The sequence below is a fragment of the Microbacterium sp. dk485 genome, from assembly GCF_004570445.1.
In the GTDB taxonomy this organism is placed as follows: Bacteria; Actinomycetota; Actinomycetes; order Actinomycetales; family Microbacteriaceae; genus Microbacterium; species Microbacterium wangchenii.
The window spans coordinates 396,828-452,967 of record NZ_SPQW01000001.1 but is presented as its reverse complement, the minus strand read 5'-3'; the positions used below and the strand labels follow the sequence as shown (position 1 = coordinate 452,967).

Annotated in this window: 53 protein-coding genes (2 of these 53 only partly in view); 20 read left to right on the top strand and 33 right to left on the bottom strand. The window is 72.0% G+C overall.

The features are described 5' to 3' along the window. A protein-coding gene (locus E4V99_RS02135) for a bifunctional methylenetetrahydrofolate dehydrogenase/methenyltetrahydrofolate cyclohydrolase (RefSeq protein WP_135116301.1) crosses the window boundary here: on the top strand, positions 1-368 show its end. Its footprint begins 514 nt before the window's first position; 368 of the gene's 882 nt are visible here — the last part of the coding sequence; its start codon lies off the left edge, out of view; the stop codon is at positions 366-368. 105 nt (positions 369-473) lie between these two features. Here E4V99_RS02135 and E4V99_RS02130 read toward each other — a convergent pair whose 3' ends face one another. Together E4V99_RS02130 and E4V99_RS02125 are read right to left on the bottom strand one after the other, a co-directional pair. Continuing rightward, positions 474-1,103 carry a hypothetical protein gene (locus E4V99_RS02130; protein ID WP_135116300.1) on the bottom strand — a complete coding sequence of 210 codons (630 nt, stop codon included), beginning with the start codon at positions 1,101-1,103 and terminating at the stop codon, positions 474-476. A gap of 37 nt (positions 1,104-1,140) precedes the next feature. After that, positions 1,141-1,938 carry a transglutaminase family protein gene (locus E4V99_RS02125; RefSeq protein WP_135063956.1) on the bottom strand — a complete coding sequence of 266 codons (798 nt, stop codon included), beginning with the start codon at positions 1,936-1,938 and terminating at the stop codon, positions 1,141-1,143. A 55-nt stretch (positions 1,939-1,993) separates the two neighbouring features. Here E4V99_RS02125 and E4V99_RS02120 point away from each other — a divergent pair, with 55 nt between their 5' ends. Next, positions 1,994-3,325: an amidohydrolase family protein gene (locus tag E4V99_RS02120; protein WP_135116299.1), complete on the top strand. Its 1,332-nt coding sequence runs from the start codon at positions 1,994-1,996 to the stop codon at positions 3,323-3,325. Here the strand turns inward: E4V99_RS02120 and E4V99_RS02115 are convergent. Next, positions 3,314-4,300 carry a PDR/VanB family oxidoreductase gene (locus tag E4V99_RS02115; protein ID WP_135063961.1) on the bottom strand — a complete coding sequence of 329 codons (987 nt, stop codon included), beginning with the start codon at positions 4,298-4,300 and terminating at the stop codon, positions 3,314-3,316. The two genes, E4V99_RS02120 and E4V99_RS02115, sit on opposite strands and share 12 nt — an antisense overlap. Positions 4,301-4,508: 208 nt before the next feature. Between E4V99_RS02115 and E4V99_RS02110 the strand changes: the two genes are divergently transcribed. From E4V99_RS02110 to E4V99_RS02095, 4 genes are all read left to right on the top strand, one after another. After that, positions 4,509-5,765: an amidohydrolase family protein gene (locus E4V99_RS02110; RefSeq protein WP_135063964.1), complete on the top strand. Its 1,257-nt coding sequence runs from the start codon at positions 4,509-4,511 to the stop codon at positions 5,763-5,765. A 79-nt stretch (positions 5,766-5,844) separates the two neighbouring features. Further along, complete coding sequence (locus E4V99_RS02105; RefSeq protein ID WP_135063967.1) at positions 5,845-6,621, top strand: ABC transporter ATP-binding protein; 777 nt, start codon at positions 5,845-5,847, stop codon at positions 6,619-6,621. Beyond that, the gene (locus E4V99_RS02100) at positions 6,618-7,490 is read left to right on the top strand and encodes an ABC transporter permease (RefSeq protein WP_135116298.1); all 873 of its coding nucleotides are present in this window, start codon (positions 6,618-6,620) and stop codon (positions 7,488-7,490) included. The genes E4V99_RS02105 and E4V99_RS02100 overlap by 4 nt, the downstream gene beginning before the upstream one ends. Before the next feature lie 50 nt (positions 7,491-7,540). Then, a complete protein-coding gene (locus E4V99_RS02095; RefSeq protein ID WP_209305575.1) occupies positions 7,541-8,737 on the top strand; it encodes a hypothetical protein in 1,197 nt (398 codons plus the stop codon). 67 nt (positions 8,738-8,804) lie between these two features. Here the strand turns inward: E4V99_RS02095 and E4V99_RS02090 are convergent, their stop codons facing one another. Continuing rightward, positions 8,805-9,404, bottom strand: coding sequence for a cupin domain-containing protein (locus tag E4V99_RS02090; protein WP_240742814.1), 600 nt, complete (start codon positions 9,402-9,404; stop codon positions 8,805-8,807). Positions 9,405-9,492: 88 nt separating this feature from the next. Here E4V99_RS02090 and E4V99_RS02085 point away from each other — a divergent pair, with 88 nt between their 5' ends. The 3 genes from E4V99_RS02085 to E4V99_RS02075 are packed head-to-tail and all read left to right on the top strand — an operon-like array spanning position 9,493 to position 12,236. Then, entirely contained in the window at positions 9,493-10,809 is a 1,317-nt protein-coding gene (locus E4V99_RS02085; protein WP_135116296.1) for an FAD-binding oxidoreductase, read from the top strand. Next, positions 10,806-11,603, top strand: a complete 798-nt coding sequence (locus tag E4V99_RS02080) for a creatininase family protein (RefSeq protein ID WP_135116295.1) — start codon at positions 10,806-10,808, stop codon at positions 11,601-11,603. Before E4V99_RS02085 ends, E4V99_RS02080 begins: the two co-directional genes overlap by 4 nt. Before the next feature lie 12 nt (positions 11,604-11,615). Next, the gene (locus E4V99_RS02075; RefSeq protein WP_135116294.1) at positions 11,616-12,236 is read left to right on the top strand and encodes a pyridoxamine 5'-phosphate oxidase family protein; all 621 of its coding nucleotides are present in this window, start codon (positions 11,616-11,618) and stop codon (positions 12,234-12,236) included. A 7-nt stretch (positions 12,237-12,243) separates the two neighbouring features. On the opposite strand, the gene E4V99_RS02070 is transcribed toward E4V99_RS02075, so the two are convergent. The 6 genes from E4V99_RS02070 to E4V99_RS02045 all read right to left on the bottom strand — a co-directional run bounded on the left by E4V99_RS02070 (position 12,244) and on the right by E4V99_RS02045 (position 19,080). Next, entirely contained in the window at positions 12,244-13,047 is an 804-nt protein-coding gene (locus tag E4V99_RS02070; RefSeq protein ID WP_135116293.1) for an aldolase/citrate lyase family protein, read from the bottom strand. Beyond that, positions 13,032-13,817, bottom strand: coding sequence for a fumarylacetoacetate hydrolase family protein (locus tag E4V99_RS02065; protein WP_135064003.1), 786 nt, complete (start codon positions 13,815-13,817; stop codon positions 13,032-13,034). Before E4V99_RS02065 ends, E4V99_RS02070 begins: the two co-directional genes overlap by 16 nt. Before the next feature lie 357 nt (positions 13,818-14,174). After that, positions 14,175-15,341 (bottom strand): 3,4-dihydroxyphenylacetate 2,3-dioxygenase, encoded by a 1,167-nt coding sequence (hpaD, locus tag E4V99_RS02060; protein ID WP_135116292.1) that lies wholly within the window; start codon positions 15,339-15,341, stop codon positions 14,175-14,177. A gap of 25 nt (positions 15,342-15,366) precedes the next feature. Then, the gene (hpaE, locus tag E4V99_RS02055) at positions 15,367-16,884 is read right to left on the bottom strand and encodes a 5-carboxymethyl-2-hydroxymuconate semialdehyde dehydrogenase (protein WP_135116291.1); all 1,518 of its coding nucleotides are present in this window, start codon (positions 16,882-16,884) and stop codon (positions 15,367-15,369) included. Between the two features lie 13 nt (positions 16,885-16,897). Continuing rightward, on the bottom strand, positions 16,898-17,614 hold the full coding sequence (locus tag E4V99_RS02050) for a GntR family transcriptional regulator (RefSeq protein ID WP_240742815.1): 717 nt from the start codon (positions 17,612-17,614) through the stop codon (positions 16,898-16,900). Beyond that, a complete protein-coding gene (locus E4V99_RS02045; RefSeq protein ID WP_135116290.1) occupies positions 17,611-19,080 on the bottom strand; it encodes a fumarylacetoacetate hydrolase family protein in 1,470 nt (489 codons plus the stop codon). The genes E4V99_RS02050 and E4V99_RS02045 overlap by 4 nt, the downstream gene beginning before the upstream one ends. Positions 19,081-19,204: 124 nt before the next feature. Between E4V99_RS02045 and E4V99_RS02040 the strand changes: the two genes are divergently transcribed. After that, the gene (locus tag E4V99_RS02040) at positions 19,205-20,596 is read left to right on the top strand and encodes an MFS transporter (protein WP_135116289.1); all 1,392 of its coding nucleotides are present in this window, start codon (positions 19,205-19,207) and stop codon (positions 20,594-20,596) included. Positions 20,597-20,608: 12 nt separating this feature from the next. Here E4V99_RS02040 and E4V99_RS02035 read toward each other — a convergent pair whose 3' ends face one another. Continuing rightward, positions 20,609-22,258, bottom strand: a complete 1,650-nt coding sequence (locus E4V99_RS02035) for a thiamine pyrophosphate-binding protein (RefSeq protein WP_135116288.1) — start codon at positions 22,256-22,258, stop codon at positions 20,609-20,611. A gap of 256 nt (positions 22,259-22,514) precedes the next feature. Between E4V99_RS02035 and E4V99_RS02030 the strand changes: the two genes are divergently transcribed. The 3 genes from E4V99_RS02030 to E4V99_RS02025 all read left to right on the top strand — a co-directional run bounded on the left by E4V99_RS02030 (position 22,515) and on the right by E4V99_RS02025 (position 26,233). Next, positions 22,515-23,987: an NAD-dependent succinate-semialdehyde dehydrogenase gene (locus E4V99_RS02030; RefSeq protein ID WP_135116287.1), complete on the top strand. Its 1,473-nt coding sequence runs from the start codon at positions 22,515-22,517 to the stop codon at positions 23,985-23,987. 62 nt (positions 23,988-24,049) lie between these two features. Beyond that, positions 24,050-24,175 (top strand): hypothetical protein, encoded by a 126-nt coding sequence (locus E4V99_RS18675; RefSeq protein ID WP_280790764.1) that lies wholly within the window; start codon positions 24,050-24,052, stop codon positions 24,173-24,175. Between the two features lie 63 nt (positions 24,176-24,238). After that, on the top strand, positions 24,239-26,233 hold the full coding sequence (locus E4V99_RS02025) for an acetoacetate--CoA ligase (protein WP_135116286.1): 1,995 nt from the start codon (positions 24,239-24,241) through the stop codon (positions 26,231-26,233). Between the two features lie 52 nt (positions 26,234-26,285). Here the strand turns inward: E4V99_RS02025 and dctP are convergent, their stop codons facing one another. From dctP to E4V99_RS01970, 11 genes are all read right to left on the bottom strand, one after another. After that, positions 26,286-27,497, bottom strand: coding sequence for a TRAP transporter substrate-binding protein DctP (dctP, locus tag E4V99_RS02020; protein ID WP_135116285.1), 1,212 nt, complete (start codon positions 27,495-27,497; stop codon positions 26,286-26,288). Between the two features lie 80 nt (positions 27,498-27,577). Next, positions 27,578-29,125, bottom strand: coding sequence for a TRAP transporter large permease subunit (locus E4V99_RS02015; RefSeq protein WP_135064031.1), 1,548 nt, complete (start codon positions 29,123-29,125; stop codon positions 27,578-27,580). After that, positions 29,122-29,787, bottom strand: a complete 666-nt coding sequence (locus E4V99_RS02010; protein ID WP_135064033.1) for a TRAP transporter small permease — start codon at positions 29,785-29,787, stop codon at positions 29,122-29,124. The genes E4V99_RS02015 and E4V99_RS02010 overlap by 4 nt, the downstream gene beginning before the upstream one ends. Positions 29,788-29,887: 100 nt before the next feature. Beyond that, a complete protein-coding gene (locus E4V99_RS02005; RefSeq protein WP_135064036.1) occupies positions 29,888-30,640 on the bottom strand; it encodes an alpha/beta fold hydrolase in 753 nt (250 codons plus the stop codon). Continuing rightward, the gene (locus E4V99_RS02000) at positions 30,640-30,972 is read right to left on the bottom strand and encodes a biotin/lipoyl-containing protein (protein WP_135064039.1); all 333 of its coding nucleotides are present in this window, start codon (positions 30,970-30,972) and stop codon (positions 30,640-30,642) included. The genes E4V99_RS02005 and E4V99_RS02000 overlap by 1 nt, the downstream gene beginning before the upstream one ends. Further along, a complete protein-coding gene (locus tag E4V99_RS01995) occupies positions 30,965-31,990 on the bottom strand; it encodes an alpha-ketoacid dehydrogenase subunit beta (RefSeq protein WP_135116284.1) in 1,026 nt (341 codons plus the stop codon). Before E4V99_RS01995 ends, E4V99_RS02000 begins: the two co-directional genes overlap by 8 nt. After that, positions 31,987-32,985: a thiamine pyrophosphate-dependent enzyme gene (locus E4V99_RS01990; RefSeq protein WP_240742816.1), complete on the bottom strand. Its 999-nt coding sequence runs from the start codon at positions 32,983-32,985 to the stop codon at positions 31,987-31,989. Before E4V99_RS01990 ends, E4V99_RS01995 begins: the two co-directional genes overlap by 4 nt. Before the next feature lie 10 nt (positions 32,986-32,995). Continuing rightward, complete coding sequence (locus tag E4V99_RS01985; RefSeq protein ID WP_135116283.1) at positions 32,996-33,883, bottom strand: NAD(P)-dependent oxidoreductase; 888 nt, start codon at positions 33,881-33,883, stop codon at positions 32,996-32,998. Then, complete coding sequence (locus E4V99_RS01980; RefSeq protein ID WP_135116282.1) at positions 33,880-35,598, bottom strand: dihydroxy-acid dehydratase; 1,719 nt, start codon at positions 35,596-35,598, stop codon at positions 33,880-33,882. Before E4V99_RS01980 ends, E4V99_RS01985 begins: the two co-directional genes overlap by 4 nt. Before the next feature lie 33 nt (positions 35,599-35,631). After that, positions 35,632-36,429, bottom strand: coding sequence for an SDR family oxidoreductase (locus E4V99_RS01975; protein WP_245233097.1), 798 nt, complete (start codon positions 36,427-36,429; stop codon positions 35,632-35,634). Beyond that, the gene (locus E4V99_RS01970) at positions 36,426-36,737 is read right to left on the bottom strand and encodes an EthD family reductase (protein WP_135116281.1); all 312 of its coding nucleotides are present in this window, start codon (positions 36,735-36,737) and stop codon (positions 36,426-36,428) included. The genes E4V99_RS01975 and E4V99_RS01970 overlap by 4 nt, the downstream gene beginning before the upstream one ends. Positions 36,738-36,900: 163 nt before the next feature. On the opposite strand from E4V99_RS01970, the gene E4V99_RS01965 reads away from it, so the two are divergent. Together E4V99_RS01965 and E4V99_RS01960 are read left to right on the top strand one after the other, a co-directional pair. Beyond that, positions 36,901-37,791: an NAD(P)-dependent oxidoreductase gene (locus E4V99_RS01965; protein WP_135116279.1), complete on the top strand. Its 891-nt coding sequence runs from the start codon at positions 36,901-36,903 to the stop codon at positions 37,789-37,791. Between the two features lie 36 nt (positions 37,792-37,827). Then, positions 37,828-38,289: a DUF3237 domain-containing protein gene (locus E4V99_RS01960; protein ID WP_135064057.1), complete on the top strand. Its 462-nt coding sequence runs from the start codon at positions 37,828-37,830 to the stop codon at positions 38,287-38,289. Between the two features lie 13 nt (positions 38,290-38,302). Here E4V99_RS01960 and E4V99_RS01955 read toward each other — a convergent pair whose 3' ends face one another. The 9 genes from E4V99_RS01955 to E4V99_RS01915 all read right to left on the bottom strand — a co-directional run bounded on the left by E4V99_RS01955 (position 38,303) and on the right by E4V99_RS01915 (position 47,425). Beyond that, positions 38,303-39,952: a thiamine pyrophosphate-binding protein gene (locus E4V99_RS01955; protein WP_209305574.1), complete on the bottom strand. Its 1,650-nt coding sequence runs from the start codon at positions 39,950-39,952 to the stop codon at positions 38,303-38,305. Beyond that, a complete protein-coding gene (locus tag E4V99_RS01950) occupies positions 39,945-41,204 on the bottom strand; it encodes an alpha-hydroxy acid oxidase (protein WP_205805881.1) in 1,260 nt (419 codons plus the stop codon). The genes E4V99_RS01955 and E4V99_RS01950 overlap by 8 nt, the downstream gene beginning before the upstream one ends. After that, complete coding sequence (locus E4V99_RS01945; protein ID WP_135116277.1) at positions 41,201-42,175, bottom strand: 2-dehydropantoate 2-reductase; 975 nt, start codon at positions 42,173-42,175, stop codon at positions 41,201-41,203. Before E4V99_RS01945 ends, E4V99_RS01950 begins: the two co-directional genes overlap by 4 nt. After that, positions 42,162-43,115, bottom strand: coding sequence for a VOC family protein (locus tag E4V99_RS01940; RefSeq protein WP_167758050.1), 954 nt, complete (start codon positions 43,113-43,115; stop codon positions 42,162-42,164). Before E4V99_RS01940 ends, E4V99_RS01945 begins: the two co-directional genes overlap by 14 nt. 11 nt (positions 43,116-43,126) lie before the next feature. Beyond that, the gene (locus tag E4V99_RS01935; protein WP_135064066.1) at positions 43,127-43,576 is read right to left on the bottom strand and encodes a nuclear transport factor 2 family protein; all 450 of its coding nucleotides are present in this window, start codon (positions 43,574-43,576) and stop codon (positions 43,127-43,129) included. Beyond that, complete coding sequence (locus E4V99_RS01930; RefSeq protein WP_135116273.1) at positions 43,573-44,490, bottom strand: fumarylacetoacetate hydrolase family protein; 918 nt, start codon at positions 44,488-44,490, stop codon at positions 43,573-43,575. Before E4V99_RS01930 ends, E4V99_RS01935 begins: the two co-directional genes overlap by 4 nt. Before the next feature lie 7 nt (positions 44,491-44,497). Further along, positions 44,498-45,895, bottom strand: coding sequence for an aldehyde dehydrogenase family protein (locus tag E4V99_RS01925; RefSeq protein ID WP_135064072.1), 1,398 nt, complete (start codon positions 45,893-45,895; stop codon positions 44,498-44,500). Further along, complete coding sequence (locus tag E4V99_RS01920) at positions 45,892-46,326, bottom strand: carboxymuconolactone decarboxylase family protein (RefSeq protein ID WP_240742818.1); 435 nt, start codon at positions 46,324-46,326, stop codon at positions 45,892-45,894. The genes E4V99_RS01925 and E4V99_RS01920 overlap by 4 nt, the downstream gene beginning before the upstream one ends. A 136-nt stretch (positions 46,327-46,462) precedes the next feature. Then, the gene (locus tag E4V99_RS01915; protein ID WP_167758049.1) at positions 46,463-47,425 is read right to left on the bottom strand and encodes a helix-turn-helix domain-containing protein; all 963 of its coding nucleotides are present in this window, start codon (positions 47,423-47,425) and stop codon (positions 46,463-46,465) included. A gap of 164 nt (positions 47,426-47,589) precedes the next feature. On the opposite strand from E4V99_RS01915, the gene E4V99_RS01910 reads away from it, so the two are divergent. After that, positions 47,590-48,876 (top strand): multidrug effflux MFS transporter, encoded by a 1,287-nt coding sequence (locus tag E4V99_RS01910; protein ID WP_135116269.1) that lies wholly within the window; start codon positions 47,590-47,592, stop codon positions 48,874-48,876. A gap of 398 nt (positions 48,877-49,274) precedes the next feature. Here E4V99_RS01910 and E4V99_RS01905 read toward each other — a convergent pair whose 3' ends face one another. Next, positions 49,275-49,982 (bottom strand): IclR family transcriptional regulator, encoded by a 708-nt coding sequence (locus E4V99_RS01905; protein ID WP_135116267.1) that lies wholly within the window; start codon positions 49,980-49,982, stop codon positions 49,275-49,277. A 146-nt stretch (positions 49,983-50,128) separates the two neighbouring features. On the opposite strand from E4V99_RS01905, the gene E4V99_RS01900 reads away from it, so the two are divergent. The 3 genes from E4V99_RS01900 (at position 50,129) to E4V99_RS01890 (ending at position 53,568) form a co-directional block, all read left to right on the top strand. After that, complete coding sequence (locus tag E4V99_RS01900; RefSeq protein ID WP_135116265.1) at positions 50,129-52,045, top strand: FAD-binding monooxygenase; 1,917 nt, start codon at positions 50,129-50,131, stop codon at positions 52,043-52,045. A gap of 66 nt (positions 52,046-52,111) precedes the next feature. Continuing rightward, a complete protein-coding gene (locus tag E4V99_RS01895) occupies positions 52,112-53,191 on the top strand; it encodes a winged helix DNA-binding domain-containing protein (RefSeq protein WP_135116263.1) in 1,080 nt (359 codons plus the stop codon). After that, a complete protein-coding gene (locus tag E4V99_RS01890; protein WP_135116261.1) occupies positions 53,188-53,568 on the top strand; it encodes a hypothetical protein in 381 nt (126 codons plus the stop codon). The genes E4V99_RS01895 and E4V99_RS01890 overlap by 4 nt, the downstream gene beginning before the upstream one ends. Positions 53,569-53,576: 8 nt before the next feature. On the opposite strand, the gene E4V99_RS01885 is transcribed toward E4V99_RS01890, so the two are convergent. Continuing rightward, a complete protein-coding gene (locus E4V99_RS01885; RefSeq protein WP_135064092.1) occupies positions 53,577-55,019 on the bottom strand; it encodes an XRE family transcriptional regulator in 1,443 nt (480 codons plus the stop codon). A 117-nt stretch (positions 55,020-55,136) separates the two neighbouring features. Here E4V99_RS01885 and E4V99_RS01880 point away from each other — a divergent pair, with 117 nt between their 5' ends. Beyond that, a protein-coding gene (locus E4V99_RS01880) for a phosphoenolpyruvate carboxykinase (GTP) (RefSeq protein WP_135116259.1) crosses the window boundary here: on the top strand, positions 55,137-56,140 show its 5' portion. Its footprint extends 883 nt past the window's final position; only the first 1,004 of its 1,887 coding nucleotides appear in the window; its start codon is at positions 55,137-55,139; its stop codon lies beyond the right edge, outside the window.

The window sequence follows — 56,140 nt, the reverse complement described above, 5'->3', positions numbered from 1 at the left end:
TCACGATCGGCCGCTCCATCGGGCTGCTGCTCACGCGGCGCGAGATCAACGCCACCGTGACCCTCACCCACACCGGCACCGCCGACCTGTCGCACCACCTCCGCCAGGCCGACGTCATCGTGGCCGCCGCGGGCGTCAAGCACATCGTGCGCGCCGAGGACGTCAAGCCGGGAGCCGCCGTGCTCGACGTCGGCGTCACGCGCGAGACCGATCCCGAGACGGGCAAGAGCCGCGTCTACGGCGATGTCGCCCCGGATGTCGCCGAGGTCGCCGGATGGCTCTCGCCCAACCCCGGCGGCGTGGGCCCGATGACCGTGGCCCTGCTCATGACCAACGTCGTGGAGGCCGCCGAGCGCGCCGCATCCTGACCCGCGCCGCCCCCGCCCCTCCGCGAGACTGCACGCCACCGGCGAGACCGCGACATAAAGCCGCGGTCTCGCCGGTGCGCTGCAGTCTCGCGGTGGGGGGTGGGGTCAGAGGTCGTCGAGCATGCGGCGCTGCTCGTCGGTGAGACCCTCGTTGCGGCGGGCGGATGCGGCGGACCCGGATGCGGCGGACCGGGGCGCGGGCGGCGGGGTGAACCCGGCCGACCCGGGGGCGGGCGGGGCGAAGCCGCCGGAAGCCGGCGGCACAGGCGGCACCGAGCCGCGGACGTCGGGGCCGGTCGTGGCACGACGGCCGGCCGTGGCGCGGTCGTACAGCTCCGCCGCGCGGGCCTCGATGCGGTCGTCGACGAGGTCGTAGATCGCCCACGCGATCAGCAGGAAGATCGGCGGCACGAACCAGCCGAACACGAAGCCGCGCACATTGACGCCCGTGAAGAGTACGAGCAGGACCCAGATGATCGCGGCGACGCCCAGCACGACGACGTATTGCACGAGCTTCTCGGCCAGCCACGACCGCTGCGCAGCCGACCGTGCCGCCATCGAGCGGAACCAGCGGTGGATCAGCGGCTTCAGCCAGATCGTCGCAGCCGCGAGCACGGCCCCGGCCCACAGTGCGGCCAGGCCGACGCGCACGCCCGGCACGAGCGCGCCGATGACCAGCAGCACGACGACGTCGAACACGTACAGCGAAGCGAAGCGGATGATCCAGGCCCTCATGCTCCCAGCCTGACACAGGATGCGGCCGCCGTCGCGGTCAGCGCAGCTGCACCAACCGGGTGACGTCATCGCTCGGGAGAGCGTCCACCACCGCCGTCACGGTGATGTCGGTGAGCGTCGCGCGACCGCCCACGATCGTGAGGAAGGCGGTGTCGGCCGCGTCGCGCCCCGTCGCGATCCGCACGAGCGACGAGCGCGGCGCGAGGGTCGTGGCGTCCACGACCTGCCACGCGCCGTCCACCCACGCCTCGGCGACGGCGTGGAAGTCCATCGGCGCCAGACCCGGCGCGTAGACCGACACCACGCGCGCCGGGACGTCCCGCGCACGCAGCAGCGCGACGCACAGGTGCGCGAAGTCGCGGCACACTCCCCGCCGGTTCAGGAGGGTCCGCACCGCGCCGTCGGTGGGCAGACTCGCCCCCGACATGTACGCGAGCTCGGTCCCCACCCATGACGACACCGCCGCGAGCAGCTCGGCCGGGTCGTGGATGCCGGAGAACTCGGCCCACGCGGTGGGGCCCAGGGCGTCGGACTCGGCGTAGCGGCTGGGCCGCGTGTACACGAGGAGGTCGGTCGGTGAGGTCGGCAGATCGCCGGCGGGCTCGTCGACGCGCGCGGTGTACGACACCTCCAGCCGCCCCGTTCCGCACCGGATGCGGTGCAGGCGCGTGCCGTGCGCGTCAGGGAGCTCCTCGACATCGACTTCCGCGCCGTCCAGTGACGCCACGAGCCGCTCGGTGGCGGAGGGGTACACGGAGGAGACGGCGACCGCGAACACGAGGTCGGCCGCTTCGGTCACGTCCAGGACGATGGTGCTGGCGACATCCCGCTGCATGATGCCAGCGTGGCACGGATCCGTGCACGCGGCTCCGCTCTGGTAGGAACGGAGCATGCTGACCCTGCACGGCGCCGACCGGATTCTGATCGACGCCCGTACGGAGCGCACCGGGAAGCTCGTTCTCGACGACGAAGGGCGCGTGGCGCCTCCGGATGCGGCGGGCGCCGCCGGCGGCGGCGAGACGCTCGACGTGTCGGGCTGCGTCGTGACGCCGGGGCTCGTGAACGCCCACCACCACCTGCTCCAATCCGGATTCCGCACCCTCCCCGGGACGCGGGGCGTCCCGATGCGCGAGTGGCTGCCGACGATGGCGGCGGCATATGCCGCCGCCGGCATCGACGCGTCGCTCGCGGCGGCGACGGCGGGCGTCGGGATCGCCGAGTCGCTCCTGTGCGGAGTGACCACCGTCGCCGACCATCACCTCAACTGGCCGCAGGCCTCGCGCGATCCGGTCGCCGACGCCGTGGCGATCGCCCGGGCGGTCGCCGCGACGGCGCACACCCTCGGGGCGCGCCTGGTCTTCGTGCGCGGCTCGGCGCGGGACGACCCGGGCGAAGCCGCCGCCGGCGCGGACGCGATCGCGAGCGCCCTGCTGGCCCCCGGGCACACCGGTGGCGTCACGGATGACGGGATGCTGCAGCTCGCGGTGGGGCCGGCCGGCGTGCACTCCGACCCCGCGGCGACCTTCCGTGCGCTGGGGGAGGTGGCCGCCCGCCACGGGCTGCGCCGCCGGACGCAGGCCAACGAGCAGGTGGACACCGAGATCGCGCTCGAGCGGTACGGCCGGCGTCCGCTGGACCTCCTGGCCGAGTGGGGCTGGCTCGCCGAAGATGTCACCATCGCCCACCTGTGCGACGTCACCCCGGAGGAGATCCGGCGGCTGGCCGAGGCGGGCGTCTCCGCGACGCACGCGCCCGGATGCGACGTGCCGATGGGGTGGGGTGTCGCCCCGGTGGCGGAGCTGCTGGCCGCCGGCATCCCCGTGGGCCTCGGCACGTCGGGGGGAGGGTCCAACGACGCCGGGCATCTGCTGGGCGACGCGCGGCTGGCGATGCAGGTGTCGGCCCTGGTGGGACCGCCCCTGCCGGCGCGCACGGTGCTCGGCATGGCGACGGAGGGGGGTGCGACCGGCCTCGGCCGCAGCGACCTCGGTCACCTGCGTGACGGGGCGCGCGGTGACGCGTGCGTGTGGGACCGCCGCGGCGTCGCGGATGCCGGTGTCGCCGATCCGGTCGCCGGGCTGCTGTGGGCCTCGCCGGGCCGTCGTCCCCGCCACGTTCTCGTCGGCGGTCGGGTCGTGGTGCGCGACTACCGGCTCGTGAGTGCGGACGAGGACGACCTCGCCGGTGCCCTGGGGGCGCGGCTGGCCGCGTCAGAGGTCTAGCACGAGGGCGGGGCACGCCGCGCGCGAGACGCACACCATCATGACGGTGTCCTCGGCCTGCTCGAGCGGTGTCAGCACGGAGTCGCGGTGCTCGACCGCGCCTTCCAGCACGGGCGCCTCGCACGTGCCGCACGTCCCGCGCCGGCAGCTGGAGAGCACCATCGTGGCGGGGGACTGCTCCTCGATCGCCTCGAGCACCGACTGCCCGGGCGCGACGGTCACGGTCTCGCCGCTGAGGGCGAGTTCGACCTGGAACGGGCCCGGCCACACCGGCGGCCCGAACTCCTTCGCCTCGAACCGCTCGACGTGCAGCGCCGCCTGCCGCTCCGCCGGCATCGCGGCCTCCGCCGCCGCGATGAGGCGGGCCGGACCGCACACGTACACCGCGGTCGCCGCATCCGCCTCGGCGCACACGGCGGCCACATCCAGCCGCATGCCCTCGTCGGCCGCATGCACGCGGACGCGGTCGGGGTGTCGTTCGCTCAGCTCGCGGACGAAGGCCATCGTCTCGCGCCCGCGGCCGGCGTAATCGAGCGTCCATTCGGCCCCGGCCTCTGCCGCCGCCTCGGCCATGGCGCGGATGGGGGTGATGCCGATGCCGCCCGCGACGAAGCGGTAGCGCGTGCCGGGGGTGATCGCGAAGTCGAAGTGGCTGCGCGGCCCGCGCACGCGCACGCGCTCGCCCACCCGCACCTCCTCGTGCAGGCGCACCGATCCGCCGCGGCCGGCGTCTTCCCGGAGCACGGCGATGCGCCACGTGGACCGGTCGGCGGGATCGCCGCACAGCGAGTACTGGCGCTCCACCCGCTCGGCGCCGGCGGGGGAGGGGAGGATGACGTCGACGTGCGCGCCGGGGGTCCATGCCGGCAGGTCGCGCCCGTTGTGCGCGACGAGATCCAGCGCGACGACGCCGGCGGCGATCTCGGTGCGGGCGGCGACGACCAGGTCGCGTTCGACATCGCTGAAGTAGCTCACGTGTGCTCCGGTGGGTTCGTCTTCGCGGCTCAGGCTAACCCCCGTCGCGGCCGCGTCCGGACCCGCGCGGGGTGTCGTCGCGGAGTCGTCACGCAGCGCGGCGAGTCGTAACAGGCACGCAACAGCAGGGGTGCGCGGCGGAAACAGCCGGGGCGTTCAATGAGGTCACCATGTTGGCCAGACCAACACGCTCGACGGAAGGGGACCGATGATCCCGGTTCACCCGGACCAGCTCACCCCCGGTTCGACGGTCGCGCAGTTGCGTGACGTCTGGACGAGCGCCGGCGCGACGGGGACCCTCGCCTTCGACGGCGACGTCGTCGCCTCACCCGGGAACCCGCCGGCCGCCGGCGAGGTCGTGGATGCGGCGGGGTGGATCGCGATGCCTCCCCTGTGCGACCTGCACGCCCACCTGGACAAGGCGTACACGTGGGAGGCGGCGGGGCGCCCGGAAGGGTCGCTCGAAGACGCCGTCGCGTGCTGGAGCGGATTCGGCCGCACCCTCGGCTTCGAGCAGATGAAGGCCAACGGGCGTCGTCAGCTGCGCGCCGCACTGAGCGCCGGCGTCCTCGCGATCCGCTCGCACGCCAACTACCACGAGGGCCCCGACCCGCTCCGCGGCATCCGTGCCCTCGTCGAACTCCGCGAGGAGTTCCGCGGCCTCGTCGACCTGCAGGTCGTCGCGATGCACGGTCATGACCGCGACGACGGACTCGTCCGCGACGGGATCGCGCTGGGCGCCGACCTCGTGGGGGCGGCGCCGCACCTCTCACCCGACTCCGCCGGCGAGGTCGCCCGTGCGCTGCGGCTCGCGGAGGAAGCCGGCATCGGCGTCGACCTCCACACCGACGAGACGCTCGATGCGCGGTCCACGGATCTGCTCACCCTGGCACGCGGCACCCGGCACTGGCCGGCCGAGCGGCCGCGGTCTGCGGGGCACTGCGTGAGCCTGGCGGTGCAAAGCCCGGGGCGGCTGACGACGATCCTCGATGCCGTCGCCCAGGCGCGCGTCAGCATCATCACCAACCCGCTGACGAACCTGTATCTGCAGGGCTGGCGCCATCCCGTCGCCACCCCGCGCGCCATCCCCCCGCTCGCGTCGCTGCTCGCGGCGGGCGTTGAGGTGGCGGCGGGCGGCGACAACGTGCAGGATCCGTTCAACCCCCTCGGCAACGGCGACATGGTGCCGGTCGTCGGGGCGCTCGTCCTGGCCGGTCATCTCTCGCCCGCACGCGCGTGGGAGGTCGCCGCCGCCGGCGGCCGGCGCGTCTTCGGGCTGGCGCCGGCCGACGGACGGCCAGGGGACGCCGCCGACGTGCTGCTGGTGCGGGCCTCCTCGGTCGCCGAGGCGGTCGCCGAGCACGCCCCCGATCGCATCGTCATCCGCGCCGGGAGGGTCGTGGCGGTGCGCCGCACCGCGATCGACACGGTCGCCCAGGATGCGCTCGTGGGGGAGGCCGCATGACCGCCCACGCCGTCGCGTCCCCCCGCGCCCCAATCCCCGTCCGAACGCGGACCCACCCCCTTCCCTCCAGGAGGCATGCATGAGCACTGCAACGACCATGGCACCGCAGGCCCTCGCCACCGCCACTGCGCCCACCCTCCGCTTCGACGACGTCACGAAAGACTTCGCCACCGGGACCCGCGCGCTGGCGGGCGTGTCGCTGTCGGTCTCGCGCGGGGAGTTCGTCTCGGTCGTCGGACCGTCGGGATGCGGCAAGTCCACACTGCTGCGGCTCGCCTCGGGCCTCGAAGGTGCGTCGGCGGGCACCGTCGACAACAGCGCTGACGTCACGAGCTTCGTCTTCCAGGATCCGACGCTGCTGGAGTGGCGGTCGGCGCAGAAGAACGTGGAGCTCGTCGGAGAGCTCGCCGGCGTGCCGGCGGCCGAGCGGCGCCGTCGCGCGGCGGAGGCGCTCGACCTCGTCGGGCTGGCGGGGTTCGAGCCGCAGCATCCCCGCGCCCTGTCCGGCGGCATGCGCATGCGCGTGTCGATCGCGCGAGCCCTCGTCGCCGAACCGGGCCTGGCCCTCTTCGACGAACCGTTCGGGGCCCTGGACGAGATCACGCGCCTGAAGATGCAGACCGAGCTGCAGCGGCTGTTCCAGCTCAAGCAGTTCGCCGCGATGTTCATCACCCACTCGATCTCGGAGGCGGTGTACCTCTCCAGCCGGGTCATCGTCATGAGCGGTCGCCCCGGACGCATCGTCGAGGACATCCCGCTCCCGTGGTCGTATCCGCGACCGCCGGAGCTGCGCTACGAACCCGAGTTCGGCCGCATCGCCGGTCACCTGTCGAAGACTCTGGAGGGTCACGCATGAGCGACGACGTCCTCACCGCCGCCCGGCCGGGGCCCGCCGTGACCGCCGGGCCGGCGCCCGCCCGCCCTGTGCGTGGGGGCGCAGCCGTCCGCGCGGGTGGACGCGCGCTGCCGATCGTCCTGGCGATCCTCGGCATCCTCGTGCTCTGGTACGCCGTCTCCTACCTCCTGCTCGCCCCGAGCCGGCGGTTCCTGCTCCCACCGCCGCACGCCGTGTTCGCCGAGAGCCTCGGCAATCCGCAGGTCATCGCGCCGATGCTCGCCGCTTTGGGCCAGACGACGATGGTCGCCCTCATCGGGCTGGCGATCGCGGTGGCCGTCGGCATGGGATGGGCGATCCTGATGTCGCAGTGGCGCCTGGCCGAGCGCGTGCTCTACCCGTACGCGGTGATCCTGCAGACGATCCCCATCCTCGCCCTGACACCCCTCATCGGCATCTGGATGGGCTACGGGATCCCCGCCCGGATCGTCGTGTGCGTCATCATCGCGGTCTTCCCGATGATCTCCAACACGCTGTTCGGACTGCAGTCGGCCGAGGCATCGGCGCACGATCTGTTCACCCTCAACCGCGCGTCCCGCTGGGCGCGGCTGTGGAAGCTGCAGCTGCCCGCGGCGATCCCGTCGATCTTCACCGGCCTGCGCAACGCCGCCGGACTGTCGGTCATCGGCGCCATCGTCGGGGACTTCTTCTTCCAGCAGGGCAGCCAGGGTATCGGCGGGCTGCTGCGGACGTACACGCTGCGGCTGAACATGGAGCCGCTGTTCCTCGCGATCATCTTCACCGCCCTGTTCGGCGTCCTGGTCTTCTCGGTGTTCGCCGCGCTGGACCGAGTGATCGTCGGGCGCCTGTTCGGCCTCAAGCCGCGCTGATCCCCGCATTCCCCTCCGCCCTCACCCGACCCGTCCTCAGAGGAGAACCCGTGTCCACATCCGCCCGTGCGCGCATCACCCGTCTGCTGGTGACCTCCGGCACCCTCGTCGCCGTCACCGTCGCCCTCGCCGGCTGCGGCAGCCCGGAGAGCCAGCCCGCCGCCGTCAACACCGCCGCGCCCGCCGACGCCGGCGGCGCGCTGGATCTGACCGGCAGCTGCCCCGAGACCGTCGTGATGCAGCAGGACTGGCAGCCCGAGGCCGAGCACGGCGCCATGTACTCCCTGGTCGGCGAGGACTACGTCATCGACGCCGAGGCGAAGTCGGTCAGCGGCTCCCTCATCGCGCAGGGCGTGGACACCGGCGTCGACATCGAGGTGCGCCCAGGCGGACCCAACGTCAACTTCCAGCCCGTGCCGGCGCTCATGTACCTCGACCCCGAGATCCTCATCGGCGCGGTGAACTCGGATGTCGCCATCGTCGCCGCGGCGGATCAGCCCACCGTGGCCGTGACCTCACAGCTGACGTGGAGCCCGCAGATCCTGATGTGGGATCCGGAGAGCCACGACGGGGCGAGCACGATCCCCGAGGCCGCTGCCGGCGGGGCACCCGTCGTGACCGCCGGCGACGTCATCCCGACCCTTCTGGTGTCCAAGGGCATCATCGAGGCGTCCCAGATGGATCTCAGCTACGAGGGCACCCCGCAGCGGTTCGTGTCCGACCCCACGATCCTGCAGCAGGGGTTCGTGACGGCCGAGCCGTACATCTACGAGGAGGAGATCTCGGAGTGGGCCAAGCCGGTCGGCTATCAGCTGCTCTCCGAACTCGGATACTCCATCTACCCCGAGCCGCTGGCCGTGCGCCCGGAGACGATCGAGGAGTACGGCGACTGCCTCGCCAAGCTCGTGCCGATCATGCAGCAGGCGCAGATCGACTTCCTCGCCGAACCCGACGACACCGTCGCGCTGATCCTCGAACTCGTGGAGGCCTACCAGACCGGGTGGACGTACTCGCAGGGCGTCGCGGACTACTCCGTCGAGCAGCAGAAGGCGCTCGGCATCGTCACCGACGACCCCGCGACCGGCGTGTTCGGGCACCTCGACCCCGAGCGAATGGAGTCCATCGTCGCCGACTTCGTGCCGATCCTCGTCGAATCCGGCAGCATCAGCGCGTCGGACGCGGAGCAGATCTCCGCCGAGTCGCTCTACACGAACGAGTTCATCGACATGGACATCTCGATGGAGTGACCCTGCCGATCGATCCAGCCGACGCATCCGAAGGGGACACCGCATGACGAGGCCGACCGCCGCGCACTCACTCGGGGTGCCGGAACTCCTTGACCACGAGCGCCCGGCACGTCGTTCCCGGCGACGTGCGCCACAGATGGCGGACGCCACCCTGATAGTGGATGGAGTCACCGGCGGCGAGGGGGATCTCCTCCTCCTCCAGCACGACGGTCAGCGCGCCCTCCAGCACGTAGACGAACTCCTCCTCGTCGTGCTCCCACCAGATGCCGTCGTCGAAGCTGCCGCTGAAGATCATCGGCAGGAAGGGCGGCGCGCCGGCGGGGCCGAGGACCTTCACCGGTCCGCCGCCGGAATCCAGCGGCGAGCCGGCACCGGCGCGCACCACGTGGTGCCCACCGCGGCGCCGGGGCGGCGCGTCGTCGGTGAGCAGCGCCTGCTGCGTCGTGCCGAGGGTGCGCGCGATCCGGAACAGCGACGCCATGCTGAGCCGCTCGAGTCCACGCTCCACCTGGCTGAGGAACGAGTGGGACAGCTCCGCCTGGGCAGCCGCCTGGGCCAGCGTCATGCCGCGCTCCTGACGCAGGGCCCGGATGCGTGCGCCCAGGGCGCGCGCGGCCTCGTCGGGACTGGCCGGCCCGCCCGGGCGTCTCCGTCGCGATTCGGCCACTGCTGCAGCGTACCCGCCGGCGCCCCCAGGCGCGCACGGCTCCCGCTCGGACGCGGGAGACCGCATCCGGCAACGAGGAAGGACGAACATGGACGGTCGTGACCCACTGGAAGCGGAGCTGACGGCGCTCCTCGGACCCCGCGGGGTCAGCAGCGACCTGCGTCAGCGGGAGAAGGCGTCGGTGGACGGCGCGCGGATGTCGCCGATCATCGCCGAGCTGCTGCCGCTGGGGATCGCCGATCTCGTGGCCTTCCCCACGTCCGCCGCGGAGATCGCCGCCGTCGTGGGGGTCGCCGCCCGCCACGGCGTGGCGATCACCCCGCGCGGGAAAGGCACCGGCAACTACGGCCAGGCCCTCCCGCTCCTGGGTGGACTCGTGCTCGACACCTCGCGCGCCCGCAGCGTCATCGAGGTGTCCGACGGAGTCATCACCGCGGATGCCGGCACCCCCATGGCGACCCTCGAGCAGGCCGCCCGCGCCACCGGTCAGCAGCTGTGGATGTACCCCTCCACGGTGCACTCCACGATCGGCGGCTTCCTGGCGGGGGGATCCGGCGGCACCGGGACGATCGCGCACGGCGCGAACCACATGGGCTTCGTCGTCGCGCTCGACGTCGCCACGCCCGCATCCGGCGGCGAGCTCGTGCACGTGGAAGGGGACGAGGCCCTCGCTTTCGTCCACAACTACGGCACGGCCGGCATCATCGCGCGCGCCTCGGTACGGCTGGAGCCGCTGCAGGACTGGCGTGGCGTGTACGCGTCGTTCCCCGACTTCCCCGGGGCGCTGTCGGTTCTGCGCGAGCTCGGCCGCCTGCAGCCGGCACCCCGCCTCGTCTCCGCGGACACGCCGCACATCACGGCGCAGCTGCCCGCCGACCCCGCCTTCCCGGCGGGGCGCAGCTCCCTGCGGATGATCGCCGACCCGGCCACGGTGGCGGCCGCGCGGGCACTCATCGAGGGCGCCGGCGGCCGCGTGGAGGACGTCCGCGAAGGGCCGCAGGTCTCGGCGGCGATCTCCGTGCTCAGCTACAACCACCCCATCGAGTGGCTGCAGAAATCCGAGCCGGGCGTGTACTTCCACGTCGAGGTGTCCGGCGACGCCCTCGTGGAGCGCATCGACGAGGTGCACGCCGTCTACCCGGGCGGGATGCTGCACATCGAGGCCGGCCACACCGTCCCCATCGGTATGCTCGCCGGCGTCTACGAGAGCCCCGAGGCGGTGTACGACGGCATCGACGCGCTCACCGCGCTGGGGGTCGGCGTGCACAACCCGCACCAGTGGAACGTGGACTTCCGCCTCGCCGAGACCGTGGCACGCGCGGCGGAGACCGACCCGGACGGCCTCCTGAACCCGGGCAAGCTGAACCCCGCGTACGCCGGGCCCACGAAGGGCGCCATCCGGTGAGCGACCCGTCCGCGCCCGCGACCCGGTCGTGGGCCGACCTGTCCGGTCCCGCCCTGGACGCGGCGCTGTCCGAGCGCTCGATCGCGGTCGTCCCCGTCGGCGCCATCGAGCACCACGGCCCGCACCTGCCGCTGCGGACGGACGCGCTGATCGCGGAGGCCGTGGCATTCGCCGCCGTGACGCGTGCCGCCGCATCGGGGCTGGACGTGTGGCTGCTGCCGACGGTGTCGTACGGCAAGTCCGACGAGCACTACTGGGCCCCGGGAACCGTGTGGCTGGAAGGCACGACACTCCTGGAGCAGCTCGTGGAGATCGGGCGCTCGATCGCCCTCACCCGCGCGCGCACGGTGGTCTTCGTCAACGGCCACGGCGGCAACGTCATGCTGCTGGGCTGGCTCAACCGCGAGCTGCGCCGCCGCTTCGGGCTGCGCTCGTTCTCGATGTCGGCGGGCGCCGGCGGCGCCGGCGACGGACTCGAGGGGCGCCCCGACGAACTCGGGCAGGGCATCCACGCCGGCTTCGCCGAGACCTCCGTCGTGATGCACCTCGCGCCGGGCCTTGTCTCCCCGGACCTGCCCCCGCGCAACGTGCCGGAGCGGATCGCCGGGCTGCGGCACATCGGATTCAACGCCAAGCCGGTGATGTTCGGCTGGACCAGCGACGACTTCGGGCCCACGGGCGTGATCGGCGACCCCACCGGAGCCAACGCCGCCCACGGGCGCGAGCTGTTCGAGCGCGGCGTCGCGTTCGTCGCCGACGCGCTCGCCGAGATCGACGGATTCGTCTTCGGTTAGGAGAGCCCGACCATGCCATCGACCACCGACGCCCCCACCGATCCCGCCGGCGCACCGGTGCTGGGCGGCACGCCCGTCGCCGACCCCGCCCGCCTGGCCGCATCGTGGCTCCCCGGCCCGGACGAGGAGCCGATGCGCATGACGCTGTCGACGATCGATGCGAACGGATTCCCCCGGGCCCGCACGCTGCTGCTGAGCGAATACGACGGCGACCGCTTCTTCTTCCACACCGACGCACGCAGCCGCAAGGTCGCCGACCTGGGAGCCGATCCCCGCGTCGCGCTCACGATCCTGTGGCCGGATGCCTCTCGGCAGCTCGTCGTGCAGGGCACCGCGATGCCGGCGTCGGCGGACGAGTGCGCCGAGGCGTACCGGCGGCGCTCGCCGTACCTGCAGCAGCTGGCGTGGCTGAACACCGCCGAGTACGCCCAGCTGCCCCTGGCCGAGCGCGAGGCGCGATGGTCGCGGTTCCGCGAGGAGCGGGCGGCGCCGCCGCAGCCGCCGGGATGGGTCGGATTCGGCGTGCGGCCCCACCGCATGCTGTTCTGGGCGGCACATCCGGATGCCGCCAGCCGCCGGGTGGAATATGTGCGCACCGAGGACGGCTGGCGCCGGTCGTACCTGCCGGGGTGAGGCGGTGTCAGTAGCCGGCGCGGTCGGCGTCGGCTGCGGTGGGCACCCAGCGGGCAGCGAGGGCCTCGGACCCGCGCGCGAGCAGGGCGACGTCGGCGCCCACGAGCACGAAGGCGGCGCCGGCGTCGAGGTAGGCCTGCGCGGCGGCCGGGTCGAACGCGTTGACGCCGACCGGCTTGCCGGCGCCGCGCACGGCGTCGAAGGCGCGGTGGACGGCGGCCACGACATCCGGATGCGTCTGCTGTCCGAGCAGCCCCATCGAGGCGGCGAGGTCGCTCGGGCCGACGAACACCCCGTCCACGCCGTCGACGGCGGCGATGTCGGCCGCCGCGGCGACGCCCTCGACGTTCTCGACCTGCACGAACAGTGACACGTGCGCATCGCCGTCCTGGAGGTACCCGTCCACGCGGTTCCAGCGGCCGGAGCGGGCCAGCGCCGACCCCACGCCGCGCACCCCGCGCGGCGGGTAGCGCACCGCCGCGACGAGGTCGCGCGCCTGCTCGGCCGACGAGACCATGGGGACGAGGATGTTCTGCGCCCCGGTGTCCAGCACCTGCTTGAGCGTCACGACGTCGCCGATCGGCACGCGCACGACGGGGGTGGACGGGTACGCCGCCACCGCCTGCAGCTGCGCCAGCACGCCCTCCAGCCCGTTGGGGGAATGCTCCATGTCGATCAGGAGCCAGTCCAATCCGCCGCCCGCGCAGATCTCGGCCACGAGGGGGCTGCCCGAGCACACCCATATGCCTGCGAGCGGGCGGTCGGCGGCGGCGAGGGCGTCGCGGAAGGTCGGGGTCAGAGAAAGCGGCATGCGATGGTCCCCATGGGTCCGTAGTCGGCCAGGACGGTGTCGCCCGGGTGCACCCACATGGGCCGGGTGAAGGAGCCGGCGAGGATGACCTCGCCCGCCTCCAGCCGGTCGCCGTGCTGCGCGAGCTTGTTCGCGAGCCACGCGACGCCGGCGGCGGGGTGGTTCAGCACCGCCGCGGCCACCCCGCTCTCCTCGATGGTCTCGTTGCGGTACAGCAGCGCCGACACCCAGCGCAGGTCCACCGCATCCGGTGCCGTGGGGTTGCCGCCGAGGATCATGCCCCCGTAGGCGGCGTTGTCGGCGATGGTGTCGACGATCGTTCGGCCTTCGAGCTCGATGTGGGAGTTGAGCACCTCGAGGGCGGGGACGACGTACTCCGTCGCGCGCAGGACGTCGAACAGCGTGCACGCCGGGCCCTCGAGCGGATGCGCCAGCACGAACGCGAGCTCGACCTCGATGCGCACGTTGGAGTAGTCCGCGTGCCGCAGCACCGAGCCGTTCTCCCACACCGTGTCGTCGAACATGACGCCGTAGTCCGGCTCGCTGATGCCCGTCGCCGCCTGCATGACCTTCGAGGTCAGGCCGATCTTCCGGCCGACGAGGCGCCGGCCGTCGGCTACGCGAGCGTCGCGCCACATCCGCTGGATCGCGTAGGAGTCCTCCACCGTGGCCTCGGGGTACCGCGCGGTGATGCGCGGGATGACACCGTGCGTGCGGTCGGCCTCGGCGAGCTCGGCCGCGATCGCGGCGATGGTCTCTGCGTCGAGCATGGGTGGTCTCCTTCGTTGTCAGACTAGCGAGCCCCGATTCCCGAACTCCCCGATTCCCGAACTCCTCAATACCGCGGCCGGATCCGGCCGAATGCCGCTGGGTGGGCCCGGCCGGGGCCGATCTTGAGGAGTTCGGGAGGGGGAGGTGGCCGGGGAGCCGGCTCCGGCGCGGGGTCGCTCCGGGTGGGGCTCCCGGCCCGCGACCCGGTCGTCGGAGCCGGCTTCGGCGGGGAGCGGGGGGCTCCGTCAGCCCACCCCACATCCCGAACTCCTCAATTCCGGGGCCGGATGCGGCCGGAAGCCGCTGGTCGGCCCCGGATCGGGCAAGTTTTGAGGAGTTCGGGAGGGGGAAGGGGGTTACAGCTGGTGGCCGAGCTTGTACTCGCCCTGCTTGTACTCCGGCATCGACTCCTCGCCCTCGTCGCGGCGCGTGTAGGAGAACCCGTCGGCGCCGATGGTGACGGCCATCTCCGACGTGTCGGTGCGGGCGACGACCTCCTTCGGGTTGCCGTCGAGGTCGAGCACGAGCGATGCCTCGGTGTACCACGACGGCACGACGGGGTTGCCCCACCAGTCGCGGCGCTGGTTGTCGTGCACGTCCCACGTGATGACGGGGTTGTCCGGGTCGCCGGTGTAGTAGTCCTGCGTGTAGATCTCCACGCGGTGCCCGTCGGGGTCGCGCAGGTACAGGTAGAACGCGTTCGAGACGCCGTGGCGGCCGGGGCCGCGCTCGATCGCGTCCGAGCGGCGCAGGGCGCCGAGCTTGTCGCAGATCGCGAGGATGTTGTGCTTCTCGTGCGTGGCGAAGGCGACGTGGTGCATGCGCGGCCCGTCGCCGCCGGTCATAGCGGTGTCGTGCACGGTGGGCTTGCGGCGCATCCACGCCGCGTAGACGGTGCCCTCCTCGTCCTGGATGTCCTCGGTCACGCGGAAGCCCAGGTCCTGCATGAACTTCACCGCGCGCGGGACGTCGGGGGTCACCTGGTTGAAGTGGTCCAGTCGAACGAGCTCACCGGGGATGTGGAGGTCGTACCGCCACGCGAGACGCTCGACGTGATCGGTCGCGTAGAAGAACTCGTACGGGAAGCCGAGCGGATCCTCCACGCGCACCGAGTCGCCGATGCCCTTGGTGAAGCCGCCTTCGCGACGCTCGACACGGCAGCCGAGCTCGGAGTAGAAGGCGACGGCCTTGTCCAGGTCTTCCGGCGTGCGGACGCGGTAGGAGAACGCCGCGACGGCGGCCACCGGACCCTGCCGGAGCACGAGGTTGTGGTGGATGAACTCCTCCGTCGAGCGCAGGTAGATCGCCTCGCCGTCCTCCTCCGTGACGTACAGGCCCAGTACGTCGACGTAGAACTGCCGCGAGGCGGCCAGATCGGTCACGACGAGCTCCATGTACGCGCAGCGCAGGATGTCGGGCGCCGGCGCCGAGGGGGTGGGGATGGGGTCGTCGGTGGCGATGGGCGCCTCCTGCGACACGTAGAAGCCGGAGGAGGTGAGGGTCATATCGTCGCGGTGGGACATGTCGCTTCCTTGCGAATCGGGAGGGTCAGTGGGATGCGGCGGCGTCGGTCTTGCCGAAGGTGGGGTTGTGCACCGCGCCGAGGGTGATGTGCACGGCCTGCTGGTCGGTGTAGAAGTCGATCGAGCGGTAGCCGCCCTCGTGCCCGAGGCCGGAGGCCTTCACTCCGCCGAACGGGGTCCGCAGGTCGCGGACGTTGTTGGAGTTCAGCCACACCATGCCCGCCTCGATGGCCTGCGCGAAGTTGTGCGCGCGCTTGAGGTCGTTCGTCCACACGTAGGCGGCGAGGCCGTACTTCACGCCGTTGGCCAGGGCGAGGGCCTCCTCGTCGGTGTCGAACGGCGTGATCGCCACGACCGGGCCGAAGATCTCCTCCTGGAAGATGCGCGCGTCGGGGGCGACGTCGGCGAACACCGTCGGGGCGACGTAGTTGCCCGTGGGGAAGCCCTCCGGGCGACCGCCGCCGGCGACCAGGCGCGCCTCGGTCTTGCCGATCTCGATGTAGCTCATGACCTTGTCGTAGTGCTCGGGGTGCACGAGCGCCCCGACCTCGGTGGCCGGGTCCTGCGGGTCGCCGACGACGACGCGCTCGGCCTGTGCCGCGTAGCGCTCGACGAACTCGTCGTACACGTCGCGCTGGACGAGGATGCGGCTGCCTGCGGTGCAGCGCTCGCCGTTGAGGGAGAACACCCCGAAGATCGTCGCGTCGATCGCAGCCTCCAGGTCGGCGTCGGCGAACACGATCGCCGGCGACTTGCCGCCCAGCTCCATGGACAGGCCCTTGAGGTACGGCGCGGCGTTGCCGAAGATGATCTGCCCCGTGCGGCTCTCGCCCGTGAAGGAGATCAGCGGCACGTCGGGGTGCTTCACGAGTGCGTCGCCGGCGTCTTCGCCCAGGCCGTTGACGAGGTTGAACACACCCTGCGGGAGCCCGGCCTCCTCGAAGATCCCCGCCCACAGCGAGGCGGACAGCGGCGTGAACTCGGCGGGCTTCAGCACGACGGTGTTGCCGGTGGCGAGAGCCGGGCCGAGCTTCCACGACTCGAGCATGAAGGGCGTGTTCCACGGCGTGATGAGGCCGGCGACGCCGATGGGCTTGCGGTTGACGTAGTTCATCTGGCGCCCCGGCACCTTGAACGCGTCGTCGGTCTGCGCCACGATCAGGTCGGCGAAGAAGCGGAAGTTCTCCGCCGCCCGCCGCGCCTGCCCGAGCGCCTGCGTGATCGGCAGTCCGGAGTCGAAGGACTCCAGCTCCGCCAGGCGCGCGTCGCGCGACTCGACGAGGTCGGCGATGCGGTGCAGGATGCGGGCGCGCTCACGCGGCAGCATCCGCGGCCACGGCCCCTCGGCGAACGCGCGCCGCGCGGCGGCGACGGCGAGGTCGACGTCGGCCTTGGTGCCGGCCGCGGCCTGCAGGTAGGTCTCGTTGGTCACCGGGTCGAGCACGTCGAACGTGCCGCCCTCGACGGAGTCGACGAACTGCCCGTCGATGTAGTGCTGGATGCGCGTGGGCAGGTCGGCGGGGATGTGGCGCGGGTCGGTCATGGCGTTCTCCTGTTCAGGACGTCGGGAGGCCGAGGGCCTCGCCGGGGTGCTCGTGGGTCAGATAGGCGTCGAGGGTGGCCGAACGGTGCCGGCGGGAAGCGTGCTCGATGTCGGCGAGGGGTGCCCCCGCCTCGATGAGGGCGAGGATGTTCTCGTGCTCGCGCACCGACTCCGCGGCGCGGCCGGGCACGAAGCTGAAGGTCGACTCGCGCAGATGCCCGAGGCGCGCCCACTCGGCGCGGACCAGGTCGAGCATGCGCGGGTTCGCGCACCGCTCGAACAGCGTCGCGTGGAACTCCTGGTTGAGGCTCGTGAACGCGCGCGGGTCGAAGTTCTCGAGGGTGCGGATCATCTGCTCGTTGATGGCGCGCGCGCGGCGGACGTCGTCGACCGTGAGGGCGCGGGCCGACAGCGCGGTGGCGGCACCCTCGAGGATGCTGAGGGCCTGCATGCTGAAGCGGTACTGCGAGTCGTCGACCATCGACACGCGCGCGCCGATGTTGCGCTCGAAGGTGACGAGGCCTTCCGCCTCGAGCTGGCGGATCGCCTCGCGGACGGGGACGACGCTCATCCCCAATTCGCCGGCGATCGACCCGAGGACCAGGCGGTAGCCGGCGGTGAACTGCTGTCCGGTGATCCGCTCCTTGATCCAGGAGTAGGCCTGCTGCGACTTGCTGCGCGACGTGTCCGGCGCGTGGGCGTCCGCCTCGGGATCCTGTCGCAGGGTCACCGGCCGCTCCGCTCCGCGTCGTAGCGCGCGCGCCATTCGGCGTTCATCGGGAACAGGCCGTCGACGGGATGCCCCGCCTTCACCTGAGCGGCGATCCACGCGTCCTCCTCCTCCTGCGCGAGGGCGGCGTCTGCCACTTCCTCGGCGAGGGCCGGGGGGATCACGAGAACGCCGTCGCCGTCGCCGACGATGATGTCGCCGGGCTCGACCGTCGTGCCGCCGCATCCGATCGCCACGTCGACATCCCACGGCACGTGCCTGCGGCCGAGGACGGCGGGGTGGGCCCCGCGGGAGAAGACGGGCAGCCCGATCTCGGCGACCGCGTCGTAGTCGCGCACGCCGCCGTCGGTGACGATGCCTGCCGCCCCGCGGGCCTGGGCGCGCAGGGCCAGGATGTCGCCGAGCGTGCCGGAGCCGGTCTCGCCGCGGGCCTCGATGACGATGACCTCGCCCTCGCCGACGGAGTCGAAGGCGCGCTTCTGCGCGTTGTACCCCCCGCCGCGGGCGGCGAAGAGGTCTTCGCGGCCGGGGACGAAGCGCAGCGTGCGCGCCGTGCCGACGAGCTTGCTGCCCGGATGCATCGGACGCACGCCGTCGATCGTGACGTTGTTCAGCCCGCGCTTGCGCAGCTGCTGTGACAGGCCCGCGACGGGGACGCGCGTGAGCTTGTCGCGCAGCTCGGGGGAGAGGACGGGGGCTGCGGGCAGGCCGGCCGCCTCGCGCGAACCCCACGCCTCCGCGCGCTGGGTGTCGTTGACGGCGGGGAGGGACCCCAGTGACGCGTCGAACGCGTGCGCCCCCTGCACGACGGTGGTCTCCAGGCGCCCGGTCGAGGCGTCGCCGGCGCTGACCTCGACCTCGACGCGGTCGCCGGGGACGACGACGCTGGAGCCGGCCGGCGTGCCGGTGAGGATGACGTCGCCGGTTTCCAGCGTGAAGTGCTGCGAGAGGTCGGCGACCATCTGGGGGAGGGAGAAGATGAGCCCGGCCGTGGTGTCGTCCTGCACGAGGTCGCCGTTGACCCACGTGCGCAGGCGCAGCCCGGCCGGGTCGACGTCGCGGGCGTCGAGCAGGCCCGGCCCGATGGGGGTGTACCCGTCGCCGCCTTTTGAGCGGACGTTGGAGCCCTTGTCGTTCTCGCGCAGATCGTACAGGCCGAAGTCGTTGGCGGCCGTGACGGCGGCGACGTGGTCCCACGCCTCCTCCGCGCGCACGCGGCGCGCGGGCTCGCCGATGATCAGGGCGATCTCGCCCTCGAAGGCGAGCAGCTCGGTGCCGTGCGGGCGCTCGATGCTCGCGCCGGTGGGGGCCAGGGAGCTGGCCGGCTTGAAGAAGTAGGAGGGGTGTGCGGGGCGGCGCCCGCGCTGGTCGGCCCGGGAAGTGTAGGCCAGGTGCACCGCGATGATCTTGCCGGGGCGGCGGGCCAGGGCAGGGATGCGGGGATCGTTCAGGTCCGTCGGGGTCATCCGAGCTCCTTCGCTCTTGCGTCGTATCTCAAATCGTATATCATTCATGCCAGGCGGGCAAGATGCCGCCGCATCCCGACACAGACGTCTTCCCCCCGACAGCGGCGTCCGAAGGAGTTCCGACATGAGCAGACCCGTCCCCACCGGCCCCGAGGGCTTCACCCCCACCGGAACCATCTCCAGCCCCACCGACCGGCGCCGCGTCGTGTTCGCCACGGTCGTGGGGACAACGGTGGAGTGGTACGACTTCTTCCTCTACGCCTCGGCGGCCGGCCTCGTCTTCGGGCAGCTGTTCTTCGCCCCCGCCGGCGAGGGCTTCGCCCAGATCCTGTCGTTCATCACCGTGGGCATCAGCTTCCTCTTCCGCCCCCTCGGCGCCTTCCTGGCCGGCCACCTCGGCGACAAGTACGGCCGCCGTCTCGTGCTCATGCTCACGCTCGTCCTGATGGGCGTGGCCACGACGCTCGTCGGTCTGCTCCCCACCTACCAGGCGATCGGGATCGCCGCGCCGATCCTCCTCATCGTGCTGCGCATCCTGCAGGGCATCTCTGCCGGCGGCGAGTGGGGCGGCGCGGTGCTGATGGCCGTCGAGCACGCCCCGAAGACCCGCCGCAGCCTGTTCGGCGCATCGCCGCAGCTCGGAGTGCCGCTCGGGCTCCTGCTGGCCAGCGGCATGCTCGGGCTCATGGCCATCATCGCCCCCGGGGACGCGTTCCTGGAGTGGGGCTGGCGCATCCCGTTCCTGCTGTCGTTCGTCCTGATCCTGATCGGCCACTACGTGCGCCGCCGTGTGGAGGAGAGCCCGGTGTTCCTCGAGCTCTCCGAGCGCAAGGAGCAGACACGCATGCCGATCGTGCAGCTGTTCCGCAAGCACGCGCTGCTCGTGATCATCGCGGCGATGGTCTTCGCCGGGAACAACGCCGTCGGCTACATGACCACGGGCGGCTACATCCAGCGCTACGCCACCGACCCGGAGGGTCCCGTGGGCCTGCCCACCGCCGATGTCCTGGGCGCCGTCACCATCTCCGCCGTGTCGTGGCTCGTGTTCACGTGGATCGCGGGATGGGCGGGAGACCGCCTCGGCCGCCGCAACACGTACATCATCGGGTGGATCGCGCAGCTGGTGGGCGTCGTGCTGCTCTTCCCGCTCGTGAACACCGGCAGCATCGGCCTGCTGACCCTCGGGCTGGTCGTGCTCACGGCCGGCCTGGGCTTCACGTACGGCCCGCAGGCGGCGCTGTACGCCGAGCTCTTCCCCGCATCGATCCGGTTCTCCGGAGTGTCGATCTCCTACGCCATCGGTGCGATCCTCGGCGGTGCGTTCGCTCCGACGATCGCGCAGGCGCTCGTGCAATCGACCGGATCGACCGACGCGGTCACGTGGTACCTCGCCGGCATGACCCTGCTGGGGCTGATTGCCACGCTGCTCCTGCGCGACCGCAGCGGCATCCCGCTGGGTCCCGACCACGAGGAGCTGCAGGCCCGCAGCCCGATCTACGGCGCAGCCAAGGCCTGATCCGGGGCGGCGTCAGCCGGCGTGGGCGATCTCCTGCCAGAACGGGGCGATCACCGCGCCGCTGACGCGCAGGTCCAGCAGCAGGAACGGGCGCTCCTCGGGGGAGCGGGCCGTCCACTCGGCCACCGCATCCAGGTCGGCGACGGTGCGTACGACGACGCCCTCCGCGCCGAAGCCGCGCGCGACGGCGGCGAAGTCCACCTCGGGGATGAGCATCGGATCGAGGGCGAGACCCTTCACGCCGTAGTTGTTCACCTCGGCGCCGTACTGCGCGTCATTCCACACGACCGCGATGCCCCGGCCGCCGGCCACCCGCACGGCGGTCTCCAGGTCGGCGAGGGCCATGAGGCCGCCGCCGTCGCCGGTCGTGAGCACGATCGTCGACTCGGGGCGCGCCACGGCGGCGCCGGGGACGCTGGGGAAACCCAGCCCGATCGACTGATAGGCGGTGCCGACCATGATCATGCGGTCGGGCGATGCCACGGGCCAGTACATGTTCGACCAGCCCAGGAAGTGCCCGCCGTCCGAGACGATCACGCGGTCCTCGGGGAGCAGCTCGGCCAGGCGCAGCGCCGCCGACCGGGGATCCAGGCGGCCATCCGGTCCGGTCCCGGCCCCCGGCTCCTGCTGGCGTGCCGCCGCCACGTCGACGCTGTGGCGCCAGTCCGAGGGGCGCGCGCCGCGCGCACGAAGGCGCCGCAGGATCTCGCCGGCGACCTCGGCGGCGTCACCGCGGACATAGCCCCCGACGTTCGGATGCGTCGCGGTGGGCGCCACGTCCACCTGGAAGACGCGCGCGCCGGGGGCGAAGAGCTCGCCGAAGCGCATCGTGAACTGGTTCAGCGCGGCGCCGAAGACCACCGCCACGTCGGCCTCCCGCACGAGCGCCATCGCGCCGGGTGCGCCGAAGCCGCCGGCGACGCCGAGGTCGAAGCGCGCGTCGGGGAAGAGCCCCCGCCCGAGCGCCGTGCTCGCCGTGAGCGCCCCCGTCGCCTCGGCCAGGTCGCCGAGCACCACCCCGGCGCTGGCCAGCCACGCGCCGCGGCCGCCGAGGAGGACGGGGCGGCGGGCGCCGGCGAGCGCCTCGACGATCCCGTCGAGGACGGCCTCGGCGAACGGGGTGCGCGGCGGCAGCTGCGGGTCGGGCACCGGATCGGCCGTGGCGGGGACGGGGCCGGCGTCGCGCGTGGCGAGGTCGTACGGGATCGCGAGGACCACGGGGACGCGATACGTGTGGGCGTGCTCGATGGCGATCGCGACGGTGGCCGCGGCATCCCGGTGCCCCACGGTGTACGTGCGGGCGCCGACGCCGTCGGCCAGGGCGATCTGGTCCACGCCCCACGGCCGCAGGCCCGAGGTCGGCTCGTCGCCGACCAGGAGGACGAGCGGCGTGCGGGCCTGCACGGCTTCGGCCAGCGCGGTGAGGGTGTTGGTGAAGCCGGCGCCGTAGGTCGCGGTCGCCGCGGCGATCCGCCCCGACGCGCGGAAGTATGCATCCGCCGCCGCGACCCCCGCCGCCTCGTGGCGCACCGCGACGAAACGAGCCGCGGTGTCGCGCTCGAGAGCGTCGAGGAAATAGGCGTTGCCGTTGCCCATCACGCCGAACACGGTGTCGAGAGAGCGCGAGAGCGTGGCGGCGACGTGGGCGGAGACGGAGGGCATGGCGAAGCCTTTCGAGACGGGGGACGGGGTGGGCCGTATGTGTCTCGCGCGCTGGCCGAGCGGCTGCGTGCCCCTTTTCCGGGCACCGGCGCGGGGGAGTCGCCGGACGGTGGCAAGTATAGGACGGTCACCGGATGCGCGCGGCGCCTCGACGCGCCGTCCATCGCACGCGCGAGGCTGTACGCGGTGTATATCGATGGCGATGCGTGCGGGTGGCCACAATGGAGGGGAACGTATCGATCGAGGAGGACGGAACATGAGCGTGTCGCGCGAGGAAGAACTGCTGGCATCTGTCCCTGACGGCCTGTATATCGCGGGGCAGTGGCGCGCGGCGGAGGGGGGCAAGACGCTCGACGTCGCCGACCCCGCCACCGGCGACGTCATCCGCTCGATCGCCGACGCCTCCGTCGCCGACGGCGCCGCGGCCATGGACGCCGCCGCGGAGTCCTTCCCGGCCTGGGCGGCGACACCCGTGCGCGAACGCGCCGAGATCCTGCGGCGCGCCTTCGACCTGCTGCAGGCCCGCCGCGAGGACATCGCGCTGCTGATGACGCTCGAGATGGGCAAACCGCTCGCCGAGGCGCGCGGCGAGGTGGCCTACGGCGGGGAGTTCCTGCGGTGGTTCAGCGAGGAGGCCGCGCACGTCCAGGGCCGCTACGGCGCCAACCCCGAGGGCACCGGCCGCATGATCGTCACGCAGCACCCGGTGGGTCCGTGCTTCCTCATCACGCCGTGGAACTTCCCGCTCGCGATGGCCACGCGCAAGATCGCCCCCGCCCTCGCCGCGGGGTGCACCGTCGTGATCAAGCCGGCCTCGCTCACGCCGCTGACGACCCTGTTCTTCGTCAAGCTGCTCGAGGAGGCGGGCGTCCCCGCCGGCGTCGTCAACGTCATCACGACCTCCACGACCGGACCGGTGTCCGAGCGCATCATCCGCGACCCGCGCCTGCGGAAGCTCTCGTTCACCGGATCCACCCCCGTGGGCCAGCGTCTGCTGCAGCAGGCCGCCGCGGGCGTGCTGCGCACGTCGATGGAGCTCGGGGGCAACGCGCCGTTCGTCGTGTTCGACGACGCGGACCTGGACAAGGCCGTCGAGGGCGCGATGCAGGCGAAGTTCCGCAACATCGGCCAGGCCTGCACGGCGGCCAACCGCTTCATCGTGCATCGCTCGGTCGTCGAGGAGTTCACGCGCCGCGTCACCGAGCGCGTGCAGGGCATGCGCATCGGGCGCGGCACCGAGGACGGCGTGCAGATCGGCCCGCTCATCGATGACCGCGCGGTCGCGAAGGCCACGCAGCTGGTCGGTGACGCCGTCCAGCGCGGCGCCACGGTCACCGTCGGCGGCGCGGCCGTGGACGGCCCCGGCACCTTCTACCAGCCCACCGTCGTCGCCGGCGTGCAGCCGGGCAGCGAGATCCTCCGCGAGGAGATCTTCGGTCCGGTCCTCGCGATCGTGCCGTTCGACACCGAGGACGATGCGGTGCGCATCGCCAACGACACCGAGTACGGTCTCGTGTCCTACGTCTTCACCGAGAACCTCGCCCGCGGGCAGCGCATGATCGAGCGCCTGGAGACGGGGATGATGGGGCTGAACGTCGGCGTCGTGTCCAACGCCGCCGCGCCCTTCGGCGGGTGGAAGCTCTCCGGCCTCGGGCGCGAGGGCGGCGCCGAGGGCATCCACGAGTACCTGCAGACCAAGTACACGCTCACGGCCAACCCGTTCGCCTGAGCGACGGGGCGGGGCGGATGCGGGGGCATCCGCCCGGCGGCCGCCGGAGGCATACTGGACCGATGACGCGCAGGCACGACAGGGCAGGCGGGCCCTTCGCCGGGCGCTCCCTGTGGTGGTGGGGGAGCGCGGCGGTCATGGCCGTCGCGGTCGTCGGCGCCGTCGTGCTGCTCGCGCTGCCGTTCTGACCCGCGTTTCGCGCGGCGGAAATGGATCCGCGTCGCCGCGACCCCCGCGGTATGGTTCACGGCATGAGTGCCTACCCGGTCGCCCCGGTCCTGTACGAACTGCCGGCCGACCTGCAGTCGGAGTCGGTCCTGCAGAGCTTCATCGATTGGATCGCCGAGCACCGCGGCATCCGCCTCGACGGCTATCGCGACCTGTACGACTGGTCGATCACCGATCTCGACGGGTTCTGGGAGTCGGTCTGGCAGTTCTACGGCGTGCACTCGAGCACGCCGTACACGGCCGTGCTCGCCGAGGAGCGCATGCCCGGCGCCGTGTGGTTCCCCGGCGCACGGCTGAACTACGCCGAGCACGTGCTCCGCGGCGACGGCACTCGCTGCGCTTTCGTCGCGTACTCCCAGACCCGGCCCCCGCAGGAGTGGACCGTCGATGACCTGCGGGCGGAGGTGGGGCGCGTGCGCACCGGCCTCGTCGAAGCAGGGGTGGGCCTGGGTGACCGGGTGGCGGCGTACCTGCCGAACATCCCGGAGACGATCGCCATCGAACTGGCCGTGGTGAGCCTGGGCGCGGTGTGGGCGACGTGCGCGCCGGAGTTCGGCGCCTCCAGTGCCATCGACCGGCTGAGCATCATCGAGCCGAAGGTGCTGTTCGCCGTCGGCGGCTACCGGTACGGGCGCAAGAGCATCGACCGGACGGCCGAGGTGGCGGAGATCACGGCGGCGATCGGGAGCCTCGAGCGGGTCGTCGAGGTGGCCTATCCCACCTACGTCCTGCCCGACGCGATCCGGTACGACGACTTCGGCGACGGCGGCGCGGACGACGTCGCGTTCGAGCACGTCCCCTTCGACCACCCGCTCTTCGTCATCTTCACCTCGGGCACCACCGGCAAGCCCAAGGCCATCACTCATTGCCACGGCGGGATCCTGCTCGAGCACCTCAAGAACCACGGTCTGAGCTGGGGGCTGCGGGAGGGCGATCGCCTGATGTGGTACTCCACGACCGCATGGATGGTGTGGAACACCCTTCCCTCCGTGCTCCTGGTGGGCGCGTCCGTCGTGCTGTACGACGGCGACCCCACCTTCCCCGACACCCGCGAGCTGTGGCGTGTCGCGGAGGAGACGAACCCCGACGTCCTGGGCATGAGCCCGGCGTACATCCGCGGAAGCCGGGCCGCGGGGGTCGACCCCCGCACCGAGTTCTCCTTCCCCCGGTTGCGGCAGCTGTGCGCCGTGGGCAGCCCGCTGCCCCGCGACGGCTACCGCTGGGTGCATGAGCAGTTCGGAGACCGCGTCCTCCTCAACGTCGGATCCGGCGGTACCGACGTGTGCAGCGGCATCGTGCAGGGCGCGCCGCTCCTCCCGGTGTACGACGGGCAGATCTCCGGCTCCGCGCTGGGCGTGGCCGCCGCCGCGTTCGACGAGAACGGCGAGGCGGTGCTGGATTCCCCCGGGGAGCTGGTGATCCGCCGGCCCATGCCGTCGATGCCGGTCGGGTTCTGGGGCGATGACGACGGGTCGCGCATGCACGAGGCGTACTTCTCCTCGTACCCCGGCATCTGGCGGCACGGCGACTGGGCGGTCTTCCACGCCGACGGCTCGTGTCAGATCACCGGGCGCTCGGACGCGACGCTGAACCGTGGCGGCGTGCGCCTGGGGACGAGCGAGTTCTACCGCGTGATCGACGCCGCACCCGACGCCGAGGACGCCCTCGTGGTGTTCCTGGAGGGTGAGGGCGAAGACGCCGAGACCGGCCGGCTGCTGCTGTTCGTGCAGATGGCGGGCGGGGCGTCGCTGGACGACGAGCGGCGGGCATCGTTCGCGCGGATGCTGCGCAGCGAACTGTCGCCGCGCCATGTCCCGGACGAGATCCACGCCGTCCCGGCGATTCCGCTGAACCGCACGGGGAAGAAGCTGGAGGTGCCGGTCAAGCGGCTCCTGCAGGGCCGCCCCCTCGCGGAGGTCGCTCAGCTGGGGGCCGTGGCCGATGCCGGCGCACTGGAATGGTTCGCGGAGTTCGCCCGGACCCGGTCGGCACCGGTCCTGGACGCATCCACCCCGTGACGACCGGAGGCCGCCGCCCCGAGGGGCGACGGCCTCCGACCGGCTGCGGCGTCTAGCCGTTGAAGCTCTCGATGCACGAGGTCACCGGGTCGATCGAGAGGGCCGGGTCGTCGTACTCCGCCTCGTACTTCTCGATCAGGGTCCAGTAGTCCTCCAGGACGCCCTCCGCGTTGGTCAGGCCCGCGGCGGTGGCGTTGCGCACCCAGAGTTCCTCGTTGGTGTAGGTCTCGCCGTCCACGAGCGCGCCGAGCTCCTCGAACTCGGCCACGGTCTCCTCATCCCATGCCGTGAGCGTCTCGACGTTGGGGATGGACGAGATCATCTCGCACTGCTCGTCGGTCCCGACGAAGTGGGTGCCGTCGGCGCTGTCGTAGCCGTTCTTCCACACCTCGATCTCCGCGCCCGAGTTCAGCTCGTCCGCGACCTCCTCCAGGGTGGCCTTGATGTCGTCGGGGAACTCGTCGTAGTAGTCCTTCGCCCAGTACATGGCGAACTCGGAGTACACGCCCTGGCCGGTGTCGACCCAGTGCTTGAGGACCTCACCGAGCTTCCACGCCACGACGAAGTCCATGGCGCCGGCGGCCGCGCTGACGAGGCCGGTGGAGAAGGAGTTGTACGCCTCGTCGGCGGTCACCTGTGTGGGGACGACACCGGCGGCGGCGAAGTTGGGCGCCGCGATGGTGCCGGCGGTGCGCATCGTCAGACCCTCGAGGTCGGCCGGTCCTTCCAGCGGCGTGTTGGACCCGACCAGGATGTTGCCGACGGACCACGTCGACACCGAGTACAGGTTCTTCGCGTCCAGGAACGCCTTGACGTCCTCGTTGGTCTCGGTCAGCTCGGCCATCGCCGCGGTGATCGCCGCGGAGTTCGTCGGGCCGAACGTGATCTCGGGCAGGGAGTTGGGCACGAAGATCGACGGCTGGTAGTTGGGCACCGTGACCAGCAGCTGGGCGCTGCCGTCCTCGATGCACGCGTACTGGTCGGCCTGCGCACAGATCTCGTTCGCGGTGGTGCGGTTGAACGTGATCGCGCCGTCGGTGCGCTCCTCGACCTGATCCATGTACCACTCCTGGGCGGGGCGGAGGACGGACTGGTCGGCGGCGACCGAGGTGATCGTGACCTCCCATTCGCCCTCGGCATAGTCGCCGCCGCCCTCGGCGCCGGAGCTGGGGGCCGGCGAGCCGCTGCAGCCCGCCAGGACGGCCACCGCCGTCGCTGCGGCCGCGACGGCCGTGGCCAGTCGTCGTTGGTTGCGTGAAAACATCGGTGTTCTCCTCGGTGTTCAGTGTGATCGGGACGGTGCGGGTTTCCTCGGAATGGTCGGGAAGGCGAGCGACCCTCAGGTCAGGGCGCGGGAATGGTGGGGATCTCCGCCGGCGTGCCGTGGAAGGCGGCGTTGACGGCGTCGGACACGAAGGACGGCAGCCACAGGGTCAGCTCCGGCCACAGGTACAGGATCACCAGGACGACCAGGTCGACCACGATGAATGGCAGGATGCCGACGAAGACGGTGCCGCTGCGAACCTTCGCCACGCCGGCGGCCACGAAGGAGTTGATGCCCACGGGTGGCATCACCATCCCGATCTCCATCAGTTTGATGATGAGGATCCCGAGCCAGATGCTCATGAGGAGCTCGGCGGCGGCCTGCGTCGGGGCGTTGGGGAAGAAGTCGGTGGCCAGCGCCATCCCGATGGGGTGGATGATCGGCACGCTCAGCAGCAGCAACGACATCTCCTCGAGGAACATCCCCAGCGGGATGAGGCAGATCAGCAGGATCGCCATCAGGATCTTCGGGTCCAGCTCCCATTCGCCGACGGCATCCTTGATCCCCTGCGTGACACCGGCGTGCACGAAGAACCTCGAGAAGATCACCGAGCCGAAGATGATGAAGAACACCATCGACGTCGTCGCTGCGGTGTCCAGCAGCGAGTCGCGGATCTGGAGCCCCAGGCCCTTCGCCCCCAGCTTGCGCCGCTCGATGATGAGGATGATGACCGAGATCACCGCTCCGAACGCCGCCGACTCGGTGGGGGTGAACAGGCCGGAGAAGATGCCGCCGATGATGACCGTGGCCAGCACCACGACGTACACGACCCCGCGCCAGGGGAGGTTCCGCCAGTCCTTCGTCTTCGCGCTGAGCCCGATGCTCATCGTCAGCGTGCCGGTGTCGGTGCGCCGCGTGTTGCCCTCGGCCTGCGCGCGGGCCCGAGTCTCCCGCTGCAGCGACTCGTAGGAGGCGATGAAGTTGAGGTCCTCCGGCTTGCGCAGCTTGTCCACGCCCACCCGGCGCGCCCCGATGGCCATGATGTACACGACGTAGCCGAGGAAGGAGATGGCCACGGGGATGAGGCCGGCCACGAGCATGGGCGCCACCGACGTGTTCGTGATGACGGCGTAGATGACGATGAACGTGCTCGGCGGGATCAGGATGCCCACGGTGCCGGCGACGGCGACCATGCCGGTGGCCAGGCCCGCGGGGTACCCGTGGCGTCGCATCTCGGGCACGGCCAGCTTGGACATCGTCGCGACCTTCGCGATCGACGAGCCCGACACCGCGGAGAACCCCGCCGCCGCGATCACGGTGGCCACGCCGAGGCCTCCGGGCAGGCGCCGCGTGAAGTAGGCGGCGATCTCCAGGGCGTACTCGGCGATGCGCGCCCGCACGGCGAAGAGGCCGACGAGCATGAACATCGGGATGATCGTGAGGGTGAAGCTGTAGGAGTTCTGGAAGGTCTCGTTGACCATCACGGAGACCGCGACGGTGGGCGATTTGACCATCATCAGCCCGAGGGCGCCGGAGATGCCGAGCGCGAAGCCGATCGGCACGCGGATGGCCAGGAGGAGGAACATCAGCGCGAGCGTGAGCCAGATGGCGACGGTGGAATCGATCATCGTGCGCCTCCCTCCGAGCCGCGTGCCGGGGTCTGGTCGATCTGCTGTTCGTGCTCGGCCAGGCTCGCCGCGCGCAGCGCGTCGCGGTCGCTGAGGGCGGTGGGGTCGCTCGGCGGGGCGTCGTCGAACTGCATGACGTCGTCGTAGGGTCGCCGGCCGAGAACCGACCGCACCAGGTTGAGGATCACGACCAGGAAGAAGGGGATCAGTGCGGCGGCGAAGACCCAGCGCCACGGCCACAGCGGGGCGAGGCCGACGCCGTCGACGACGGTCTCGGGAACCGGCCACGTGCGGGTGATCGCGCGGTCCACCGACGCCCAGAGCAGCCACAGGAGGTAGCCGCTGGCGAGGGACCAGATGACGATGTCCAGCACGCGGTTCGCCTTCGGCCCGAGCCGTTCGGTGACGACCTGCACGGACACCTGCTCGCCGCGCACGGTGGTCCACGCCATACCCGCGAACGTCGCGGTCACGAGCAGTCCGCTCACGAGGTTGGTCACATCGAACGGATCGCCCAGCCATCTGGCGACCACCGAGCCCACGAAGGCGGCGACGATGCCCAGTGTCGCCAGTGTCGCGATCATGGCCGAGACGGCAGCCACCCAGATCACGGCGTTCTCCACGACGCGGATCGGGTCGTCCTTCAAACCGGGTGCACTCACCTTCGAGCCCTCCTCGTCACCAGGAGAGGTCCCCTGGCGTCACGGAGGCTGACGGTACACGAACGGTGCACGCGTCGCGACGGTTCCCGGAAGGTCCGCATCAGCGCGTCAACCACGCCGTCGCCGCTTCCTTGAACGTGCGGGACGAGACCGCGCTCGTGTGCGAGCGCCCCGCCACCGGCACGAAGTCCGCGCCGACGGCGCGGGCGAGCGCCTCCCCGCCGGCGGCGACGATGTCACGGTCGCCGTTGACGATGCACATCGGCGCGGCGGGCGCGGGGTCCGCGGGGAGGATGGCGGCCGCGTCCCGGCCGACTCCTTCCACGACGTCCAGGAGCACCCCGACGTCATTGCCCGGCACGAGGGATACCTGCTGAACGAGAGCCGCGGTCGGGCCGTGGAGGATCGGGGTGCCGCGGAAAACAGCGGCGCGCGCGGCCTTCAGGTCGATGTCGGCGAGCGGGGACGTGGGTCCGAAGCCGCCGAGGACGAGCCGCCGGATCCGTCGCGGCTGCGCCATGGCGAGGGTCCATCCCAGGCGCGAACCGAGCGAATAGCCGAGATACCCGACCTCCTCGGCGCCGACGGCATCCAGCACGGCGACGAGGTCGGACACGAACAGGTCCAGGCGGTAGTTGCCGGGTCCGGCCGGCCGGGCACTGCTGCCGTGACCGCGCAGGTCGACGGCGATCCCCCGGAGGCCGGCGCCGGCGAGCGCGTTTTCCCACCCAGTTCGTCGCCAATTCTGTGCACCATTCGACGCGAATCCATGCACGACGAGAACAGGCCGGCCGTCCGCGGAGCCGATCTCCTCCCACGAGATGGCCGCGTCCCCCGTCAGAACCGTCGGCATCAGTCGTCCTCGGGCGGGCGCAGCTTGACGCGCTTGACCGGCACGTCAGCGTCGACGGCGGGGATCCTCCCCACGATCCCGGCGCTCTCCTCCGGCACCTCGAAGGTGATCAACGCGTCGCCCACGCGCACCGTTTCGCCCTCCTCCGCGCCGAGGCGGGAGACGACGCCGGAGGTGGGCGAGGGGAGCTCCACGGCCGATTTCGTCGTCTCCACCTCGACCAGGACGTCGTTGCGCTCGACGAGATCGCCGATCCCGACGTGCCACTCCAGGATGACCGCATCCTCCAGACCCTCGCCGAGGTCGGGAAGCGGGAAGGACAGTTCAGCCACGTCGGTACTCCAGTACTCGCTGCATCCCCAGCAGGATGCGATGGACACTCGGGATCTGCTCGTCCTCGAGGGCGCCGGAGGGGGTCGGCACGTCGTAGCCGGTCACGCGCTGCACCGGCGCGCGCAGCGTGTCGAAGAGCCGCTCCGAGATGCGCGTGGCGACCTCGGCGCCGAGGCCCGCCGTGCGGGCCGCTTCATGCACCACCACCGCCCGGCGGGTGCGACCGACCGACTCCACGATGGTCGCGGTGTCGATGGGGGAGAGCCACCGAAGGTCGACGACCTCCGCCTCCACGCCGTCCTCCGCGGCGATCTCGGCCGCCTTCAGCGACCGATCGACCATCGCGCCCCAGCTGAGGATCGTCACGTGCCTGCCGGGACGGACGATCCTCGCTCCCTCAGCGCCGCCGGAGTTCCCGAAGTCGACCGGCCCCTTCTGCCAGTACCGCGATTTCGGTTCGAGGAAGATCACCGGGTCGGGACAGCGGATCGAGGCCCGAAGCAGGTGGTAGGCATCGTGCGCGCCTGCGGGACTGACCACTTTCAGGCCCGCGACGTGCGCCCAGAACGCCTCCGTGCTCTCGCCGTGCAGCTCGGGGGCCCTGATGCCGCCGTAGCTGGGGACGCGCAACGTGATCGGCATGGGCAGCCGTCCCCGGCTGCGGTAGCGGTAGCGGGCGACCTGGGAGACGATCTGGTCGAACGCCGGATAGGCGAAGCCGTCGAACTGCACCTCGGGGACCGGCCGGAACCCGGCGATCGCCAGGCCCACCGCGGTGCCCAGGATGGCCGATTCGGCCAGCGGAGTGTCGAAGACGCGGACCGACCCGAAGCGGGCCTGCAGGCCATCGGTGACGCGGAAGACGCCACCGAGCACGCCGACGTCCTCCCCGAAGACCAGGACGCGCGGATCGGCCTCCAGCTCGTCCGCGAGCGCGCGATTGAGGGCCTGCTGCACGGAGAGGGTCTGCGCGGTGGAGGCTGCGCCGTCCGGATCGGGCCGCATCGTGGTGGTCATGCGCGAGTGCTCTCTTCCCACGCGGCGCGCTGCTCGAGGAGGTCGTCGGTGAGCTCCTCGTAGACGTCGGCGAAGAGCTCCTCGCCGCCGCGAGGCGGGAGCGTGGTCAGGTGGATGCGGATGCCTTCCAGCCACCGGGCGGCTTCGGCGTCCACCTCGGCGACATCGGACTCCTCGATCACCCCCCGCTCCAGGACGCTGCGGCGGTAGCGGATCACGGGGTCGTCCCCGGCGTCGCGGCGCTCGTCGTCCAGGGTGCGGTACCGGCCGGGGTCGTCGGAGGTCGCGTGCGGTCCGCGGCGGTAGATCTTCGACTCGATCAGCGTCGGCCCGCCGCCGTGCCGGGCACGCTCCACCGCGTCGGTCACCGCCGCGCGCACGGCGAGCACATCGTTTCCGTCGACGGCGACCCCGGGGAAGCCGTATCCGGCCGCTCGCGCGGCGATGGAGCCGCCGGCGACCTGCTGGGAGACGGGGACGGAGATCGCCCACTGGTTGTTGGTGACGAGGAAGACCACGGGGAGCTTCCACACGCCGGCGAAGTTCATCGCCTCGTGCGTGTCGCCCTGGCTGGTGCCGCCGTCGCCGATGCAGGCGAGGGCGACGCCGTCGCATCCGTCGATCCTCTGACCCAGCGCCCATCCGACCGCGTGCGGGCCGTTGGAGCCGACCACCGCCTGGATGGGGGTGACGTGGGCAGCGACCGGGTCGAACGATCCGCCGTTCCAGTCGCCGTTGTGGTTGGCGAGGTAGGCCGGCATGTCCACCCCCAGGGCGAGGGCGAGACCCAGTTCGCGGTACATCGGGAACACGAAGTCGCGGTCGGTGTCGATGGCCGCCGCCGCTCCCACCTGCGTGGCCTCGTGACCGATCGAGGGCGGGAAACCGGGGATGATCCCCTGGCGGTGCCAGCGGACGAGCTCGACGTCGAGCGCGCGCGCCCGCACGACGAAGCGGTACATCTCCCGCTCCTGCTCGCGGGTGGGTTCGGTCACGGCGGTTCCCTCACTGTTCGGACGACGATGGATCTGTGGGCGGAGCGCCGGGGAGCCAGCGCGTCAGCGCCGACGGATGCCGAGCGAATTCGCTCCGCGACGCGGCAGCGAACACCTCCTGCGCGTAGGGGAACAGGCCCGAGCGGAACTCCACGCCACCGAGGAGCTCGGCGATGTTGCGCTGCACCTCCACGAGCCCACCGAGGGGCATCCCGCCGGCGTCGTCGTCGTGGGCGAGCGCCTTGGTCAGTCCCTGCCGGAGCGTCGCGCCGTCGGCGAGGCCGCCGTAGAGGATCGCCTGGGCGGCGTCCGGATCGAGGCCGAGGCGTTCGATGAGCCAGGCCGTCTCGGCGGCGGCGACGAAGTTGATCGAGACCAGGAAGTTGTTGATGAGCTTCAGGGCCAGGCCGCGGCCGGGTCCGCCGAGGTGCGCGATCCGCGCGGTGTACGCCTGCGCGATGGGGCGCAGCTGCTCCACCCCGGCCGGATCTCCCCCCACCGCGCACACGAGGGTTCCCGCGGCAGCGCCCATCGGCCCGCCTGAGACGGGCGCATCGAGGTAGGACGCGCCCCGCTCGGCGAAGGCGGCGGCCACGCGCTCCGCCACGTGCGGGGCGTAGGTCCCGTGGTCGGCGAAGAGCTGACCGGCCCTGGCGTGGGGGAGCAGTCCGCCGAGGTACACCTCTTCGATCGCCGGGCCGTCCAGGAGGCAGCCGAGGACCACGTCCTGGGCGGCGACCTCCGCGAGATTCCGGGCGGGCACGGCGCCCGCCTCGAGCACGGGCGCCAGCTTCGCCGGAGACCGGGCCCACACCGTCACCTCGTGCCCGGCGGCGAGGAGGTTCCGGACCATCGGCGCGCCCATCGCGCCCACGCCGGTGAAGCCGATCCGCGTCATGACGGAACCTCCCGTCCGCGGAGGTCCTCGTCGACGAGGAAGTCGAAATCGCAGCCCTCGTCGGGCTGGAGCGCGTGCCGGGCGTACAGACTGCCCCAGCCCCGCCGCGGCGGCGCGACGCCTCCGGTCACCGGGGCGCGGGCGGCGAGCTCTTCGGCGGGCACGAGCAGGTCGAGCCGTCCCGCGTGCGTGTCCAGTTCGATCTCATCACCGTCCCGCACCAGCGCCAGGGGCCCGCCGACGGCGGCCTCCGGGGAGACGTGCAGGACGACGCTGCCGCTGGAGGTTCCGCTCATGCGCGCATCCGTCACCCGGAGCATGTCGGTGACCCCCGCGCGCACGAGCTTGGCGGGGATCGGCACGTGTCCCACCTCCGGGATGCCCGGCCCGCCCTTCACCCCGACCCCGCGCAGGACCAGAACCGAGTCGGCGTCGACGTCGAGGTCGTCGCGGTCGATCCTGGACCACATGTCGGCGACACCGTCGAAGACGACCGCCCTGCCGCGATGCCGGCGCGCGCTCGCCGCGGCGCCGGCGAGCTTCATCACGGCGCCGCCGGGCGCGAGCGACCCCCGCAGCACGCTGATCCCGCCGTCGGGCGTGAGCGGCTCGGCGGCATCGGCGATCGGTCCGTCGACGGACGCGGGTGCCAGGCCGTCGAACACCTCGCCCCACGTGCGGCCCTCCGCGGTGGCCACGTGCTCGTGCAGCAGATGGCGGATCCGCGCCGCGACCGCCGGGATGCCGCCGGCGGCGTCGAGGTCGCTGAGCAGCGCCTTGCCGTTCGGTTTGACGTCGGTGATGAACGGCGTCGACCTCGACCACTCACGAAGCCGCTCGTGTCCGATGCGCAGTCCGGCCCTGCCCGCGAGAGCCTCCAGATGGATGAGCGCGTTCGTCGAGCCGCCGAGCGCGCACGTGACGCGCACCGCGTTCTCCAGCGATTCCATCGTGATCCGTGATCGCGGACGGACGCCGCGTGAGACGACGTCGACGATGAGCCGGCCGCTCTCCTCGGCGATGGCGTCGCGCTCGGGCGCGGCCGCGGGTGCCAGCGCCGAGCCGGGCAGGGCGAAGCCGAGCAGCTCGCCGATCGCCGCCATGGTCGTGGCGGTACCCATCACGTTGCACGTGCCGGGGCCGGAGTGGATGACGCCCTCGAACGCGGCCCAGTCCTCGTCGCTGAGGGCGCCCACGCGGCGCTGATCGATGACGTCCCACTGGGCGTCGACGGTCGTCGGCTCACCCTGCCAGCACGCGACCGGCCGCGGGCCGGCGGTGACCAGCACCGCAGGCATGCCGGCGCTGATGGCGCCCATGAGGACGCCGGGGACGGTCTTGTCGCATCCGCCCAGCAGCACGACGCCGTCGATCGGCGACGCGAGGATCGTCTCCTCGACGTCCATCGCGAGCAGGTTGCGCAGGTACATCGAGGAGGGACGGCTGAACGGCTCGCTGATCGAGATGGTGGGGAATTCCAGCGCGAGCCCGCCCGCGGCTTCCACGCCCCGCTTGACGGCCGCGGCGAGGTCGCGGAAGCCCGAGTTGCACGGGTTCAGCTCGCTCCAGCTCGTGCAGATGCCGATGACCGGATGGCGCCGGACCTCCTCGGCCGTGTAACCCTCCGCGCGGAGGAACGCGCGGTGCACCATGCCGTCGGCGCCCGGGTCGCCGAAGATCCGCCCGTCCAGCCGGTGTATGTGCTCCTGCGACATCCTCGTCCTCTCCCCGTTCACCCGCCGGCGGGATCACGCACCCTTGGAATCGCCGTCGATGGGGAACGCCTGGCCGCTGATGGAGCGCGCCGCATCCGAGGTGAGGAACGCGATCAGTTCGGCCACCTCCTCCGCGGTGACGAAGCGCTTGAGGGACTGATTGGCCAGCGCCGCCTCCCGCTCCTGCGCGAGCGTCCGCCCACTCGTGCGCACCCGGCCGGCGAGGACCTCTTCCATGCGGCCGCCGGCGACAGCGCCGGGGAGCACGGCGTTGACGGTGACATCGGCGGAGCCGAGCTCGAGGGCCAGGGTCTTGGCGAATCCGACCAGGCCCCACTTGCTGGTGGCGTAGGCGAGCCGCTGCGGGTACCCGACGCGGCCGGCCAGGGAGGACATCACGACGATGGCGCCGCGTCCGGACTCGGTGATCGCGGGGACGGCGGCCTGGGTGATCCAGAACGTGCCGTCGAGATTGACCGCCAGAACGTGCCGCCAGTCGGCTGCGGAGATGTCCTCGATCGGCGCGGTGGGCCCGCCGATGCCGACGTTGTCGACGAGGACGTCGAGGCCGCCCATGGCCGAGACGGCTTCGGCGACGAACGCGCGCGCGGCGGAGCGGTCGGAGATGTCGCACTCGCGCATCGTGACACCATGATCGTGGTTCGCCGCCGCGTCGCCGAGGTCGCACCCCCACACGGTGTCGCCGCGGCGGACGAAGGCCTCCACGACGCGAGCACCGATACCGCCGGCGGCACCGGTGACGATCACGCGGCGCGGGAGGTGCTGCATCCCGTCGCCTCCGACCGGGCCCGCGGTGCTGCCTGCGCTCATTCCGGCGGCGTCTCGGTCTCGTAGTCGAGGACGAGCGTGCCCTCGGGAGCGTAGTTCGGCACGTCGGCCGCGACCGCCCGGCCCTCCGGTGACGACAGCGCGGCGGCCATGGTCGCGCGGTCGGGGAAGTCGGCCTCGTACACCGCGAAGTAGGGGCTGGCTCCGCCCTGGGCGCTGATGGCGGTGGAGAAGCGGTGGTCGAGCATGCCGGGCATCCGCGAGGCCAACGGCAGGTGCGTGCTCCGGTAGTAGCTCTCGAAGCCGGCGGGGTCGGGCGGCTGCGGATACAGCACGACGAGCTTGTGCATGTCGGACCTTTCGACGGGAACCCCTCCATCGTGGCCCGGGCAGCGCCGACCGACACCCGGACTGCACGGAGGAGGCACAGATGTGCGCCGGTGGACCAGTCCGCCTGCGCGCGCCGCCCCAGACTTGTGCGAAAGCGAACGAAGTGGATCGGAGCACGCGGCGATGGTGGAGAACAGGACGCTCGTGGTGGGCTTCGTCGGACTGGGGATGATGGGCACGCCCATGTCGCGCAACCTCGCCGGGGCCGGTTTCGACCTGCGGGTCCATGACGCCGACCCCGAGCGCACGCGCACGGTGGCCGCGGAACTGGGCGTCGCCGCCGTCCTGGACCCCGCCGACCTGGCCGCCTGCGACGTTCTCGTCACGATGCTGCCCACCAGTGCGATCGTCCGCTCGGTCTTCCTCGACGACGGGGCGCTGGCGATCCCCCTGCGCGAGGGCACGGTGATCGTCGACATGAGCTCATCCGATCCCGCCGAGACCGTCGAGACCGGTCGCGCGCTCGCCGCCTTCGGCGTGCGCCTCGTCGACGCCCCCGTCTCCGGAGGCGTCCCGCGCGCGGCCGAGGGGACGCTGGCGATCATGATGGGCGCCGACGACGAGGAGGCGGCGGCCCTCGCCGAACGCGTCGTGGAGCCGATGAGCAGATCGGTGTACCGGACCGGCGCCCTGGGGACCGGCGATGCGATGAAGGCGCTGAACAACTTCGTCGCCGGCGCCGCGTTCGCCGCCACATCGGAGGCGCTGATCGCCGGACGGCAGTTCGGCCTGGATCCGCAGCTCATGGTCGACATCCTCAACGACTCGACGGGGCAGAGCTTCTCCTCCACGCACGTCTTCGGTCCGCACGTCGTGGAAGAGCGGTACGCCAGCGGTTTCGCGCTGCCCCTGATCACCAAGGACATCCGCATCGCGCGCGAACTCCAGCGCGGCCTCGGTCGCGACGCGCCCGTGTGCGAAGCTGTCACGGCGGCCTTCGGGGAAGCCCTGGATGCGCTCGGCGGTGTGGACCACACCGAGGCCTACCGGCACTGGAGCGGCGAGAGCCGCTGACCCCGCGCCCTCACCGATCGCGAAACGGAGCAGTCAATGGAGCCTTCGGTGCCCGGCCTGGAGCCGGCCTTCGACGTCGACGCCGCACTGGGCCCCCTGCAGGATCACGGCATGACCCGCGCCGGGCATCGCCGCATCATCCCGGTGGCCGGCGGCACGATCCGCGGGCTCTTCGACGCCGAGATCCTCCCCGGCGGCGCCGACTGGCAGATCCTCCGCGAGGACGGATCGGTCGACATCGACACGCGCTACACGGCGCGGACGGCCGACGGGGAGTACGTGCACCTGCGCACCGCCGGCGTGCGCAGCGGCGACCCCGCCACGCTGGAAGCTCTCCTGCGGGGCGAAGCGGTGGATCCCAGTCGCTACTACTTCCGCGTGGCCGTGTACGTCGAGACAGAGGCACCGCGGCTGCAGCACCTCCAGCAGTCCGTCTTCGTCGCCTCCGCCATCCGCGAGGCGGACGCCGTCCGCTACCGCGCGTACCGCGTGACCTGAGTCCGCGCCCCGGTCAGTGACCGCTGTCGCGCGCCATCATCCATGAGGCGACACCGGTGATCTTGGCGTCGATCACGAGTGGACGTCGCACCGAGTCGTCCTCGAGCCACGTCGCGACCTCGTCCAGATCGGCCAGGCTGGTCACCGTCATGGCGTCGCACCCGTAGCCGCGCGCGATGGCGGCGATGTCGGTGTCGGGGAACCGGATCAGACCCATCCGGGGCACCTCGTCCGGGAACAGGTGCACCTCGGCGCCGTAGGCGGAGTCGTTGAACACGATGATCACCATCCGCATCCCCAGGCGCACCGCGGTCTCCAGCTCCACCGACGTCATGAGGAACGCGCCGTCGCCGGTGCCGAGCACGGGCAGGCGCTCGGGCTGGGAGCAGCCGATGCCGATCGCGCTGGCCAGGCCGAGACCGATCGACTGGAACGCCAGGGGGATGCTGTAGCCGCGCACGTCGGGCACCCGGAGGTGCGCGCCCGCGTAGCAGTTGACGTTGCCCCCGTCGGTGATGACGAGCCGCTCCAGAGGCAGCATCCGATCGAGGGCATTGATCGCCTCGGCGGGATCGACCCGGCCGTCGACCCGCTCAGGGTCGACGGGCTGATCCGACCAGTACCGCGCGGCGGCGACGCGCTCGCGGACCTCGGGAGTGCGATACCGGGTGCGCGGCGCGCCGGTGCGGCGGACGTCGGCCGTCACCGCCTCCGCCACCGCCGCGGCATCCCCGATCACCCCGAGGGCGACCGGGCGGTGGGCGCCGATCGCCTCCGCGCGGTCGTCCACCTGGACGATCTCCGCGTGCCGCGTGAGGTCGCCGCCGCGCGTGGTCCAGTCGTTCAGCGCCACGCCGAAGGCCAGGAGGAGGTCCGCGTCGCGGATGAGGTCGGCCGCACCCTCGGTGGCGAAACCGCCCATGATGTCCAGGGCCCACTCGTCGCCCACGAACAGCCCGCGTCCGGCGGCGGAGGTGACCAGGAGGGCACCGGTCGCCTCCGCGAGGGCCCGGAGCGGCTCGCGAGCACCGTGCGCGCCGCGCCCGGCGACCACGACGGGTCGCTCGGAGTGCGACAGCATCCGCACCATCGCGGCGACCGATTCCGGCGACGGCCCCGCCGGCGTGGGGGCGGCCACCGGTTCGGGCGCCGCCGGATCGGGGGCATCTTCGTCCTGGAGGTCGATCGGCATCGACAGTACGACCGTGGCGCGCTCGTACAGCGCGACGCGGTAGGCGCGCGCGGCATCGGCGGTCGCGGTGCGTGCGGAGTGGATGCGCATCGGGATCGCCCCCACGGCGGCCGCGGCGGCATCCTGGTCGATGAAGAAGTTCGAGCGGACATCGCCCGCGGCGGTATCGCCGGAGAGCACGAGGACCGGCGTGTGCGCCTTGGCCGACTCGGCGATGCCGGTCAGCGCGTTCGTGAGGCCGCAGCCCTGGTGCACCGACAGCACCGAGACCCGTCCGGTCGCGCGGGAGTACGCGTCCGCCATGCAGGCGGCGCCCATCTCGTGCCGCGCGCCGACGTAGGGCACCCCGCCGTCCACCAGGGCGTTCGTCACCCGGAGGTTGCCGCTTCCCACCACGCCGAAGGCGTACGCCACCCCCAGCTCCGCCAGCGTCCGGCCCACCGCGTCCGCCACACTCAACCGCTCACTCATGGTTCTTCTCCGATCTCTTGAGTCCGATGTGCGACGGCACGCGAAGAGCCGTCTCCACCCGCACCATCTCCGCCGTGACCTCCGCGGGGGACGCGGCGCCCAGCAGCGCGAGCGTCCGTCGCAGTCCCGCCTCGACGATGCCCAGCGCGTGGTCCACGCCGGCCTCGCCGCCGGCGGCCAATCCGTACAGGTAGGCGCGGCCCACCAGCGCCGCGTCGGCTCCGAGGGCGAGCGCCGCCGCGACGTGCGCGCCGGATCGGATGCCGCCGTCCACGGCCACGAACATCTCCGGCCCGACCGCGCGGCGGATCGCCGGCAGCGCCTCGATCGGGGCGATCGCGCCCTCCAGCTGCCGCCCGCCGTGATTGGACACCACGAGGCCGTCCACCCCGTGCGCGCGCAGGGCCACGGCGTCCTCGGGCGAGAGCACGCCCTTCACCACGATCGGGCCGTCCCACAGACCCCGGAGCCACTCCAGGTCGCGGAAGGTCACCGCCGGGTCCAGGAGAGCGTTGGTCTGCGCGACGAAATCCGTGCGCGCGGCGCCGCCGGTGGCGAAGTCGATCGGCTCGGTGGTCAGGACGCGCCACACCCATCGCGGATGCCGCGCGAAGCCCACCGCCGTGCGCAGGGGGACACTCGGCGGGAACTGCAGCCCCGCTCGCACGTCGCGCAGTCGCTCTCCCGCCACCGGCACGTCGACGGTGAGCATCAGCACCCGGAAACCGGCCCGGCGGGCCCGCTCGATGATGGCGCGCGCGGCGTCTCGATCGCGCCACAGGTAGAGCTGGAACCAGCGATCCAGCGACGGCGCCGCCCGGGCGATCGCCTCCGGCGCGGTCGAGGCCATGGTGGACAGCGCCGCCGGGATCCCGTGCGCGGCCGCCACGCGCGCCACCGCAGCCTCGCCCTCCGGGTGGAAGACGCGCGTGAGCCCGACCGGGCCGAGGATCAGGGGCGAGTCCGCCCGCCGCCCCAGCATGTCGACGCTCGTGTCGACGGTGCTGACGTCGCGCAGGATGCGAGAGACGAGCCGCACACCGGCGAAGGCGTCCCCGTTGCGTCGCGCGGCCACCTCGTCGCCGGCGCCGCCGTCGAGGTAGTCGAAGACCGGCCCGGGAAGGCGCCGTCGAGCCCGCTCGCGCAGCTCGGCGACGTCCACCGCGGAGCGCACGGACCGGCGCGGCAGCCCGCCGCGCAGCCGCACCATCCGCACGGCGTGGGCGATCGACGCCCGCCAGGTCCCGGTCATCGGCTTCCTGCCACCACGACCCGCAGCGCGTCGGTGAGCGCTTCCAGCGCCGGCACGGGCACGCCGGCAGCCCGGGCCCGCTCGATGACGGCGCCCGGGATCGATTCGACCTCGGCCGCGCGGCCGGCTGCGACGTCCTGCAGCATCGATGCGCGATGCTCCCCGTGCACGGTGAGGGCGTGCTGGGTGGCGGCGTGGATGCGTGCGGCGTCCACGCCCACGCCGCGGGCGTGGGCCACGGCGACGACCTCGTCGACGACGCGGGCGATGAGGCGCCGCCCCGGCGGGATGTCCATCCCGGCGTTGGCCGCCCCGGTGAGGGCGGCCAGAACGTTGAGAGCGGTGTTGAAGGCGACCTTCTCCCACACGGCCGCGTCGATGTCGGAAGTGGCCCGCGCGTCGAATCCGGCGGAGGCCAGGACGGCGGCGACCGGGTCCACCGCCGCCGCCCCGGCGGCGTGGAACGCGCCGAGCTCCAGATGCCCTCCGCCCAGCGAGCGCACCCCGGTGAGGCCCTCCGCGTCCGCGGGCAGGGCGGCCACCCCCGTGACGATCCGGTCGGCGGGGAAGACCTCCGCGATGGTCTCCGGGTTGCCCAGCCCGTTCTGCAGCGTCAGCACGCGGGCGCCGGTGCCGGCGAAGCGGGCGATGGAGGCGACGGCGGGGCGCGTGTGCATGCCCTTGGTGAAGATGATGTACAGATCCGCCGCGCCGCTGAGGTCCTCGGCGCGGCACGCCGGCACCGCGACCTCGCGCACGCCCGCGTCGTCCTCCAGGCGGACGCCGCGCTCCGACAGCGCCCGCAGCAGATCCGCATCCACGTCCACGAGCGTCACGGCCGTTCCCGTCTCGGTCAGGCGGGCGGCGAACAGGCGACCCATCGCGCCGGCACCCACGACGACGACGGATGCGACGCTCCCCGCACCCGACGCCGTCCCCGGCGCGGGCGCGCCCCGGTCACCTGGCGACATCCGGCGTGCCGTAGACGTGGAACTCGGGTGGGATGGGTGCCCCCCACCCCGGCTTGGTCGCCCATTCCTCCGCCGTCCACACGTACGGTTCGCGGTCGGGGGCGAAGACGAGGTAGCCGCCGTTGGCGATCTCGATGCGGTTGCCGCCGGGTTCGCGCGTGTAGAGGTAGAACCCCTGGATCGCGGTGTGGCGCGACGGGCCCGCCTCGATGTGGATGCGCGCATCGGCGAAGATCTCCGCGGCGCGCAGCACCTCCTCGCGGGTGTCGACGAGGTAGGCGAAGTGGTGCAGCCGCGCCGACCCGCTGGTGCGCTCCTGGGTGTAGATGAGTTCGTGCCCCTGGATGGTCGCGCTCATCCACGCGCCCGCCTCGGCCCCATCGGGCAGCTGGATGATCTCGTACGTCCGCAGCCCGAAGCCCTGCTCCCAGAACCGACGGTTGGCGCGCACGTCGCGGGCCAGCAGGTTGAGATGATCGACGTGCCGCAAGTTCGCGCCCCGCCCGGCGTAGGCCTGGAAGTTCACCGGGATGACGGGGCGCTTGCCCTCAGGGGCGACATAGCCCTCGGTGTCGAAGTAGAGCCGGAAGACGTGCCCGTCCGGGTCGGCGAACTCGTACTCGCGGCCGTCGCCCAGATCCTGCGGCACCCACGCCCCGCCGTGCCCGTTCTCCTCCAGCCACGCGACGCGCCGCTCGAGGGCGTCGGCGCTCGCGGTCCGCCAGGAGGCGTACTCCAGACCGGCCTGCTCGGAGGGGGTGAGCTTCAGACTCCACCGCTCGTAATCCCCGAAGGCCCGCAGGTAGTGCGACCCGTCGCGCTCCTCGACCTCGTCCATCCCGAGCAGGTCGACGAAGTACGCCAGCGTCTCCTCGAGCGTGGGGGTCAGCAGCGCATGGTGGCCCAGGTGGGCGAGTTCATGGCGGGGCGAGTCGGGCACGCGGCACTCCTTCAGGACGGATGGGGGATCGCTGCCGCGGGGGCGAGCGCGGGATCGCGGAACACGGGCGTGATGATCCGCTCGGCGATGCGCCATCCCAGCGCGGTGCGGCGGTAGAGGTCGGAGAAATCGGCCACCATGAACACCGGGACGCCCGGGGGAGGCGGGTCGTCGTTGCTGGCGAAGGTGTGCCAGCTCGAGCGGCCTCTCACCTCGTCGCCTCCGGCGGGTTCGAGCAGCAGGTTGCCGAGCCCGTGGCGCGTCGTACGCGCCCCCGTCCGCGCACGGAAGGAGGCGATGACCGCCTCGGCGTCGTGGAATTCCCGCCCGATGCTGATGTAGTGCACGTCCTCGGCCAGGATCGTGCGCAGCGCATCGAAGTCGTGCAGGTCCAGCGCCCACGCGAAGCGCGCGTTGAGGTCACCGATCGAGGCCCGCGCCTCGGCGTCCAGCGGCGTCATCGCCGCTCGACGGGGTTCGACAGCGTGCCGATCCCCTCGATCGAGACGTCGATGACCCCGCCCAGGCGCGCCAGGTCGACGTTCTGCACCGCGCCGCCGCGCGCGGAGCGCTTCAGGGCCGTGCCCATCGCGATGACGTCGCCGGCCTCGAGGGTCAGGTACTCCGAGGCGAAGGAGATGACCTCGGCGACGGAGAATCGCAGGTTGGCCGTGTTGTCGTCGGTGACGAGGGCGCCGTCATGGGTGCACGTGATCCGCAGGGCGTGCGGATCCGGGATCTCATCGCGCGTGCTCACCCACGGGCCGAGCGGTCCGAAGGTGTCGGAGCCCTTGTATCGCGCCGGATAGCTCACCCAGCTGTCGACGTACCGGATGCCGTCGGCGCTGTCGGGGTCGGGGTGGATTGCGCGGTAGTGGAAGGTGTCGGCGTCCCGCATGGTCGGGGAGGTCAGGTCGTTGATGATCGTGTAACCGAACACGTGCGCGAGGGCATCCTCGACGGCGATGTCGGCCCCACCTCGCCCGATCACGACCGCGAGCTCGGGTTCGGGGTGCACCCGCCCGTACGCCTCCTTGACCACGATCGGACGGCCGTGCCCGACGAGCGAGGAGGACGGCTTCACGAACATCGCCGGCGTGGACGGACCGCGCATGATCCGGTCGGGATTGGCGCTGTTGTTCAGCGCGACGCACAGCACCTTGCCGGGGCGGCGCACCGGCGGCAGCCACGACAGGGATGCGACGGGCCGGACGTCGCCGGATGCCAGCGCGGTGGCCGCTGCGGCGCGCCACTGGGCCTCGGGGACTGCGAGCATGACGTCCAGGTCGGGGTACGGCATCACCGCCGCCTCCTCCGGCGAGGCCTGGACGACCACCGTCGTGGCGGCGCCGTCCTCGATCGTCCCGAATCTCATCGGGCGGTCAGACGGTGATCACTTTGGTGCCGGCCACGGCCTTGAGGCCGTGCACGCCGAACTCCAGTCCGTATCCCGACCCCTTCGTCCCGCCGAAGGGCACCACGGGATTGATCGTGCCGTGCTGGTTGATCCAGACGGTGCCGCTCTGGATCCGCTCGGCGATGAGCCGCGCCTGCTCCGGGTCGCCCCACACCGATGCGCCCAGGGCCTGATCGGAGGCGTTGGCGCGCGCGATGACGTCGTCGAGGTCGGTGTAGCGCACGATCGGGAGGACCGGCCCGAACTGCTCCTCAGAGACCAGCAGGGCGTCGTCGTCGATGTCGGCGACGATCGTCGCGCGGTAGAAGTGGGCGCCGAGGTCGGGCGCCGCCTCTCCTCCCGTGACGATGCGCGCCCCGCGGTCACGCGCGTCCTCGACGAGGCCCGACACGATGTCGAACTGCTGCCGGGTGGAGAGCGGGCCCAGCGCGCTGCGCTCGTCCATGCCCGGCCCCAGCGGTGCCGCCTCGGCCAGGCGGGCGAGCTCGTCGACGACCTCGTCGTAGAGGGAGTCGTGCACGTAGAGGCGCTTGAGGGCGGCGCAGGTCTGACCGGAGTTGATGAACGCTCCCCAGAAGAGCTTCTCGCCGAGGGCCTTCACATCCGCCCCCGGCAGGACGATGCCCGCGTCGTTCCCGCCGAGCTCGAGGGTCAGGCGCGCGAGGTTGTGCGCGGAGCTCTTGACGATCTCCCGCCCGGTGCGCGTGGACCCGGTGAACATGATCTTGTCGATGCCGGGATGGGCGGCGATCGCCGCGCCCACCTCGCGGTCGCCGGGCACCACGGTGAGGACGCCGGGAGGAAGCTGCCGGTTCATCAGCTCCGCCACCGCCATCACGCTGAGCGGCGTGTACTCGCTCGGCTTGGCCACCACGGCGTTGCCCATCCGCAGCGACGGCGCGATCTGCCAGATCGCGATGAGCGCCGGCCAGTTCCACGGGCTGATCGCGCCGACGACCCCCAGCGGCACGTAGTGCAGCTCGCTCCGAGTGCCCTCGCCCTCGAAGATCACCTCGGGTTCCAGCGGCAGGTCGGCGGCGGCGCGGATCCAGGCGGCGCAGCCGGCGGCTTCGAAGCGGGCGCCGAGGCCGTTGAGGGGCTTGCCCTGCTCCTTCGCGATGATCTGCGCGAGCTCCTCGGCGTGTGCGTCGATCTCGTCGGCGGACGCGTGCAGGAGCCGGCTGCGCTCCGCGTGGCCGAGGGCCGCCCACGCGGGCTGCGCCGCCCGCGCGGTCGCGACGGCGTCGTCGAGGTCGGCTCGGGTGCGCGCCGCGACGTAGCCGATGGGCTCGCCGGTGGCCGCATCCGGCACCGCGCGACCCTCCTGCGCCGTCACCGAGATGTCTTCCAGCAGTGTCGTCATGATGGCTCCTTTCTGCGTGTCGCCTCGGCTTCGCCGTCGAGGACGTCGCCGATGCCGCGTGCGTCGAACACCTCGCGGAGCACGCGCACCCCCAGCACCGCGGCGGGGATGCCGCAGTACAGCAGCCCCTGCAGCACGATCTCGCGCAGCGCGACCGGTGAGACGCCGTTCTCCAGGGCGCCTTCGGTGTGCACGCGCAGTTCGTGCTCCTTCCCGCTGGCCAGGAGCATCGCAAACGTCACCTCGCTGCGGGCGGCGAGGGAGAGCCCCGGCCGCTGCCACACGTCGCCGAAGGTGAAGCGGGTGACGAAGTCCTCGAGTTTGTCGTTGAGGTCGGTCGTCGTGTCGACGCGGCCCTCGGCGCCCTGGGGGCCGAACATCGCGCGGCGCTGCCGGATGCCGATGTCGTACAGTTCGTCGCGGATGACCACCGTGTCGCCTCCTGGTCGGTTCAGGTCGTCTCATCCGAGAGCGAGAAGGCACCGTCGGACCACTCGAGTCTCGTCCGCGGGGGCTGCGGCCGCTGGTCGCGCGGTGCACGCGACTGCCGCATCGGCGCAGGATCGATCAGTCGCCCAGGCGCGCTATCCGCAGCTCGCGCGGGGTGATGCCGTAGGTCGCCCGGAACACCTTGCTGAAGTGGCTGGCGTCGGGGAAGCCCCAGCGCTGGGCGATCTCGAGGATCGACAGCGACGCCTGGGCGGGATCGCTCAGCGCCATGCGGCAGTGTTCCAGTCGCCGCGAGCGGATGTAGCCCGAGACGGTGAGGTCCTCTCCCCGGAAGAGGTATTGCAGCTGCCGGACGGACATGTAGTGGGCCTTGGCCACCTCGACGGCGTTGAGGTCGGGTTCGTGCAGGTGCGCGTCGATGTACAGCTTGAGCCGGCGCATCTCGACCTGGCGCGTCTGGCCCCAGTGGTCCTGGTCCTCGGACAGCTGCGCGTAGACCAGGGCGGTCAGCAGGTCCAGTGAGCTGTGCAGGATCCGCATCCCGGCGACCCCGTCCAGGGTGTCGAGGTTCTCGGAGAGGTGACGCATGAACGGCGAGATCAGCGCCCCCACGCCAGAGTCACCGGACAGCCGCACCGCGGTGATGCGGCGGATGAGGGACTCCGGGACGTCGAACGCGTCCTGCGGGAACGCCATCACGAGGCAGTGCACGTCGCCGCTGAATTCCAGCGTGTACGGCCTGCTGGTGTCGTAGATCGCCAGGTCGCCCGGGCGCAGGACGCTCTGCCGCCCGTCCTGGGCGACGAGCCCCGTGCCCTCCACCTGCAGGGTGATCTTGTAGTGCTTGGGGTCGTCGGGGGAGATCAGCGCGGGGGTGCGCAGCACCCGATGCGCGCTCGCCGCGATCTCGCTCAGGCACGTGCCCTCCACGATGCGCCAGCGGATGCTGCCGGTGAAACCGGGGCCGCCGATCACGTGCAGCGGCACGAAGCGGCTGCCCGCGACCTCCCGCCATTCGCCGATGGATCGCGCGGTCGCCGTCTCGACGCCGGTGTACTCGGTGGTGGAAGCGCGCGCCATTGTGTTCTCCCCGCAAGACGAAAGAGGGCCCACGCGTTCCTGAGCAGGCTCGCCGATGAGCACCTCGAGGGGGAGCATAACTCCGCCCGGCCGACGGCCGCCAGCATTCGTGCCCGAGCCGATGCGATTCGCCCGGCACCGCCGGATGCCGGTAGACAGGTGCGATGGACTCGGTGGGGGGCGCCAGGCCGCGGCGGCTGGATGTGCGCACGTGGTCGCGCCGCCGCCGGTTCGCCGTCCTCGCCCTGCTGGGCGTGCTCGTGGCCGGCGGACCGCTCGGCACCGACATGTACACGCCGGGGCTGCCGCAGGTGATCGACGACCTCGGCACCGAGACGGGCCTGGTCCAGCTCACCCTCATGGCGTACAACGTCGGCCTGGGGGTCGGGCAGTTCGCGTGGGGACCCATCAGCGACCGCGTCGGGCGCCGGGGGCCCGTCATCCTCGGCTCGGTCGGATTCGCCCTCGCGGCGCTCCTGTGCTCCTTCGCACCGAACATCGGCGTGCTCCTGGCCGGTCGCGTCCTGATGGGCTTCGCCGGGGCGGCCGGCATCGTGGTGGGCCGGGCGATCGCGCGCGATCTGTACTCCGGCGCCGAGCTCACGCGCGTCTTCGGCATCCTCGCCGTCGTCTTCGGCATCGCTCCGGTGATCGGCCCCCTCGTCGGCGGGTTCGTGCTCAGCGTCGGCAGCTGGCGCTCGACGTTCCTCCTGCTCATGACGATCGGCGTGCTGCTCGCCGTCGCCAGCGCCGTCGGCATCCCCGAGACGCTGCGGCCTGAACTGCGCGTGCGCGGCGCGTCGACCGAGAGACGGGAGGCGTGGATCGCCCCGTTGCGCAACCGGCAGTTCGTCACGAGCGTCCTGATCCTCGTGGGCGCGTCGACCTCGATGATCCTCTATCTCAGCTCCGTGCCGATCGTGCTCCAGCGCGAGCGCGGTATGGACGTCGTGGGGTACTCGATGCTGTTCGCGTTCAACGCGGTCGGTGTCCTCCTGGGAGCGCAGGTGGGCCCATGGCTCAGTCGCCGCCTCGGCGGCATCCGGGTGCTCGTTCTGGCCCTCCTGCTGAACCTCGCCGCCGCCCTCACGGTGGCGTTCAGCTCGGCGCTGCGCAGCCCCCTGTGGGTGCTGGATGCGGGCATGTGGTTCACGGTCTTCGCGGCCGGCATCTGCATGCCGCTCGCGATCGGGCTGGCTCTGCAGCCGTTCGCGAAAGGCGCCGGAACCGCCGCCGCGATCGCCGGCGGCTCGCAACTCGCGCTCGGTTCGGTCGTTCCCGCGATCGTCGTGAGCGTCGTGGAGACCTCCGGCGTGGTCCTCGGCATCGCCCAGGCCGCGGCGACGATCGTGACCCTGGGACTGGTCGGAGTCGCGGCGATGTCGGCGCGCCGCCCGCCGCGCACACGGGACGCTGGAGACGCGGAGCCGGATCTCACCGAGCCCGCGTAGGGTGTGGCGCCGACCAGGCTGACAGCTGCGGCGCTCTATGCGCGGGGCGGTGGCGGCTCCCGGCCGCCTTCCCGAACTCCTCAAGACCGGCCTGGAAGCACCGCGGATCCAGCCCTGGGTGTCGGTTCTGCCCCGGTCTTGAGGAGTTCGGGAAGCGGTGGTGGGAGGGCAGCGGCCGAGATGCGCCGCACGCCATCCGATGCGCTCATCCCAGGTCTGAGCCCGCGCCTGGGGTCGGATTCGGCTGTGGTCTGCCTCTCCGCATTCCCGAACTCCTCGGAACTCTGCCGTCGCAGCCCGATTCCGGCCGGGAGCGGCCGCCTCCGGACCGGTCTTGAGGAGTTCGGGAAGCACCGGGGCCTGGATGCAGCAGGGCCGGGAAGCAGCAGTGCCGGCCGTCAGCCCCCGGTCGCTGCGCGCAGGGCATCGGCCGAGCGCTGCAGTCGGCGGGCGATCGCGGCCGTGTCGTCGACCTCGCCGACGTAGATGACCGCCAGCGCGACGGGGCGTCCGCCGCGCAGCCGCACGGGAACGGCGACCGCGCGGACGGTGGGGATCACCTCGTCCGAGCTGACGCCGTAGCCGCGCTCGCGGATGGCCGCAACCTCAGCGACGAGCGCGGGGGTCGGGGGTACGGGCCACTCGCCCTCCGGCAGCATCGACAGCAGCGCCTTGCCGGTCGCGCCGGCGGACAGCGGATGGTGGGCACCGGGGCGCTGCGCCATCGAGGCCACCGCCGTCTGCGGCTCCACCGAGGTCAGGGTGACGCACTCGCTGGCGTCGATGACGCCCACGAACGCGGTCATGCGCAGCTCGTTGGCGACCGCGGTCAGTTCGGGGAGGGCTCCGGACACCAGGTCGCGCGACACCCCCGCTGCCAGCGCCGACAGCCGCACCCCGAGGGCGACACGTCCGGTGTCATCGCGCTCGACGAGGCCGTGCTCCTCGAGCGTGCGGATCAGCCGGTACGCGATCGACCGGTGGACGGCGATCTCGCGGGCGATCTCGTCCGTCGTCAGCGCCCCGGGCGCTTCGGCCAGCGCCTCCAGGATGCGCACGCCGCGGCTCAGGGTCTGCGACGGCGGGGCGGGAGGGGAGGCGGGCATGACGATCCTTCCGTAGGGGCGGGGTGTACGCCGTGCACCGGCCGCGGTATCCTGACGTGATCCATAATCGAATCACGTATTCGATAATCGAACAAGCCCCTCGAGGTGCGACCTCGACGACGCTGTCAGGGAAGGAATCGACGACGATGCAGTTCCACCATCACGGGTACGTCTCGGGAGACCCGCGCGTCCTGCCGGCGGCCGGGACCGGCCTGAACCGGCCCGACGACCTCCCCGACGTCACCGACGTGCTCATCGTCGGCTCCGGCCCCGCGGGGATGCTGCTGGCCGCGCAGCTGTCGATGTTCCCCTCGATCACCACGCGACTGGTGGAGCGGCGCCCGGGGCGTCTGGAGATCGGCCAGGCCGACGGCATCCAGGCCCGCAGCGTGGAGACCTTCCAGGCCTTCGGGTTCGCCGAGCGGATCGTGGCCGAGGCGTACTGGCTGACCGCGATGAACTTCTGGGCGCCCGATCCGCGGGATCCCGCCCGCATCGTGCGCGGCCAGCGCACGAAGGACGATGCGCACGGCATCAGCGAGTTCAAGCACCTCATCGTCAACCAGGCGCGCGTGCTGGACTATTTCGCCGAGTACGCCGCTCACGGACCGGCGCGCGTGCGTCCGGATTACGGATGGGAGTTCGTCGGGCTCGAGGTCGGCGAGGGCGAGTATCCCGTCGCCGTGACGCTGCGCGGGACGGCCGGGTCGCAGGACGGTGTCGAACGCGTCGTCCACGCGAAGTACGTCGTCGGATGCGACGGAGCCCGCAGCCGCGTGCGCGAGGCGATCGGGCGCAAGCACGTGGGGGCCCAGGCGCTGCACGCGTGGGGCGTCATGGACGTGCTGGCAGAGACGGACTTCCCCGACATCCGCACGAAGTGCGCGATCCAGTCCTCCAGCGACGGCAGCATCCTGCTGATCCCCCGGGAGGGCGGGCACCTCTTCCGCATGTACGTCGACCTCGGCGAAGTGCCCGAGGACGACAACGGCGCGGTGCGCAAGACCTCGTTCGAGCAGATCGTCGCGAAGGCGAACCGCATCATGAGCCCGTACACGCTCGAGGTGCGCGACGTCGCGTGGCACAGCGTGTACGAGGTCGGCCACCGCGTCACCGACAAGTTCGACGACGTGCCGGCCGAGCTCACCGGGCAGCGCGACCCGCGCGTGTTCATCTGCGGCGACGCGTGCCACACCCACAGCGCCAAGGCCGGGCAGGGCATGAACGTGTCGATGCAGGACGGGTTCAACCTCGGCTGGAAGCTCGCACAGGTGCTCGAGGGCCGGAGCCCCGCATCGCTGCTGAGCACCTACTCCGGCGAGCGTCAGGTGATCGCGCAGAACCTCATCGACTTCGACCGCGAGTGGTCGTCGATGATGGCCCGCAAGCCGGAGGAGTTCGAAAGCCCCGACGCGCTGGCGAAGTTCTACGTCGACACCGCGGAGTTCCCCGCCGGGTTCATGACGCAGTACGAGCCCTCGCTCCTCGTCGGCACCGGCGAGCACCAGGAACTCGCGACCGGCTTCCCGATCGGCAAGCGCTTCCGATCCGCCCATGCGATGCGCATCGCCGACGCGAACCCCGTGCACCTGGGCCACCACCACCGCGCCGACGGACGGTGGCGCCTGTACGCGTTCGCCGACGCCCTGCCGGCGGGGGAGCCCTCGGCCCTGGCCGAGTGGGCGCAGTGGCTCGCGACGTCGCCGGAGTCCCCGGTGGCGCGGTTCACGCCCGCCGGCGCGGACATCGACAGCGTCTTCGACGTCAAGGTCGTCTACCAGCAGCCCCTCGACGGCGTCGAGCTCGACCGCGTCCCGCGTATCTTCCTGCCGAAGGTCGGCCCGTTCGCGGTGACCGACTACGAGAAGGTCTACGGCATCGACCCCGACGCCGGCGACATCTTCGAGGAGCGCGGCATCGATCGTGGCGGATGCGTCGTGGTCGTCCGCCCCGACCAGTACGTCGCGCACGTGCTGCCCCTGACGGCGACGGAAGAGCTTGCGCGCTTCTTCGCCGGCAACATGCTCGCGCAGGACCGGGCGCCGGCACCCGCGGCGGTGTAGCTCGCGGCGCCTGCGTGCCCGCCGTCGAGGACGCGATATGTCCGCGACGGCGGGCACACTGGCACCATGGCCGCCCTCGACCTTCTCGCCCACCGGCTCCGCGCGCACCGGCTCGCGGCGCCCGCCGCCTCGCCGGTGGACGCGGCGCGGCACATGCTGGCCGTGCAGGCGCAGGAGTTCTGGGGCGGCCGCTGGGCGCTCGCCGTCCGCAGTCGCGGGGCGGTCACGATGGGCGAGGTCGACGCGGCGTTCGAGCGGGGCGAGCTGGTCCGGGCCTGGCCTCTGCGCGGGACGCTGCACATCCTGCCCGCGGAGGACCTGGCGTGGATGCTGTCCCTCACGGGCGAGCGGCAGTTCCGCCAGGCCGCCCCGCGCCACCGCGAGCTGGCGCTGGATGCGGACGACTTCGCCCGTGCGGAAGCGCTCACGCGCGCGGCGCTGGCCGGGGGCGCCCGCCTCACGCGCGCGGAGTTCCTCGCGATGCTCGCCGCCGGCGGCGTCGACCCCGCGGGGCAGCGGGGCATCCACGTGCTGCACGTGATGGCGCTGCGCGGCGTGATCGTGTGGGGACCGGTGGTGCCCCGGGAGGGCGGACCCTCACGCGAGCAGTACCTCGTGCTGGCGGAGGACTGGATCCGAGACCCGTACCTCCCGGCCGATCCGCTCGCCGAGCTGGCCGCCCGCTTCGTCGCGGCGCACGCTCCGGCCGGCGCGCGAGACCTGGCGTGGTGGGCGGGCCTGCCGCTGGGGACGGCGCGGCAGGCGATGGCGGCGGCGGGGGAGCGCGTCGTCGCGGTCGAGGACGGAACCGACCCGCTCCATGTCGCCGCCCACGCCCCGCCGCGGCGCGCCGCATCCGCGCCCCCCGTCCTCGCCCTGCCGCCGTTCGAGGAGTACTACATCTCCTACGCCGACCGCACACGGGCCTGCGCGCCGGAGTTCCTCGCCGCGGTGGGCCCGGCCAAGAACGGCATCGTTCGTCCGATCCTCCTCGACCGCGGGCGGGTGGTCGGGGTGTGGACGCATTCCCTCGCGGTGGGCCGTCGCGCGGAGCATCCCGAGCCGGAGCTGTTCGCCGACGCGGATGCCGCGGAGGTGGCCGCCGCGCTGGAGCGGTACGCGGCGTTCGTGGGGCGCGCCGGGTGAGGGGGATCATCAACGACCTCGTCCACCACTTCGCCGACGACGCGTACGACGGGGCGGCCGACGCCAGGGAGGCGCTCGGGCCGGGGGCGCAGTGGATCCCCGCCGATGCGGCGGACATCCGCACGCGCACCTCGACGCGCAAGGATCCCGACGCCGTCGTGCAGTTCGCCAGCGGCAGTGCGCTGGACCCGGAGCTGTGCACGCCCGGGCCCCGCATGAGCGGCGCGGCGTGGGCCTTCGACGACAGCCCCGACGTGTACGCGGTCACGGACGCGTACGTGTGCGGGGAGTGGACGGCCGTCGCCACCGACGACGGCTGGTTCGCCTGGACGCCGAACTCGGCCGCCGAGAGGCAGGCCGCCGGCGCCGCCGGCTGACCGCGCCGTCAGCTCCCGGCGTGGCGCTCCAGGAACGCGAACACCTCGGTGTCGTCCACGCCCGGGAAATCGCCACGGGGGAGGGGGGAGAACATGTGCCGGTGCACTCGGGCGCTCGGCCACGCCTTCCCCGCCCAGCGCGCCGCGACGTCGGCGGGCGGGCGGCGGCAGCACGACTCCTCGGGGCAGCGCGACTCGGCGCGCTCCTGCGTCTCACGCCCTCGGAACCACTTGGCGTCGTCAAAGGGCACACCCACGGTGATGGAGAAATCCCCCTCCGAGGTGGAGCCGGTCTGGGTCGAGCACCAGAAGGTGCCGGCGGGGGTGTCGGTGTACTGGTAGTGCTCGGTGGTGCGGTTCTGCTCCGAGAAGGCGCGTCGTGCCGAGAACCGGCGGCACGCCACCTGTCCCTCCACGGAGCCGGTCACATCCACCGGCAGCGGCAGGTCGTCGTTCTCGTACACGCGGGAGATCGCGCCCGATCCGTCCACGCGCAGGAAGTGCAGGCGGATGCCGAGGTGCTCGGTGGCGAGGTTGGTCAGGCGCATGCCGGCGGCCTCGTGGGTGACCCCGAACGCGTCGCGGAAGTCTTCGACGGCGAGGTTGCGGTCTTTCTTGGCCTGCCGCAGGAACGCGACCGACGTCGTCTCGGGCATGAGGCAGCACGCGGCGTAGTAGTTGATCTCCAATCGTTGCTGCAGGAAATCGGCGTAATCGTTCGGGCGCTCGTGCCCGAGCAGGCGGTGGGCCATCGCCTGCAGCGCCATCGAGCGCAGGCCGTGGCCGCCGGGGATGGAGGCGGGCGGCAGGTAGATGCGGCCGTTCTCCAGGTCGGTCACCGAGCGCGCCGAGTGGGGCAGGTCGTTGACGTAGATGAGCTCGAACCCCAGCTGCTCGGCCATGATGCTCACCGTGCGGTGGGTGAGCGCGCCGGTGACGTGGCCGGCGGCCTTCAGCTGCTTCTCGGCGAGCCGTTCGATGTCGGGGAGGTAGTTGCCCCGCTCTCGCATGCGCAGGCGCTGCTCGGTGTTGGCGCGCCGCGCCTCCTCGGGCGTGGCGATCGCCTCCCGCTCGCGCCGCTGCAGCTCACGGTGCAGGCCGAGGATCGATTCGAGCGTCTCGTCGCTGACGCCCTTGGTCACCTTGACGGGCGGGATGCCCAGTTGCCGGAACACCGAGCCGGCCTGCGCGCGTTCGAGCTCGATCTCCAAGGCGGCGCGGCGGTTGGGCGGCTCGGCCGAGAGCAGGTCGGCGACCTCGGTGCCCGTCGCGCGGGCGATCTCCTGCAGGAGGGAGAGTTTGGGCTCGCGTTTGCCGTTCTCGATGAGGCTCAGCTGGCTGCCCGCGACGCCGGTCAGGGCACCCAGTTCGTCCAGGGTGTAGCCCGCCGCCAGCCGGTGGTGCCGGATGCGGTGGCCGAGCGTCGCGAGTTCGATCGCAGCAGGAGGCATTCCTTGAGCCTAGCGAAAGAATCGCAAGTTTTGACGCGCAGATGTGTGGAAAGACCGGGTGATCTCGCGCCAGAGTGGAGGAAGACTCCCGTTCTGAACGCCGACCAAGGAGCACCGATGGCTCTCGCCGACATCCCCACCCGCCGCCCCGCCCGCATCGCCACCCCCGAGGCGCCGATGCGCCGCTTCGGCGCGCGGCCCGACGTGCGCGGCCCGGGCATGGAGGCCCTGGCCGCGTGGGTCGATGAGATCGCCGCGCTGACCCAGCCCGACAGCATCCACTGGGTCGACGGCTCGCGCGCCGAGAACGACGCGCTCCTGCGTCAGCTCGTGGACGAGGGGAAGCTGCTCAAGCTCAATCCGGAGTGGCGTCCGGGGTCGTACCTGGCGCGCTCGCACCCCGGCGACGTGGCTCGCCTGGAGTCGCGGACCTTCATCGCCTCCGAGCTGGAGGAGGACGCCGGGCCCACCAACAACTGGATCGCCCCGAGCGAGATCCGCACGACCCTGGACGGCGTCTTCGCCGGATCGATGCGCGGTCGCACGATGTACGTCGTGCCCTTCTCGATGGGCGCCGTGGGCGGACCGCTGTCGCACCTGGGCGTCCAGATCACCGACAGCGCCTACGCGGTCACCTCGATCGGCATCATGACGCGCGTGGGCACGGAGGCGCTGCAGCGCATCGCCGACGGCGACCCGTGGGTCAGGACCGTCCACTCGGTGGGGGCGCCCCTGGCACCGGGGCAGACGGATGCGGCGTGGCCGTGCAACGACGAGAAGTACATCGTGCACTTCCCCGACACCCTCGAGGTGTGGTCGTTCGGCTCCGGCTACGGCGGCAACGCCATCCTGGCGAAGAAGTGCTTCGCGCTGCGCATCGCCTCGGTCATCGGCCGCGACGAGGGGTGGCTCGCCGAGCACATGCTCCTCATCCGCGTGATCGATCCTGCCGGCCGCGCGTACCACGTCGCGGCCGCGTTCCCCTCGGCGTGCGGCAAGACCAACCTCGCCATGCTCCGCCCCACGATCCCCGGCTGGCGCGTGGAGACCCTCGGCGACGACATCGCGTGGATCCGCCCCGGCGAGGACGGGCGCCTGTGGGCCATCAACCCCGAGGCCGG

Coding starts and splice junctions, on each gene's coding strand:
- E4V99_RS01895 (WP_135116263.1), top strand. CDS start 52,112: ATGGCCGCCCTCGACCTTCTCGCCCACCGGCTCCGCGCGCACCGGCTC.
- E4V99_RS02110 (WP_135063964.1), top strand. CDS start 4,509: ATGATCCCGGTTCACCCGGACCAGCTCACCCCCGGTTCGACGGTCGCG.
- E4V99_RS01955 (WP_209305574.1), bottom strand. CDS start 39,952: ATGAGTGAGCGGTTGAGTGTGGCGGACGCGGTGGGCCGGACGCTGGCG.
- E4V99_RS02100 (WP_135116298.1), top strand. CDS start 6,618: ATGAGCGACGACGTCCTCACCGCCGCCCGGCCGGGGCCCGCCGTGACC.
- E4V99_RS01915 (WP_167758049.1), bottom strand. CDS start 47,425: ATGGCGCGCGCTTCCACCACCGAGTACACCGGCGTCGAGACGGCGACC.
- E4V99_RS01970 (WP_135116281.1), bottom strand. CDS start 36,737: ATGCACAAGCTCGTCGTGCTGTATCCGCAGCCGCCCGACCCCGCCGGC.
- E4V99_RS02040 (WP_135116289.1), top strand. CDS start 19,205: ATGAGCAGACCCGTCCCCACCGGCCCCGAGGGCTTCACCCCCACCGGA.
- E4V99_RS01900 (WP_135116265.1), top strand. CDS start 50,129: ATGCAGTTCCACCATCACGGGTACGTCTCGGGAGACCCGCGCGTCCTG.
- E4V99_RS01930 (WP_135116273.1), bottom strand. CDS start 44,490: ATGAGATTCGGGACGATCGAGGACGGCGCCGCCACGACGGTGGTCGTC.
- hpaD (WP_135116292.1), bottom strand. CDS start 15,341: ATGTCCCACCGCGACGATATGACCCTCACCTCCTCCGGCTTCTACGTG.
- E4V99_RS01935 (WP_135064066.1), bottom strand. CDS start 43,576: ATGACGCCGCTGGACGCCGAGGCGCGGGCCTCGATCGGTGACCTCAAC.
- E4V99_RS02045 (WP_135116290.1), bottom strand. CDS start 19,080: ATGACCCCGACGGACCTGAACGATCCCCGCATCCCTGCCCTGGCCCGC.
- E4V99_RS01975 (WP_245233097.1), bottom strand. CDS start 36,429: ATGAGCGCAGGCAGCACCGCGGGCCCGGTCGGAGGCGACGGGATGCAG.
- E4V99_RS01980 (WP_135116282.1), bottom strand. CDS start 35,598: ATGTCGCAGGAGCACATACACCGGCTGGACGGGCGGATCTTCGGCGAC.
- E4V99_RS01985 (WP_135116283.1), bottom strand. CDS start 33,883: ATGACGCGGATCGGCTTCACCGGCGTGGGCGCGATGGGCGCGCCGATG.
- E4V99_RS01925 (WP_135064072.1), bottom strand. CDS start 45,895: ATGACGACACTGCTGGAAGACATCTCGGTGACGGCGCAGGAGGGTCGC.
- E4V99_RS01905 (WP_135116267.1), bottom strand. CDS start 49,982: ATGCCCGCCTCCCCTCCCGCCCCGCCGTCGCAGACCCTGAGCCGCGGC.
- E4V99_RS01945 (WP_135116277.1), bottom strand. CDS start 42,175: ATGTCGCCAGGTGACCGGGGCGCGCCCGCGCCGGGGACGGCGTCGGGT.
- E4V99_RS02015 (WP_135064031.1), bottom strand. CDS start 29,125: ATGATCGATTCCACCGTCGCCATCTGGCTCACGCTCGCGCTGATGTTC.
- E4V99_RS01950 (WP_205805881.1), bottom strand. CDS start 41,204: ATGACCGGGACCTGGCGGGCGTCGATCGCCCACGCCGTGCGGATGGTG.
- E4V99_RS18675 (WP_280790764.1), top strand. CDS start 24,050: ATGACGCGCAGGCACGACAGGGCAGGCGGGCCCTTCGCCGGGCGCTCC.
- E4V99_RS02065 (WP_135064003.1), bottom strand. CDS start 13,817: ATGCTCGACGCAGAGACCATCGCCGCGATCGCGGCCGAGCTCGCCGAG.
- E4V99_RS02075 (WP_135116294.1), top strand. CDS start 11,616: ATGCCATCGACCACCGACGCCCCCACCGATCCCGCCGGCGCACCGGTG.
- E4V99_RS01965 (WP_135116279.1), top strand. CDS start 36,901: ATGGTGGAGAACAGGACGCTCGTGGTGGGCTTCGTCGGACTGGGGATG.
- E4V99_RS02005 (WP_135064036.1), bottom strand. CDS start 30,640: ATGCCGACGGTTCTGACGGGGGACGCGGCCATCTCGTGGGAGGAGATC.
- E4V99_RS02030 (WP_135116287.1), top strand. CDS start 22,515: ATGAGCGTGTCGCGCGAGGAAGAACTGCTGGCATCTGTCCCTGACGGC.
- hpaE (WP_135116291.1), bottom strand. CDS start 16,884: ATGACCGACCCGCGCCACATCCCCGCCGACCTGCCCACGCGCATCCAG.
- dctP (WP_135116285.1), bottom strand. CDS start 27,497: ATGTTTTCACGCAACCAACGACGACTGGCCACGGCCGTCGCGGCCGCA.
- E4V99_RS02105 (WP_135063967.1), top strand. CDS start 5,845: ATGAGCACTGCAACGACCATGGCACCGCAGGCCCTCGCCACCGCCACT.
- E4V99_RS02085 (WP_135116296.1), top strand. CDS start 9,493: ATGGACGGTCGTGACCCACTGGAAGCGGAGCTGACGGCGCTCCTCGGA.
- E4V99_RS02070 (WP_135116293.1), bottom strand. CDS start 13,047: ATGCCGCTTTCTCTGACCCCGACCTTCCGCGACGCCCTCGCCGCCGCC.
- E4V99_RS01995 (WP_135116284.1), bottom strand. CDS start 31,990: ATGACCACCACGATGCGGCCCGATCCGGACGGCGCAGCCTCCACCGCG.
- E4V99_RS02120 (WP_135116299.1), top strand. CDS start 1,994: ATGCTGACCCTGCACGGCGCCGACCGGATTCTGATCGACGCCCGTACG.
- E4V99_RS01885 (WP_135064092.1), bottom strand. CDS start 55,019: ATGCCTCCTGCTGCGATCGAACTCGCGACGCTCGGCCACCGCATCCGG.
- E4V99_RS02125 (WP_135063956.1), bottom strand. CDS start 1,938: ATGCAGCGGGATGTCGCCAGCACCATCGTCCTGGACGTGACCGAAGCG.
- E4V99_RS02025 (WP_135116286.1), top strand. CDS start 24,239: ATGAGTGCCTACCCGGTCGCCCCGGTCCTGTACGAACTGCCGGCCGAC.
- E4V99_RS02035 (WP_135116288.1), bottom strand. CDS start 22,258: ATGCCCTCCGTCTCCGCCCACGTCGCCGCCACGCTCTCGCGCTCTCTC.
- E4V99_RS02130 (WP_135116300.1), bottom strand. CDS start 1,103: ATGAGGGCCTGGATCATCCGCTTCGCTTCGCTGTACGTGTTCGACGTC.
- E4V99_RS01910 (WP_135116269.1), top strand. CDS start 47,590: ATGGACTCGGTGGGGGGCGCCAGGCCGCGGCGGCTGGATGTGCGCACG.
- E4V99_RS01960 (WP_135064057.1), top strand. CDS start 37,828: ATGGAGCCTTCGGTGCCCGGCCTGGAGCCGGCCTTCGACGTCGACGCC.